This is a genomic window from Nocardia sp. NPDC004573 (genome assembly GCF_053602135.1).
Genome location: NZ_JBSGDA010000001.1, coordinates 452,207 through 508,803, shown reverse-complemented (window position 1 = coordinate 508,803; position 56,597 = coordinate 452,207). Strand labels below are relative to the sequence as shown.

General features: G+C 69.4%; 57 protein-coding genes (2 of these 57 running past the window's edge). 12 read left to right on the top strand and 45 right to left on the bottom strand.

The window, feature by feature from the left end; all coding sequences use genetic code 11:
* Positions 1-207 carry the 5' portion of a sensor domain-containing protein gene (locus tag ACWEKR_RS02515; protein ID WP_452352928.1) on the bottom strand. The gene continues 498 nt to the left of window position 1, outside the view, so 207 of the gene's 705 nt are visible here — the first part of the coding sequence; it begins with the start codon at positions 205-207; the stop codon falls past the left edge of the window.
* Positions 208-484: 277 nt separating this feature from the next.
* On the opposite strand from ACWEKR_RS02515, the gene ACWEKR_RS02510 reads away from it, so the two are divergent.
* The 4 genes from ACWEKR_RS02510 (at position 485) to speD (ending at position 6,475) form a co-directional block, all read left to right on the top strand.
* Positions 485-1,423: a PAC2 family protein gene (locus tag ACWEKR_RS02510; RefSeq protein ID WP_452352927.1), complete on the top strand. Its 939-nt coding sequence runs from the start codon at positions 485-487 to the stop codon at positions 1,421-1,423.
* A 63-nt stretch (positions 1,424-1,486) separates the two neighbouring features.
* A complete protein-coding gene (locus tag ACWEKR_RS02505; protein WP_452352926.1) occupies positions 1,487-3,985 on the top strand; it encodes a DEAD/DEAH box helicase in 2,499 nt (832 codons plus the stop codon).
* Positions 3,986-4,148: 163 nt separating this feature from the next.
* Complete coding sequence (locus ACWEKR_RS02500) at positions 4,149-5,264, top strand: type III PLP-dependent enzyme (protein ID WP_452352925.1); 1,116 nt, start codon at positions 4,149-4,151, stop codon at positions 5,262-5,264.
* 8 nt (positions 5,265-5,272) lie between these two features.
* Positions 5,273-6,475 (top strand): adenosylmethionine decarboxylase, encoded by a 1,203-nt coding sequence (speD, locus tag ACWEKR_RS02495; protein ID WP_452352924.1) that lies wholly within the window; start codon positions 5,273-5,275, stop codon positions 6,473-6,475.
* 151 nt (positions 6,476-6,626) lie between these two features.
* On the opposite strand, the gene ACWEKR_RS02490 is transcribed toward speD, so the two are convergent.
* The 5 genes from ACWEKR_RS02490 to ACWEKR_RS02470 form a co-directional block, all read right to left on the bottom strand.
* A complete protein-coding gene (locus ACWEKR_RS02490) occupies positions 6,627-6,833 on the bottom strand; it encodes a tautomerase family protein (protein WP_195083718.1) in 207 nt (68 codons plus the stop codon).
* Position 6,834: 1 nt separating this feature from the next.
* Positions 6,835-7,575 carry an SDR family NAD(P)-dependent oxidoreductase gene (locus ACWEKR_RS02485; RefSeq protein WP_452352923.1) on the bottom strand — a complete coding sequence of 247 codons (741 nt, stop codon included), beginning with the start codon at positions 7,573-7,575 and terminating at the stop codon, positions 6,835-6,837.
* Between the two features lie 69 nt (positions 7,576-7,644).
* A complete protein-coding gene (locus ACWEKR_RS02480; RefSeq protein WP_452352922.1) occupies positions 7,645-8,235 on the bottom strand; it encodes a TetR family transcriptional regulator C-terminal domain-containing protein in 591 nt (196 codons plus the stop codon).
* Between the two features lie 45 nt (positions 8,236-8,280).
* Complete coding sequence (locus ACWEKR_RS02475; RefSeq protein WP_452352921.1) at positions 8,281-8,775, bottom strand: gamma-glutamylcyclotransferase family protein; 495 nt, start codon at positions 8,773-8,775, stop codon at positions 8,281-8,283.
* A gap of 42 nt (positions 8,776-8,817) precedes the next feature.
* Positions 8,818-9,726 carry a hydrogen peroxide-inducible genes activator gene (locus ACWEKR_RS02470; protein WP_452352920.1) on the bottom strand — a complete coding sequence of 303 codons (909 nt, stop codon included), beginning with the start codon at positions 9,724-9,726 and terminating at the stop codon, positions 8,818-8,820.
* A 173-nt stretch (positions 9,727-9,899) separates the two neighbouring features.
* Between ACWEKR_RS02470 and ACWEKR_RS02465 the strand changes: the two genes are divergently transcribed.
* The 3 genes from ACWEKR_RS02465 to ACWEKR_RS02455 all read left to right on the top strand — a co-directional run bounded on the left by ACWEKR_RS02465 (position 9,900) and on the right by ACWEKR_RS02455 (position 11,886).
* On the top strand, positions 9,900-10,487 hold the full coding sequence (locus ACWEKR_RS02465) for a peroxiredoxin (protein WP_159838104.1): 588 nt from the start codon (positions 9,900-9,902) through the stop codon (positions 10,485-10,487).
* Between the two features lie 79 nt (positions 10,488-10,566).
* Positions 10,567-11,106, top strand: a complete 540-nt coding sequence (locus tag ACWEKR_RS02460; RefSeq protein WP_195083721.1) for an alkyl hydroperoxide reductase — start codon at positions 10,567-10,569, stop codon at positions 11,104-11,106.
* Positions 11,107-11,211: 105 nt separating this feature from the next.
* Positions 11,212-11,886, top strand: a complete 675-nt coding sequence (locus tag ACWEKR_RS02455; protein WP_452352919.1) for a PhzF family phenazine biosynthesis protein — start codon at positions 11,212-11,214, stop codon at positions 11,884-11,886.
* A 7-nt stretch (positions 11,887-11,893) separates the two neighbouring features.
* Here the strand turns inward: ACWEKR_RS02455 and ACWEKR_RS02450 are convergent, their stop codons facing one another.
* From ACWEKR_RS02450 to ACWEKR_RS02435, 4 genes are all read right to left on the bottom strand, one after another.
* Positions 11,894-12,625 (bottom strand): anti-sigma factor, encoded by a 732-nt coding sequence (locus tag ACWEKR_RS02450; protein ID WP_452352918.1) that lies wholly within the window; start codon positions 12,623-12,625, stop codon positions 11,894-11,896.
* The gene (gene sigK, locus ACWEKR_RS02445; RefSeq protein WP_452352917.1) at positions 12,618-13,304 is read right to left on the bottom strand and encodes an ECF RNA polymerase sigma factor SigK; all 687 of its coding nucleotides are present in this window, start codon (positions 13,302-13,304) and stop codon (positions 12,618-12,620) included. The genes ACWEKR_RS02450 and sigK overlap by 8 nt, the downstream gene beginning before the upstream one ends.
* A gap of 63 nt (positions 13,305-13,367) precedes the next feature.
* Positions 13,368-14,051: a DUF5134 domain-containing protein gene (locus ACWEKR_RS02440; RefSeq protein ID WP_452352916.1), complete on the bottom strand. Its 684-nt coding sequence runs from the start codon at positions 14,049-14,051 to the stop codon at positions 13,368-13,370.
* Between the two features lie 457 nt (positions 14,052-14,508).
* Complete coding sequence (locus tag ACWEKR_RS02435) at positions 14,509-15,738, bottom strand: aminotransferase family protein (RefSeq protein ID WP_452352915.1); 1,230 nt, start codon at positions 15,736-15,738, stop codon at positions 14,509-14,511.
* Positions 15,739-16,015: 277 nt separating this feature from the next.
* Between ACWEKR_RS02435 and hrpA the strand changes: the two genes are divergently transcribed.
* A complete protein-coding gene (gene hrpA, locus ACWEKR_RS02430) occupies positions 16,016-20,119 on the top strand; it encodes an ATP-dependent RNA helicase HrpA (protein WP_452352914.1) in 4,104 nt (1,367 codons plus the stop codon).
* Position 20,120: 1 nt separating this feature from the next.
* On the opposite strand, the gene nrdR is transcribed toward hrpA, so the two are convergent.
* The 3 genes from nrdR to ACWEKR_RS02415 form a co-directional block, all read right to left on the bottom strand.
* Positions 20,121-20,591 carry a transcriptional regulator NrdR gene (nrdR, locus tag ACWEKR_RS02425; RefSeq protein WP_063021079.1) on the bottom strand — a complete coding sequence of 157 codons (471 nt, stop codon included), beginning with the start codon at positions 20,589-20,591 and terminating at the stop codon, positions 20,121-20,123.
* Between the two features lie 204 nt (positions 20,592-20,795).
* Positions 20,796-22,049: a hypothetical protein gene (locus tag ACWEKR_RS02420; protein ID WP_452352913.1), complete on the bottom strand. Its 1,254-nt coding sequence runs from the start codon at positions 22,047-22,049 to the stop codon at positions 20,796-20,798.
* 125 nt (positions 22,050-22,174) lie between these two features.
* Positions 22,175-22,642 carry a hypothetical protein gene (locus tag ACWEKR_RS02415; protein ID WP_452352912.1) on the bottom strand — a complete coding sequence of 156 codons (468 nt, stop codon included), beginning with the start codon at positions 22,640-22,642 and terminating at the stop codon, positions 22,175-22,177.
* A gap of 268 nt (positions 22,643-22,910) precedes the next feature.
* On the opposite strand from ACWEKR_RS02415, the gene lexA reads away from it, so the two are divergent.
* Positions 22,911-23,639 carry a transcriptional repressor LexA gene (lexA, locus tag ACWEKR_RS02410; protein ID WP_452352911.1) on the top strand — a complete coding sequence of 243 codons (729 nt, stop codon included), beginning with the start codon at positions 22,911-22,913 and terminating at the stop codon, positions 23,637-23,639.
* Between the two features lie 61 nt (positions 23,640-23,700).
* Here the strand turns inward: lexA and ACWEKR_RS02405 are convergent, their stop codons facing one another.
* The 21 genes from ACWEKR_RS02405 to ACWEKR_RS02305 form a co-directional block, all read right to left on the bottom strand.
* The gene (locus ACWEKR_RS02405; protein WP_452352910.1) at positions 23,701-24,111 is read right to left on the bottom strand and encodes a hypothetical protein; all 411 of its coding nucleotides are present in this window, start codon (positions 24,109-24,111) and stop codon (positions 23,701-23,703) included.
* Between the two features lie 28 nt (positions 24,112-24,139).
* Positions 24,140-24,649 (bottom strand): DUF2231 domain-containing protein, encoded by a 510-nt coding sequence (locus tag ACWEKR_RS02400; protein ID WP_452352909.1) that lies wholly within the window; start codon positions 24,647-24,649, stop codon positions 24,140-24,142.
* A gap of 683 nt (positions 24,650-25,332) precedes the next feature.
* Entirely contained in the window at positions 25,333-26,079 is a 747-nt protein-coding gene (locus ACWEKR_RS02395) for a DUF6390 family protein (RefSeq protein ID WP_452352908.1), read from the bottom strand.
* On the bottom strand, positions 26,076-27,146 hold the full coding sequence (locus ACWEKR_RS02390) for a HoxN/HupN/NixA family nickel/cobalt transporter (RefSeq protein ID WP_452353093.1): 1,071 nt from the start codon (positions 27,144-27,146) through the stop codon (positions 26,076-26,078). Before ACWEKR_RS02390 ends, ACWEKR_RS02395 begins: the two co-directional genes overlap by 4 nt.
* 87 nt (positions 27,147-27,233) lie before the next feature.
* Positions 27,234-28,310 (bottom strand): hydrogenase expression/formation protein HypE, encoded by a 1,077-nt coding sequence (gene hypE, locus ACWEKR_RS02385; RefSeq protein ID WP_452352907.1) that lies wholly within the window; start codon positions 28,308-28,310, stop codon positions 27,234-27,236.
* Positions 28,303-29,415 (bottom strand): hydrogenase formation protein HypD, encoded by a 1,113-nt coding sequence (gene hypD, locus ACWEKR_RS02380; RefSeq protein ID WP_452352906.1) that lies wholly within the window; start codon positions 29,413-29,415, stop codon positions 28,303-28,305. The genes hypE and hypD overlap by 8 nt, the downstream gene beginning before the upstream one ends.
* A complete protein-coding gene (locus ACWEKR_RS02375) occupies positions 29,412-29,738 on the bottom strand; it encodes a HypC/HybG/HupF family hydrogenase formation chaperone (protein WP_195083735.1) in 327 nt (108 codons plus the stop codon). The genes hypD and ACWEKR_RS02375 overlap by 4 nt, the downstream gene beginning before the upstream one ends.
* 16 nt (positions 29,739-29,754) lie before the next feature.
* Positions 29,755-32,115: a carbamoyltransferase HypF gene (locus ACWEKR_RS02370; protein ID WP_452352905.1), complete on the bottom strand. Its 2,361-nt coding sequence runs from the start codon at positions 32,113-32,115 to the stop codon at positions 29,755-29,757.
* Positions 32,112-32,354, bottom strand: a complete 243-nt coding sequence (locus tag ACWEKR_RS02365) for a HypC/HybG/HupF family hydrogenase formation chaperone (protein ID WP_159838140.1) — start codon at positions 32,352-32,354, stop codon at positions 32,112-32,114. The genes ACWEKR_RS02370 and ACWEKR_RS02365 overlap by 4 nt, the downstream gene beginning before the upstream one ends.
* Before the next feature lie 3 nt (positions 32,355-32,357).
* The gene (locus ACWEKR_RS02360; RefSeq protein ID WP_452352904.1) at positions 32,358-32,831 is read right to left on the bottom strand and encodes a hydrogenase maturation protease; all 474 of its coding nucleotides are present in this window, start codon (positions 32,829-32,831) and stop codon (positions 32,358-32,360) included.
* Positions 32,832-32,844: 13 nt separating this feature from the next.
* A complete protein-coding gene (locus ACWEKR_RS02355) occupies positions 32,845-33,162 on the bottom strand; it encodes a hypothetical protein (protein WP_452352903.1) in 318 nt (105 codons plus the stop codon).
* A gap of 21 nt (positions 33,163-33,183) precedes the next feature.
* A complete protein-coding gene (locus ACWEKR_RS02350) occupies positions 33,184-33,303 on the bottom strand; it encodes a DUF6893 family small protein (protein ID WP_085994907.1) in 120 nt (39 codons plus the stop codon).
* A gap of 13 nt (positions 33,304-33,316) precedes the next feature.
* Positions 33,317-34,630 (bottom strand): hypothetical protein, encoded by a 1,314-nt coding sequence (locus ACWEKR_RS02345; RefSeq protein WP_452352902.1) that lies wholly within the window; start codon positions 34,628-34,630, stop codon positions 33,317-33,319.
* Positions 34,627-35,274 carry a DUF6084 family protein gene (locus tag ACWEKR_RS02340; protein ID WP_159838148.1) on the bottom strand — a complete coding sequence of 216 codons (648 nt, stop codon included), beginning with the start codon at positions 35,272-35,274 and terminating at the stop codon, positions 34,627-34,629. Before ACWEKR_RS02340 ends, ACWEKR_RS02345 begins: the two co-directional genes overlap by 4 nt.
* Positions 35,271-35,906, bottom strand: a complete 636-nt coding sequence (locus tag ACWEKR_RS02335) for a DUF5947 family protein (RefSeq protein WP_452352901.1) — start codon at positions 35,904-35,906, stop codon at positions 35,271-35,273. Before ACWEKR_RS02335 ends, ACWEKR_RS02340 begins: the two co-directional genes overlap by 4 nt.
* Positions 35,903-36,817 (bottom strand): NifU family protein, encoded by a 915-nt coding sequence (locus tag ACWEKR_RS02330; protein ID WP_452352900.1) that lies wholly within the window; start codon positions 36,815-36,817, stop codon positions 35,903-35,905. Before ACWEKR_RS02330 ends, ACWEKR_RS02335 begins: the two co-directional genes overlap by 4 nt.
* Before the next feature lie 32 nt (positions 36,818-36,849).
* The gene (locus tag ACWEKR_RS02325; RefSeq protein ID WP_452352899.1) at positions 36,850-38,646 is read right to left on the bottom strand and encodes a nickel-dependent hydrogenase large subunit; all 1,797 of its coding nucleotides are present in this window, start codon (positions 38,644-38,646) and stop codon (positions 36,850-36,852) included.
* An 11-nt stretch (positions 38,647-38,657) separates the two neighbouring features.
* Complete coding sequence (locus ACWEKR_RS02320) at positions 38,658-39,713, bottom strand: NADH-quinone oxidoreductase subunit B family protein (RefSeq protein ID WP_452352898.1); 1,056 nt, start codon at positions 39,711-39,713, stop codon at positions 38,658-38,660.
* Between the two features lie 93 nt (positions 39,714-39,806).
* A complete protein-coding gene (gene hypB, locus ACWEKR_RS02315) occupies positions 39,807-40,691 on the bottom strand; it encodes a hydrogenase nickel incorporation protein HypB (RefSeq protein ID WP_452352897.1) in 885 nt (294 codons plus the stop codon).
* Positions 40,649-41,023, bottom strand: coding sequence for a hydrogenase maturation nickel metallochaperone HypA/HybF (locus tag ACWEKR_RS02310; RefSeq protein ID WP_452353092.1), 375 nt, complete (start codon positions 41,021-41,023; stop codon positions 40,649-40,651). Before ACWEKR_RS02310 ends, hypB begins: the two co-directional genes overlap by 43 nt.
* A gap of 219 nt (positions 41,024-41,242) precedes the next feature.
* Complete coding sequence (locus ACWEKR_RS02305; protein WP_452352896.1) at positions 41,243-41,617, bottom strand: PepSY domain-containing protein; 375 nt, start codon at positions 41,615-41,617, stop codon at positions 41,243-41,245.
* A gap of 115 nt (positions 41,618-41,732) precedes the next feature.
* On the opposite strand from ACWEKR_RS02305, the gene ACWEKR_RS02300 reads away from it, so the two are divergent.
* Both ACWEKR_RS02300 and ACWEKR_RS02295 read left to right on the top strand, forming a co-directional pair.
* Positions 41,733-42,410 carry a response regulator gene (locus ACWEKR_RS02300; protein WP_159838160.1) on the top strand — a complete coding sequence of 226 codons (678 nt, stop codon included), beginning with the start codon at positions 41,733-41,735 and terminating at the stop codon, positions 42,408-42,410.
* Complete coding sequence (locus ACWEKR_RS02295) at positions 42,403-43,881, top strand: sensor histidine kinase (protein WP_452352895.1); 1,479 nt, start codon at positions 42,403-42,405, stop codon at positions 43,879-43,881. The genes ACWEKR_RS02300 and ACWEKR_RS02295 overlap by 8 nt, the downstream gene beginning before the upstream one ends.
* A 53-nt stretch (positions 43,882-43,934) precedes the next feature.
* Here ACWEKR_RS02295 and ACWEKR_RS02290 read toward each other — a convergent pair whose 3' ends face one another.
* From ACWEKR_RS02290 to ACWEKR_RS02250, 9 genes are all read right to left on the bottom strand, one after another.
* Complete coding sequence (locus tag ACWEKR_RS02290; RefSeq protein WP_452352894.1) at positions 43,935-44,837, bottom strand: alpha/beta hydrolase fold domain-containing protein; 903 nt, start codon at positions 44,835-44,837, stop codon at positions 43,935-43,937.
* A 124-nt stretch (positions 44,838-44,961) separates the two neighbouring features.
* The gene (locus tag ACWEKR_RS02285; RefSeq protein WP_452352893.1) at positions 44,962-46,107 is read right to left on the bottom strand and encodes an acyl-CoA dehydrogenase family protein; all 1,146 of its coding nucleotides are present in this window, start codon (positions 46,105-46,107) and stop codon (positions 44,962-44,964) included.
* Positions 46,108-46,396: 289 nt separating this feature from the next.
* Positions 46,397-46,723 carry a hypothetical protein gene (locus ACWEKR_RS02280; RefSeq protein WP_452352892.1) on the bottom strand — a complete coding sequence of 109 codons (327 nt, stop codon included), beginning with the start codon at positions 46,721-46,723 and terminating at the stop codon, positions 46,397-46,399.
* A gap of 239 nt (positions 46,724-46,962) precedes the next feature.
* Positions 46,963-47,859 (bottom strand): lysophospholipid acyltransferase family protein, encoded by an 897-nt coding sequence (locus ACWEKR_RS02275; protein ID WP_452352891.1) that lies wholly within the window; start codon positions 47,857-47,859, stop codon positions 46,963-46,965.
* Between the two features lie 537 nt (positions 47,860-48,396).
* Positions 48,397-49,824, bottom strand: a complete 1,428-nt coding sequence (gene hflX, locus ACWEKR_RS02270) for a GTPase HflX (protein WP_452353091.1) — start codon at positions 49,822-49,824, stop codon at positions 48,397-48,399.
* A 207-nt stretch (positions 49,825-50,031) separates the two neighbouring features.
* A complete protein-coding gene (dapF, locus tag ACWEKR_RS02265) occupies positions 50,032-50,913 on the bottom strand; it encodes a diaminopimelate epimerase (protein ID WP_452353090.1) in 882 nt (293 codons plus the stop codon).
* 33 nt (positions 50,914-50,946) lie between these two features.
* Positions 50,947-51,783: a TrmH family RNA methyltransferase gene (locus ACWEKR_RS02260; RefSeq protein WP_159838170.1), complete on the bottom strand. Its 837-nt coding sequence runs from the start codon at positions 51,781-51,783 to the stop codon at positions 50,947-50,949.
* Positions 51,780-52,709, bottom strand: a complete 930-nt coding sequence (gene miaA / locus ACWEKR_RS02255) for a tRNA (adenosine(37)-N6)-dimethylallyltransferase MiaA (protein WP_452352890.1) — start codon at positions 52,707-52,709, stop codon at positions 51,780-51,782. The genes ACWEKR_RS02260 and miaA overlap by 4 nt, the downstream gene beginning before the upstream one ends.
* Entirely contained in the window at positions 52,706-53,470 is a 765-nt protein-coding gene (locus ACWEKR_RS02250) for a hypothetical protein (RefSeq protein ID WP_452352889.1), read from the bottom strand. Before ACWEKR_RS02250 ends, miaA begins: the two co-directional genes overlap by 4 nt.
* Before the next feature lie 241 nt (positions 53,471-53,711).
* Here ACWEKR_RS02250 and ACWEKR_RS02245 point away from each other — a divergent pair, with 241 nt between their 5' ends.
* Positions 53,712-55,088, top strand: coding sequence for a DUF349 domain-containing protein (locus tag ACWEKR_RS02245; RefSeq protein WP_452352888.1), 1,377 nt, complete (start codon positions 53,712-53,714; stop codon positions 55,086-55,088).
* A 48-nt stretch (positions 55,089-55,136) separates the two neighbouring features.
* Here the strand turns inward: ACWEKR_RS02245 and ACWEKR_RS02240 are convergent, their stop codons facing one another.
* Both ACWEKR_RS02240 and miaB read right to left on the bottom strand, forming a co-directional pair.
* Positions 55,137-55,862, bottom strand: a complete 726-nt coding sequence (locus ACWEKR_RS02240) for an Rv2732c family membrane protein (RefSeq protein ID WP_452352887.1) — start codon at positions 55,860-55,862, stop codon at positions 55,137-55,139.
* On the bottom strand, positions 55,859-56,597 hold the end of the coding sequence (gene miaB, locus ACWEKR_RS02235; RefSeq protein WP_452352886.1) for a tRNA (N6-isopentenyl adenosine(37)-C2)-methylthiotransferase MiaB. It continues 815 nt past the right edge of the window; only the last 739 of its 1,554 coding nucleotides appear in the window; the start codon falls outside the window, past its right edge; it ends in the stop codon at positions 55,859-55,861. Before miaB ends, ACWEKR_RS02240 begins: the two co-directional genes overlap by 4 nt.

Genomic DNA, 56,597 nt, shown 5'->3' with positions numbered 1-56,597 from the left:
CAGCACCACCGCCGTGTACGGCGCGGGAAACTGCGCCGGATCCGGCAGCAGAGTCGGCAGTTCTGCGCTCACGTGCCTGGTCACCGTGGTCGGCGCCGACGAAACCGGGCGCCCCGATACCGTCGACCCGCAGCCTGCCAGCAGCACCGCGCAGACCAGCGGCGCCACCCGGGCCAGCCGCATGCGCTTCGAATCCGCCACGGTCACACCCCCACTGTGCCAAACTCCTGGTGTCCAGTCGGCGATGCCACGCCGCCGGGCCGGGAATGCGCGAGCCACCGATGCTGTTGCCTCGGAGTATGGGTCGGTGTCCGGCCGTGCGCGGTGACCGCCACGGCATGGGGGACAATGGACAGTGGTCCCCGGTTCGGACGACCCGCTCGCTCGCACCACCACCAGCGGTGGTGAACGACCGGGCAGGCAACCACACTGGCGCGTGCGGTACGCGTCCGGGCCGCAGGAGCCGCGCAGGAAGGAGTACGCGATGGACTACGAGTCGCGAATGTACGAATTGGAGTTCCCCGCTCCGCAGCTGTCGTCGGCCGACGGCGCGGGCCCGGTCCTGGTGCACGGGCTGGAAGGTTTCACCGACGCCGGGCATGCGGTGCGTTTGGCGACCACGCATCTGCGCGAGAGCCTCGAGAGTGAACTCGTCGCCTCCTTCGATGTGGACGAGCTGCTGGACTACCGGTCGCGGCGTCCGCTCATGACCTTCAAGACCGATCACTTCTCCGAGTACGCCGAGCCGGAACTCAACCTCTGGGCCTTGCGCGACACCTCGGGGACTCCGTTCTTGTTGCTCGCGGGTCTGGAACCGGACCTACGCTGGGAGAAGTTCACCACGGCGGTGCGGTTGCTCGCCGAACAGCTGGGCGTGCGCCGCAGCATCGGCCTGAGCGCCATTCCGATGGCGATCCCGCACACTCGCCCGCTCGGCGTCACCGCGCATTCCTCCAACCGCGACCTGATCTCCGACCATCAGCGGTGGCCGGGCGAACTCCAGGTACCGGGCAGCGCGTCGTCGCTGCTGGAATTCCGCATGGCGCAGCACGGGCACGAGTCGGTCGGGTTCTCGGTGCATGTGCCGCACTACCTGGCGCAGACCGCCTACCCGGAGGCCGCGCAGACGCTGCTGGAGAACGTCGCGGACAACGCGGGCCTGGAGTTCCCGCTGGCCGCGCTGGGCGAGGCCGCCGCGCGGGTGCGCGAACAGGTCAACGAGCACATCGCGGGCAACGTCGAGGTGGAGACGGTCGTGCACGCCTTGGAGCGGCAGTACGACAGTTTCGTCACCGCGCAGGAACGGCAGTCGAGCCTGCTGGTGGGGGACGGCGAGTTGCCGAGCGGTGACGAGCTGGGCGCGGAGTTCGAGCGATTTCTCGCCGAGCAGAGCCGCAACAAGGACGACGACGAGCAGGACTGATCCGCGCCGGGTCCCGATCGCCCCTGCACGCGTGCCCACCGGCGAGGCCGTAGGGTGGTCGGAGTGGATTTGACCGAACTGCTCGACATCCCGGGGACCGACGCCGACGCGCTCTACGAGTCGTTCGGGATGTGGGCCGCCGAGCAGGGCACGCCGCTCTATCCCGCGCAGGACGAGGCACTGCTCGAGTTGGCCTCCGGATCCAACGTCATCCTCGCCACCCCAACCGGTTCCGGTAAATCACTCGTCGCGGTCGGCGCGCATCTGTTCGCGCTGACCCAAGGGGTGCGCAGCTACTACACCGCTCCGATCAAGGCTCTGGTGAGCGAGAAATTCTTCGCCCTCTGCGAGGTGTTCGGGGCCGAACGCGTCGGCATGGTCACCGGCGACGCCGCGGTGAATCCGGAGGCGCCGATCATCTGCGCGACCGCGGAGATCCTGGCCAACCTGGCGCTGCGGGAAGGCGCGGACGCCGCCGTCGGCCAAGTCGTGATGGACGAATTCCATTTCTACGCCGACCCCGACCGGGGGTGGGCCTGGCAGGTTCCGCTGCTCGAACTGCCCCGCGCCCAGTTCCTGCTCATGTCGGCCACGCTCGGCGAGGTCGACTTCTTCGCCCGTGACCTCGAGCGCCGGACGGGGCGCTCCACCGCGGTCGTCGCGGGCACCGAGCGCCCCGTGCCGCTGACCTTCTCCTATGCCCGCACGCCGATCACCGAGACCCTGGAAGATCTGGTCACCACCCATCAGGCCCCGGTGTACGTGGTGCACTTCACCCAGGCAGCCGCGCTCGAGCGGGCCCAGGCGCTGACCAGTGTGAATTTCGCTACGCGCGCCGAGAAGGACGCGATTGCCGACGCCCTGGGCGACTTCCGGTTCGCCGCCGGGTTCGGCAAGACCCTGTCGCGGCTGATCCGGCACGGCATCGGCGTACATCACGCGGGCATGCTGCCGAAGTACCGGCGCCTGGTGGAGCGACTCGCCCAGGACGGCTTGCTGAAGGTGGTGTGCGGCACCGACACCCTCGGCGTCGGCATCAACGTGCCCATCCGTACGGTGCTGCTCACCGGGCTGACCAAGTTCGACGGCGTGCGTACCCGCAGGCTCAAGGCGCGGGAGTTCCACCAGATCGCCGGCCGCGCCGGGCGGGCGGGTTACGACACCATGGGAACCGTCGTGGTGCAGGCTCCCGAACACGAGGTGGAGAACACCCGGCTGCTGGCCAAGGCGGGCGACGATCCGAAGAAGCAGCGCAAGGTGCAACGGCGCAAACCGCCGGAAGGCTTCGTCTCCTGGAGCGAGGAGACCTTCGACCGCTTGGTCGCCGCGCAGCCGGAGCCGATGGTGTCGCGTTTCGCGGTGACCAACGCCATGCTGCTGAACGTGATCGCCCGGCCGGGCAACTGCTTCACCGCGATGCGTCACCTGCTGGAGGACAACCATGAGCCGCGTCCCGCCCAGCGCAGGCACATCCTGCGTGCCATCCGGCTGTACCGCGCGCTGCGCGACGCCGGGGTGGTGCAGCAACTGCCGGAACCCGATGCCCACGGCCGTCGCGCCCGCCTGACCGTCGACCTGCAGCGTGATTTCGCTCTCGATCAGCCGTTGTCGCCGTTCGCGCTGGCCGCGCTGGACCTGCTGGACAAACAATCCCCGAGTTATACCCTCGACGTGGTGTCGCTCATCGAATCCACCCTGGAGGATCCGCGCCAGTTGCTGATGGCCCAGCAGCACAAGGCGCGCGGCGAGGCGATCGCGGAGATGAAGGCCGACGGCATCGATTACGACGAGCGCATGGAGCTGCTCGAAGAGGTCACCTGGCCCAAGCCGCTGGCCGAGCTCATCGAACCGGCCTACGAGACCTATCGCGCGGGGCACCCCTGGGTGTCGGAGTTCGCGCCCGCGCCGAAGTCGGTGGTCCGCGACATGGTCGAACGGGCCATGACCTTCGCGGAGCTGATCTCCTTCTACGAGCTGGCCCGCTCCGAGGGCGTGGTGCTGCGCTATCTCGCCGACGCCTACCGCGCGCTGCGGCGCACGGTGCCCGATGCGGCGCGCACCGAAGAACTCGACGACATCACCGAATGGCTGGGAGAGCTTGTCCGCCAAGTCGATTCGAGCCTGCTCGACGAGTGGGAGCAACTGACCAACCCGGGTGCGGAGACCGACGCCGACCAGGTCGCGTTCGGCGCGGAGACGGTGCGCCCGATCTCGGCGAACGAGCGCGCGTTCCGGGTCATGGTCCGCAACGCGATGTTCCGCCGCGTCGAACTGGCCGCGTTGCGGCGCTGGGACGAACTGGCCGAGCTCGGCCCCGGCCCGGATTGGGCGGAGGCTTTCGCCGACTACTACGCGGAATACGAGCGGATCGGCACGGGCCCCGACGCCAGGGGCCCGCAACTGTTCCAGGTGGAACGAAGACCCGGATTCTGGCATGTGCGACAGGTGCTCGACGACCCGGCGGGCGACCACGGCTGGTCGATCGACGCGGTGGTCGACCTGGCCGAGTCCGACGCCGCGGGCGAGGTCGTCTTCGACGACGTCACGGTGTCAGCCGGCTGAGCCAGCATCCGCCAGCGATCCCGTATCCACGCAGGTCAGCGGCTCCTTCGTGCCAGCAAAACGAGGGTGCGCGACCATGTGGCGAACCCAGGTTTCGACGGATTCGTTTCTGGGTACGGGCCGCTGATACTCTCTCCCCCGCTGCCCAAGCGAAAGATCGACTATGCCCGAATCGCCGTACCTTGTCATCCATCCCGAGCGTGTCCGCCGGAATTACCGCGCGCTCGATGCCGCCCTGTCCACGGGCGACGGCGCCGCGACGAGGATTCGTTTCGCCGTGAAGGCGAGCCCGGTGCCGGAAATCGTGCGCCTGCTCGACGAGGAAGGCGCGGAATTCGACGTCGCCAGCATCGGTGAGATCGACCTGTGCCTCGGGCTGGGTGTGGCTCCGCAGCGGCTGTGCTACGGCAACCCGATCAAGAAAGCCGCGCACATCGCCCGGGCCTACGCGCTGGGGGTGCGGCGCTACGCCTTCGACACCGAGGACGACCTGCTGCGGATCGCGCAGCACGCACCCGGCTCCGAGGTGGAATGCCGCTTCCTCGCCTCGGCGCCGGAGTCGCGCACGCCGTTCGGCACGAAGTTCGGCTGCAGCCCGGGTGAGTCGTTCCGGCTGCTGGTCCGGGCCAGGGATCTGGGGCTGGTCGTCGCCGGGCCGTACTTCCACGTCGGCTCCCAGCAACTGGACCCCACCGCGTGGCGGATCGGCATCGAGCAGGCGGGCCGGATCGCCGAGGCACTGGCCGACAAGGACATCGCGGTGAGCTCGGTGAACATCGGCGGCGGGCTGCCGATCTCCTACGCCGACCCGGCGCCCGCGCTGGGCGAGATCGCCGCGGTGGTCAAGCACGCCGCGGCCGAATTCCTTTCCGGGACAACCGGATTGGTCGTCGAACCGGGCCGGGCACTGGTCGGTTCGGCGGGCACGATTCACGCCGAGGTCGTCGGCGTCCGCACCGCGCCGGACGGTCGGCGCTGGGTGTATCTCGACATCGGCCGCTACAACGGCATGGCCGAGACCGAGAACGAGTACATCGCCTACCGGTTCCGCACCGACCGCGACGGCGACCCCGTCGACGAGGCGGTGGTGGCCGGTCCGACCTGCGACGGCGACGATGTACTGTATCAACGCACGCGAGTCCTCCTACCGACCACGTTGCGAGCCGGTGATCGCGTTCGAATCCTCGACACCGGTGCCTATACCGCGAGCTATTCGTCGGTGTCCTTCAATGGTTTTCCGCCCTTGACCGTTCATGTCTCGGGCGCTGAGCGAGAGTGAGTTTGCCCATGACGGCGGAATTCACCGGTTGGCATGTGCTGGCCGAGTTCGGTGGTGTCGACGCAGATCTCTGCGACGATCTCGAACGACTCGAATCGGCGTTGCGTGAGTCTCTGATCGCGGCGGGCGTCACTATCTGCGATGTCGTACACAAGAAGTTCGAACCGCAGGGGGTGACCGTCCTCGCGCTGTTGTCGGAGTCCCACGCCTCGATTCACACTTATCCGGAGTCCGGCGACATCTTCGTCGACGTGTTCACCTGCGGCAGCATCGGCGCGGGCGCGTCGAAGGCGGTCGAGCTGCTTCGGGACGCGTTGGCTCCCAGGGATGTTCGCATGCAGGTCATCCGCAGGGGGCACGGTAGCCAGCGGATCGAGGAGCCGGTGGGCGCGGGTCTGACCCGCATCTGGGACCTGCACGAGGTAATCGTCGACACCCACACCCCCTACCAGCACATGGTCATCGCGCGGACCGAGCAGGGCATCAGCCTGTTCTCCGACGACGACCGCCAGTCCACCGAGTTCTCCCAGCTCACCTACCACGAGGCGATGATGGTGCCCGCCTTCGTGCTGGCCGAGAAGCTGGACAAGGTGCTCATCATCGGTTCCGGCGAGGGCGTGGCCAGTCAGATGTCGGTGGCCGCGGGCGCCACCCGCGTCGACCACGTCGACATCGACCAGCTCGAGGTGGAGTTGTGCGCCGAGCACCTGCCCTACGGGTACTCCACCGACGAACTGGCCGCCGCCGTCAAGGGCGAAGGGCCGATCAAGGTGCACTACGCCGACGGCTGGGACTTCCTGGCCACGGCAGAGCAGGCGGGCACCCGCTACGACGTGGTCGTGATCGACCTGCCGGACGAGCGTGTGGAGGACGCGCAGCACAATCGCCTCTACGAGGCGGAGTTCCTGTCCCGATGTCGTGCGCTGCTCGCGGCCGGCGGCGTGCTGTGCGCCCAGGCCGGGTGTGCGACCATGTGGCGAAACGAGACCTTGAAGCGGTCCTGGCAGCGTTTCCACGAGCAGTTCGGCACCGTCGTGCACTACGGCAGCGACGAGCACGAGTGGTCGTTCCTCTTCGGCTTGGTGGACGCGGTGGAGGACCCGGTCGGCGCGATGACCGATCGCCTGGCGCTGCTGCCCTACCAGCCCGAGACCATCGACGCGCGGGCGCTGGTGCGCGGCGCGATCGAACCGCACGCCCTGCGGGTCTAGGCGACGACGCCGAGTGCGCCGGTTCCGGTCGAACCGGCGCATTCGGCGTTCTCCGGTCGCAGCCGTGCCGAGTCCGGCGGCGGCTGTGGTGCTGCGGCTTGCTTCGGTTCCTCGTCGCTGGGCCCGAACACCGTGCCGTTTCGTTCGCGGTTCAGGAACGCTGCCGCTCGCGCCACTGTTCGACGTCGACCCCGCCCACACCCCAGTTCGACAGGGGCACCTCGTCGATCACGACATACGTGCTCGCCGGCGCTTTGCCGAGCACCTCTTGCAGTAGATCCGTGACGCCCTTGATCAGCCGTGCCTTCTGCTCGCGAGTGACGCCGTCATCGGTGACTTTGATGTTGACGTAAGGCATTTCAAGCCGCCCTTCCCGAGATGAACCCGCCGTCGACGGGGAGAATGTGTCCGGTGGTGAACTCCGCGTCGGCCAGATACAGCACCGCGGCGGTTGTTTCGGCGACTTCGCCGATGCGGTTCAACAGCGCGAGTCCGGCCGAGGCCGATTCGTCTCCGTCGCCGAACAGCGGGGTGCGGATGATGCCCGGAGCGACCGCGTTGACCCGGATCCTGGCGGCCGCGAGTTCGGCGGCGAGGCTGGTGGTCAGCGCGTGGACGCCGCCCTTGCTGACCAAGGCCGCCGTAGCGGGCAGCCCGGCGAGGGCATGGTCGATCAGGACCGTGCCGATGTTCACGATGCTGCCGCCGCGCGCCTGGGTCAGGAACCTCCGCACTACGGCCTGCGTGGTGAAATAGGTGCCTTTGAGATTGCCGTTCAGATAGCCGTCCAGGTCCGGCTCGGTGACGTCCACGAATGGTTTCGCCCCGAAGACGCCCGCGTTGTTGACCAGCACGTCCACCCCGCCGAATCGCTCGACGGCGATACCGACCAAGGCCGCGCCGGTCGTGGCTGCGCCGATGTCACCCGCCACCGTGGCCACTCGCTGCGGCGCGCCCAACTCGGCGGCCACCCGCGCCAATTTCTGCTCGTCCCGCCCGTTCAGCACGACGTTGTCGCCACGTTCCGCGAACGCCCGCGCGATGTCGCGACCGATCCCGCTGGAGGATCCGGTCACGATGACCGTTTTCGCCATGTCCATCCCTTCTCTATACGACCGGTCGTCTTCGAACTGTCAGCCGAGACGCCGGATGGGTGTGCCGCCTCGAAATCAGGGCAGGAAGTAGTCGCCGAGCAAGCGGTCCAGGCACTTGTGCAGCGGCGCGAGGGTGCGCTCCATCTTCATCCGGATCACCGCGCCCTCCCAGGCTTCGAGCAGCAGATCGGCCAGCTCACCCGCGTCGATGTCGGCGCGGATCATGCCGAGGCGCTGGCCCTGCGCGAGTTGCTCGGCGACGCGATCGCGCCACGCGTTCCACGCCGCCGACAGCGAGTGCCGCAAGAGATCGCTGCCTTCGAGTTCGGCCCCGAGATTCGCGATGAGGCAGCCGCCGGTGAACTCTGCCGCTACGAAATCGTCCATCAACCGCGCGAAGAACGCCCGCAGGGCGCTCACCGGATCCGGGGCGGCACCGAAAGCCTCGGTCAGATTGCGCTGCACGCACTGGGAATGATGCTCGATGATCGCGCGCCCGAAACTCTCCTTACTGTCGAAGTAGTTGTAGAACGAACCCTTCGGTACGCCGACCTTGTCGAGGATCTGCTTGATTCCGGTGCCGTGGTAACCGTTGGTCAGGAACCCGGCGGCACCCTCTTCGACGAGAAGCCGCCGGGTGTCCGTACTGCGCCTGGGTCGTGCCATGCGCTCAATATACGACCGGTCGTCTTGAAATCACAAGGACGGTCCTCATCCGAGGGACCCCGCCCATCCCGGCCCGGCCGAACCGCCGAAGCTTTCCGGGTCCTGCCGCCATCGGGCGGACCGAGCGGCGAAATCCCCGAGGTGCACGGCGGCGAACCGATCCCGGTCCCAATCCGCAGGATCCGCCGACACGGTCCAGACATAGGTCCACACCGGAGTATCCCGGCCACCGATGCGCACTCGGCGCAAGTCGTACTCGTCGTCCTCGAACGCGTCGAGGATCGCCCATTCCGCAGCGGTGAGACCGCTCAGCACAGCGCCGCGGGTGCGTCCCCGCGGCGCGGCGACCAGCCCCGGATAGAGCCGTCGCGGCAGCGCGGCAGCGCGCCATCCGGTCAACTCGGCTGGTTCGAGCACGGGAACGCGCCCGAGCAGCGTCTCCAGCACCTCGGAAAACTGCAGCGTGCCATAGGCGAACAGCGCGTGGTCCATCCCGATCAGGCCGCTCAGCCGCCCTTCTCCCAGCGCCGCCGGTTCCACTTCGCCGCTCCTCTCACCTGTCACCATCTCGCCCCCACAGCTTCACATCGGCCGCTGAGCCCGAACGATGGCGGCCAGATACTCGTAATCCTCGGCGCGGGCGCTGGACGTACGGAACACCAGGCCGATGGTGCGGCCGGGCGCGGGCGTCGCGAAGTGGGCGACATCCAATGTGCCACTCGCGGTTTCCGTCGCGACGGCCATCTGCGGAATCAGGGTCACCCCGAGTCCCCCCGCAACGCACTGCACCACGGTGGCCAGGGACGCGGCTCTGGTGTCGCCGACGGCTGCCGGGTGCACGTCGGCCGAGCGGCACGCCTCCAAGGCCTGATCACGCAGGCAGTGGCCCTCGTCCAGCAACAGCAGCGGCTGGGCGTCCAGCACCGCCGCCGCGAGGTCGGTGCGCCCGGCCAGCTCGTGACCGCGCGGTGTGACCAGCACGAATTCCTCGGCGTAGAGCGGGATTTCGACCAGACCGGGCATCTCGGTGGGCACCGCCAGCAACGCGACGTCCAGCACGCCGGTGCGCAACCCGTCCAGCAGCCGAGCGGTCTGGTCCTCGACGATCTGCGGGCGCAACTCGGGCAGCCGCTTGCGCAGCTCCGGCAGCAACCCGGGCAGCACATAGGGAGCGACCGTCGGGATGATGCCCATGCGCAGCGTGCCGCCGAGTCCGTCCCCGGTCGCCGACGCGACGAAGCGGTCGGCGGCCTCCAGCGTCGCCATCGCCTTGGGCAGCAAGCGCATTCCCGCGGCGGTCACCAGCACCCGTCGGGTGCTGCGCTCGATCAGCTGGAGCCCGAGCCCCTGTTCGAGGGCCGCGAGCGCCTGCGATAACGTGGGCTGACTCACACCGAGACGGGCGGCCGCGGTGCCGAAATGGCGATATTCCGCGATCGCCACGAACGCACGCAGCTGTGACAGGGTGGGCTGATAAGTCTGATCAGTCACTCCTATCAGTGTAGTGCGACTGATCACCTTTACCTTTCAGCACCCCTTGGGCAAGATCGCCCGTGAGCTTTTCACCCGCGGTGTGAGTCGGGTCCGAGGCGGTGGCTCACATAACCGCAAAGACCTCGCAATACCGCAGAACACAGTTGGCAACCCACTGACGAGGAGAGAGCATGGCCCTGCTGACCATCGGCGACCAATTCCCGGCATACAACCTCACCGCGGTCATCGGCGGTGACCTGTCGAAGGTCGACGCTCAGCAGCCCGACGACTACTTCACCCGGATCACCAGCGACGACCACGCCGGCAAGTGGCGGATCGTCTTCTTCTGGCCGAAGGACTTCACTTTCGTGTGCCCGACGGAGATCGCCGCGTTCGGCAAACTCAACGAGGAGTTCGAAGACCGCGACGCGCAGGTGCTCGGCGCGTCGGTGGACAACGAGTTCGTGCACTTCCAGTGGCGCGCGCAGCACGAGGACCTCAAGACCCTCCCCTTCCCGATCCTGTCGGACCTCAAGCGCGAATTGGCCACGGCCACCGGCGTGCTCAACGCCGACGGCGTCGCCGACCGCGCCACCTTCATCGTCGACCCGAACAACGAGATCCAGTTCGTCTCGGTCACCGCCGGTTCGGTGGGCCGCAACGTCGACGAGGTGCTGCGGGTGCTGGACGCGCTGCAGTCCGACGAACTGTGCGCCTGCAACTGGAAGAAGGGCGATCCCACCATCAACGCCGCGGAACTTCTGGCCGCCAGCGTCTGAACATCGCCCGTCACCGCCACCACACCATCGAAAACCGCCCTGGTCCCGCAGGGGACCGATCGAGTAGAGGAATCGCCGCATGAGCATTGAGAACCTGAAGAACTCCCTTCCCGAGTACGCCAAGGACCTCAAGCTCAACCTTTCATCCCTCGCGCGCACCACCGTGCTGAACGAGCAGCAGCTGTGGGGCACCCTGCTGGCGTCGGCGGCCGCGACCCGGTCGACGACCACGCTGCGCGAGATCGCCGAGGAAGCCGCCGACGTCCTGTCGGCGGAGGCGTACAACGCCGCGCTCGGCGCCGCCTCGATCATGGGCATGAACAACGTGTTCTACCGAGGCAAGGCGTTCCTCGGCGGCCGCTACGACGACCTGCGGGCCGGGCTGCGCATGCAGATCATCGGCACGCCGGGCGTCGACAAGGCCGACTTCGAACTCTGGTCGTTCGCGGTCTCCTCGATCAACGGTTGCGCGCACTGCCTCGAGGCGCACGAGCACACGCTGCGCGAAGCGGGCGTGTCGCGCGAAGTGATCTTCGAATCGCTGCGTGCCGCCGCCATCGTGGCCGGTGTCGGCCAGGCGGTGCAGGCGACCGAGGCCCTCAGCCCGGCCGCGATCTGATTTCGGTGGAAAAGGGGCCCCTGTCCGGCGGCAGGGGCCTCTTTCGCGTTCCGATGTGATCCGGCCGACAGCTCGGCACACGGCATCCGGGTAGGCTCGGCGAGCATGGGCACACAGGTCGATGTGGTGCGAGTGTTCACCGACGCCGCCGGACGGTACGGCAACGAACTGGGCATCGCGCGGGCGGCCGACGTGGCCGCGGTCGATCGGCAGGGGTTGGCGGCCAAAGCGGGATACAGCGAGACCGTGGTGGTCGAGGAACCGGTGCACGACACCGTAGCGGTGCGGATCTACACCCCCACGATAGAGCTTCCCTTCGCGGGGCACCCGTCGGTCGGAACGGCATGGTGGCTCGCGTCGCAGGGCATCCCGGTGCGGGTACTGGACGTTCCGGCCGGTCCGGTGGCGGTGGAGCTCACAGAGGGCCTGACCTGGATCACTGCTCGCGGCGAATGGGCGCCCCCGTTCACCTTCCATCAGCTGGAGGACGCCGAGGAACTGGCGACCCTGCAACCGGAGGAGTTCCCCGGCGGCCCCCACTACTTGTGGGCGTGGACCGACGAACACCGCGCCGCCCTGCGCTCACGCATGTTCGCTCCCACCATGGGGATCACCGAGGACGAGGCGACCGGAGCCGCGGCCGTGGCATTGACGGCGTTGCTGCGCAAAGGATTGGTCATCACCCAGGGCAAAGGCTCGCAGTTGTTCACCCGGTGGGATTCCGACGGGTGGGTCCACCTGGGTGGCCGAGTCGTCGCCGACCAGCCGGTGGAGATCTAGGCGCCCGTCAGGGCAGCGTCACACCCACGACCGGATCACCGCTCGGCGCGTCCGAGCCGCCGTCCGGTTCCACGCTCACCGCGAGCACCTCACCGGACCGGAAACCCGTGACGAACGGCCGGACGGTCGACGGCAGGTCGCTCAGCACCCCGACGGAGCGGGGTCGTCCATCGGAGCCGACCAGCCACACCTGATACACCTGCCCCGAGGGCGGCGGCGCGACCTGGTCGAATACGACGACCGCGCGCCCGAGTTCCGGCGAGACGTCCACCACGAGCAGACCGCCGCCGGCGAACGATCCGCTGACCGTCCGAGCCTCCGGGTGCATCTGCTGTTGGTCGGCGGCGGCCGGTTCGGACGGGTTGCCGATGAACTGCGCGGTCAGCACGCTGCCACCGATCACCAGAGACGCCGCGGCCGCGATCGGCACCGTCCAGCGCAGCGACCGCCGCCACGTCGCACTCCGCCGGATCGACCGGGCCGGGGAAGGGTCGGGCAACGCGGCCAGGATGCGGCGTTCCAGTTCCGGTGGCGGCGCGAGCTCATCGAGCACGGCCAGCCGCCCCATGACGTCGCGCACCTGCCAGACGGTCTCGGAGAACGCTCGCCGCACGTCCGGGTCCGCGGCGGCCAGGCGGGCATCGATATGCCTGCGCTCGATATCGGCCACCGCGTCCAGCGCACACGGGTAGGCGAGGTCGATGAGGTCCGCCTCCGACCGCGGCGATGTGTCAACCATCGGTGGACTCCCCGGACAAACACTTCTCCAATCTTTTCAGCCCGTCGCGGATGCGGGTCTTGATCGTGGGTAGCGGCACCGAGAGATGATCGGCGACCTCTCGGTAGGTCCACCCGCTGTAGTAGGCCAGCGCGATCGCTTCGCGCTGGGTGGGGGTCAGGTTCTTCAGGCACGCGGTCACCTGTTGCTCTTCGATGCGCTGGGTGACCGATTCGGCGACGACGTCGTGGTCGCGCCCCAGATGCTCGTGCGCGTAGACCAGGTCCCGGCTGGTGGCCGAGCTCTCCGCGCGGACCCGGTCCACCGCACGGCGATGGGCCAGCATCATCAGCCAGCCGACCGGGCTGGCCAGTGTGGCGTCGTAGCGGTCGGCCATCGACCACACCTGCAGGTAGACCTCCTGGGTCACCTCTTCCGCGGCGGCGTGACTGCGCAGGATCCGCACCGTCAGACCGAACACTCGCGGGCTGGTCCGCTGATAGAACTCGGTGAACGCGCCACGGTCGCCCGCACCGGCTGCGGCCAGCAGCGCCGCGAGTTCACGGCTCGTTCGGGTGGCCTGCGCGCGGTCGTAGCCGGTGGGCAGCGGGCACGCGAGCGCCGGATCATCGGATTCCTTCCTCGTGCGTGCCGGATCACCGGGCCGTCGGGGTGAAGCAGAACCGTGTTCGTTGCTCATGGCCGAATCCCGTGCCTGCATGCACAGGGGTTCGGTATGCGCTGGGAACCGGATTGGTCGCGGTCACCGAATGAGCACGGGCACCAGCATGTAAGCGGTGCCGGCGTCCATCACCACATGCGGCACCGCCGCCCACGGTTTCGCCGGGCCGGTGAGCGCGGCGACGCAGCCACCGGAACGCACCAGCAGCCCCAGCGGCCCCTGCGCCCGCACCTGCGCCCATTCCGTGCCGGCGGCGAACGCGACCAGCAGCGCGTCGAGGACGAACAGCGCGGCGAGACCGAACGCGGGACCGGCGGCCGGGCCACCCGCGTGCCCGGAGGCGGTGTGGCCGGACATCGCGTAGAGCATCGCCGCGGCGGCCACGATGTGGTAGCCGAGCGGCACCAGCCGGTCGATCGGCAGCGGTCGCCCCTGGGCGGCGTGTTCCGCGGCGCGGATCGTCAGCAGGCCGGCGAAGACCACGGCCATCGCGGTCAGCACGCCGCGCAGCGCGTGCGGGCTCGCGCCGGAGGGAAACAGCAGCATGCCGAGCATGACCAGGCACATCACCAGGTGCGCCGCGTCGGACTCGGAGTGTCCGGCTGTGAGCTCCTGCGGCGGGGGCGATTCCGGCAGCCCTTCGGTGGCATGGGCGGTCGTTGCCGCGGGGGCCGTCACCCGGGACAGCACGATCACCGCGGCGACCACGAACGCCGCTACCATCACCCACCGCACAGCGGCATACTCCTGCACGAACTCCGCCACACCCCACCACCTCTCAGCACGGCGACCACGGTCGTCGCCCTTCCATGCTCGCATCCCCAGACGGTCAGGATGTCCGTTTTCGGTTGGCTCACAGCGTCGACCGACTGTGGCTACCGTCGTCGACGGGCGATTCCGCACCGACAGCACGACTCGACGGGCGGTTCCGCCACGTCACTGTCGAGATCGGCTCGGCGACAACTGATTCGCGACACTCAGGGGCCGCCCGTGCGCCACATGACCCGATGGCAGGTCTGCAGACAGCTCGGCCTGCCATCGGGCCAGGATTTGCGCTGCGACCATGCCGCCGCCCCAGCAGGCGAGCCGGTTCCTCCGCCATGATGGGCTCTCACCGATCGGTTCGGTACCGAGCTGGACAGCGGTCGTCTGCGCAGCGTCGCCGACGACCTGAGCGGCCCCGCTCCGGCACCGGCCGCCCGCCGTCCTCCCCGAGGGCGGATCACACGTCGTTCAGTGCGCGAAGGAAGCCGTCGACGAGCTCGGCGACCTGGTCGTCGGTCATCACGAACGCCGGAGAGACCTGCATGGCTCCCTGGCCCGCGGCGCGACTCGAGATGCCGTGCGCACGCAGGGTCCGCACCAGCGGCAGCCCTTCGGCGGGGTCGGCCAGCTGGATCGCCGCCACGGCGCCGAACCCGCTGCGCACCTCGGCGACCCGAGGATGAGCGGCGAGTACCGCCAACTGCTCGTGCAAGCTGGTCTCCAGCCGCAGGGCCGCGTCGAGCAGACCTTCCCGCTCGACGATGTCCAGATTCGCCAGCGCGGCGGCCGCGGCGCCCGCATGACCGCCGTAGGTGTAGCCGTGCCGCCACCAGACGCCGCCCGCGAAGAACGGCTCCGCCACGTGCGGGGCGGCGAATACCGCGCCCATCGGGAGATAGCCGGAGGTCAACCCCTTCGCGGTGGTCATCAGGTCGGGTTCCAGCGCGAGACGGGACGAGGCGAACCACGCGCCGCCGATGCGGCCGAAACCGGTCACCACCTCGTCGGCGACGAACAGGATGTCATGGTCGCGGCAGATGCGCCGTACCTCGGCGAGGTAGCCCGCCGGGGGCGGATACACACCGCCCGCACCGATGACCGGCTCGCAGAAGAACGCGGCGATCCGTTCGGCGCCGACCTCCTCGATCAGCGCGAGCAAAGCCTTCGCGTCGTCCCATTCGACGGTCCTGGCCGCGGGCATCAGTTCGCCGTAGCCTTCCCGATTCCCCGGGAGGCCCGCCAGCGCCGTGCCCGCCACGTGCATGCCGTGATAGGCCATCCGCCGCCCGACCACGATCGTCTTGCCGGGCTGGCCCACTTCGTGCCAGTAGCGCCTGGCCAGCTTCGTCGCGGTGTCGACGGAGTCGGAGCCGCCCGAGGTGAAGAAGATCTTGCTGCCGGGCACGGGGGCGAGGCGAGCGAGCCGCTCGGCGAGTTCCTGGGTGGCCGGCTCGGTGATGTCGCCGAAATTGGAGTAGTGCGCGATCGTACGCAGCTGGGCGGCCACCGCGTCGGCGATCTCGCCGCGTCCGTGACCCACGTTGGCGAACCACAGGCCCGCGGTCGCGTCGAGGTAGCGGTTGCCCGCTCGGTCGAAGACGTAGACGCCGTCCCCGCGGGCGACCACGAACGCTCCGTCCCGCTCGACGGCGCCCATGTCGGCGAAGCCATGCCATAGCGCGTTCATGTGTCCACCTCTACCGGTTCCCGGGGTCGGTTCGTACCCGCCCGACTCCGGCGAATCATTGCGCACCGAGACCGGCGCTTCCCCGGGCAATGCCGTAGCGCACCGTGGTGGGACGCCGACCGTCCGGCGGCGCCGTCGGCATCTTCGTTCTTCCCCCGATCCTCGCATATCGGCGTCTGCCTTCGGGCCGCCGCGCGGCTTCGGCAGCCGCCCGGCTACCGGCCGCGACGCCTGGTGGAAAAATCCGCTGGCGGATTTCGCTACGCTGGTCGATGCAATGACCAGGACAGCCGCCACCGATTCCCGCGCACTTCGCACCCGCCTGGCGAATCTCTCCCTTCGTGACGAACACCGGTTGCGGCGCAGGCTGGACAAGGCGCGCGGCGGCGACCTGGCCGACGTGGAGGCCGAGATCACGGCCGCCGAACTCCGCGTCGAGGCGCGACGCGCGGCGGTGCCGCAGATCCGCTATCCGGAGCAGCTGCCGGTCACCGCCCGCCGCGAGGACATCGCCGCGGCCATCGCCGAACACCAGGTGATCATCGTGGCGGGCGAGACCGGCTCCGGCAAGACCACCCAGATTCCGAAGATCTGCCTGGAACTGGGCCGCGGCGTCCGCGGCACCATCGGGCACACCCAGCCCCGCAGGCTCGCCGCGCGCACCGTGGCCGAGCGCATCGCCGAAGAACTGGGCACCGAACTCGGCGACGTCGTGGGCTACACGGTGCGGTTCACCGACCATGCCTCCGAGCACACCCTGGTCAAGCTGATGACCGACGGCATCCTGCTCGCGGAGATCCAGCGCGACCGGCTGCTGCGCCGCTACGACACGATCATCATCGACGAGGCGCACGAACGCAGTCTGAACATCGATTTCCTGCTCGGCTATCTGAAGCAACTGTTGCCGCGCAGGCCGGACCTCAAGGTGATCATCACCTCGGCGACCATCGATCCCGAGCTGTTCGCGCGGCATTTCGCGGACGAGCACGGTACGCCCGCGCCGATCGTGGAAGTCTCCGGCCGCTCCTACCCGGTGGAGATCCGCTACCGGCCGCTCGCGCTGGAGCAGCCCAGCGCCGCCACGGATGACGACGAGGACACCCGCATCGTCGACCGGGACCCGGTGGACGCCATCGGTGACGCGGTCACCGAGTTGTTCGCCGCGGGCGACGGCGACGTGCTGGTGTTCCTGTCCGGCGAACGCGAGATCCGCGACACCGCGGACGCGCTGCGAGACCTGAAGCTGCCGCGCACCGAGATCCTCCCGCTGTACGCACGGCTGTCCGCCGCCGAACAGCACCGTGTGTTCGCCCCGCACACCGGGCGCCGGGTGGTGCTGGCGACGAACGTCGCGGAGACCTCGCTCACGGTGCCGGGTATCCGGTACGTCGTCGACCCGGGCACAGCGCGGATCTCGCGCTATTCCATGCGGACCAAAGTGCAGCGGTTGCCGATCGAACCGGTGTCGCAGGCCTCGGCGCGGCAGCGATCCGGACGGTGCGGTCGCGTCGCCGACGGCATCTGCATCCGGCTGTACTCCGAGGACGATTTCGCATCCCGGCCTGCCTTCACCGATCCGGAGATCCTGCGCACCAACCTCGCCGCGGTCATCCTGCAAATGACCGCGCTCGGCCTCGGTGACATCGAGAACTTCCCGTTCGTAGAGGCGCCGGACCGCCGCGCCATCCGCGACGGCATCGCCCTGCTGGAGGAACTCGGCGCGCTCGCGCGACGAGACGGCGGATCCCGGGCCGGTGAGGACGCCACCGCTCTGTCGCTGACGCCGATCGGCCGCGAGATGGCCCAGCTGCCGGTGGATCCACGGATGGCACGGATGCTGGTGGAGGCGCAGCGTACGGGTTGCCTGACCGACGTGCTGGTCATCGTCGCGGCGTTGTCCATCCAGGATGTCCGGGAGCGCCCCGCCGAGCAACAGCAGGCGGCCGACGCCCACCACGCGCGGTTCACGGTCGAGGGCTCCGACTTCCTGGCCTACCTGCGGTTGTGGGACTACCTCGGCGGTCAGCGCAAGTCGTTGTCGTCCAATCAGTTCCGTCGTCTGTGCCGGGAGGAGTTCCTGCACTATCTGCGGATCCGGGAGTGGCAGGATCTGCACGGCCAGCTGCGCACGATCACCAAGGGCCTCGGCTGGTCCACGCGGTCGCGTGATTCGGCGGACGCGGCGGAACCGGATCGAGCCGAAACGGACGGAGCTGATGGCAAATCCGGCAACCGATCCGGCCGAGGCCGGTCGGCACGCGGACGCTCGAGCGCCGATCGAGGCCGGTCCCCCACCGCGGCGGCCGTCGCGGACGGCGAGGGACTCCCCTGGGATTCCACGGCCATCCACCAAGCACTGCTGGCCGGGATGCTCTCGCACATCGGCGTCCGAGAGGCGGAATCCCGGGAGTTCCTCGGCGCGCGCAACGCCAAGTTCATGATCTTCCCCGGTTCTTCGCTGGCGAAGAAGCCACCTCGCTGGGTGATGGCCGCCGAACTGGTCGAGACCTCACGACTGTGGGGCCGGATGGCCGCGAAGATCGAGCCCGAATGGGCCGAGCGGCTGGCCGGCGACCTCGTCAAGCGGACCTACTCCGAACCACATTGGTCGGCCAAGCGGGGGGCGGCGCGTGCCTACGAGCGGGTGACGTTGTACGGGATCCCGCTGGTCACCGGTAGGCCCGTGGACTACGGCCGCATCGATCCCGAGCTGTCGCGCGAGTTGTTCATCCGGCATGCCCTGGTGCAGGGCGAGTGGCAGACCAGGCACGAGTTCTTCCACCGCAACCGCGCGCTGCTCGACGACGTCGCCGATCTGGAACACCGCGCCCGCCGCCGGGACATCCTGGTCGACGACGAGGTGCTGTTCGAGTTCTACGACAAACGTCTGCCCGCCGACATCGTCTCGGTGCGTCACTTCGACAGCTGGTGGCGTTCCGCGCGCCGGGAAGACCCCGGGTTGCTCGACTTCACCACCTCCACCGTGGTAAACGAAGGCGCGACCGCACTCGACCCGGCGGCCTTCCCCGATTCCTGGCGCCAGGGCGAGCTCAGCTTCCCACTCTCCTATCAATTCGAACCGGGCACCGACGACGACGGCGTCACCGTGCGGATCCCGGTGGAACAACTCGCGCACGTTCGTGCCGTCGGCTTCGACTGGCTGGTGCCCGGCATGCGCGACGAACTGGCCGCCGCGCTGATCAAGACATTGCCGAAAACCCTGCGGCGCAGCGTCGTTCCCGCCCCCGATTTCGCGGCGGCCGCCCTGGCGGCGCTCACTCCGCGTGCGGAGCCGCTGCGCGCCGGGCTGGCGCGCGAGCTGTCCCGGCTCGGTTCGGTTTCGATCGCCCCCACCGACTTCGACGTCGCGGCACTGCCCGACCACCTGCGCATGACTTTCGCGGCCGTCGGCGCCGACGGCGCGACGCTCGCCCGGGGCAAGAGCCTCGCCGCGCTGAAAACACAGCTGGCCGAGCAGGTTTCCGCATCGGTCGCCCGGGCTACCGCGGGGGCGGAGCGACCGCCGGCCACGGTGTGGACCTCCGAATCGCTGGGCACCCTCGCGCCTACGGTGCGGCGCGAGGTGGCGGGACAGACCGTCACCGGGTATCCGGCGCTCGTCGCGGAGGGCGACGGCGTGGCGGTCCGGGTGCTCAGCTCCCCCGCGCAGCAGGCCGCCGCCATGCGACTCGGCACCAGAGCACTGCTGCTGCACGCGCTGCCCGCTTCGGCGCGTAGCGCCACCGCGGGCCTGTCGCCTTCCGATCGCCTTGCGCTGAGCCAGAATCCGTACGGCTCCCTGGAGGCGCTGCTCGAGGACTGCCGCGCGGCCGCCGCCGACGAACTGCTCGCGGCCGCGGGCGGGCCGGTGCTCGATCCGGCGGAGTTCGACGCGCTCATCTCCCGGATCCGTCCCGATTTCGCCGCAACGGTCGCTCGTTACGTGCGCCTCGTCGTGCCGATCCTGGCCGGCGCTCATCAGGTTTCGGCGGCGCTGGAGCGTACGAACGAGCGCGACATCGCCGATGACGTCCGTCATCAGCTCGACAACCTGGTCTTTCGCGGCTTCGTATCCGAGACGGGCGCGACCAGGCTGCGCGAACTGCCACGTTATCTGCAAGCCGCGGCGGCACGACTGGAAGCGTTGCCCGGCTCGGCGGTTCGCGATCGCCAAGGCATGGCCGAACTCGACCGGGTTCTGGCCGCTTACGATCGCCTGGTCGAGTCGCTGCCGGAGAACCGCAGACAGGCGCCCGCGGTGACCGAGATCTGGTGGATGATCGAGGAATTCCGCGTCAGCCTGTTCGCGCAGAAGCTCGGTACTCCTTTTCCGGTGTCGGTCAAGCGAATCGAGAAGGCGATCGCCGCGGTCCGGCGCTGAGTCAGTCGGCGGCCGACAGCGCTTCGGCGCGGGCCCGGCGCATCTCCTGGATCTCGCGTTCGAAGTCCTCGGCCGAGGTGAACGATCGGTAGACCGACGCGAACCGCAGGTAGGCCACCTCGTCCAAGTCACGCAGCGGACCCAGGATGGCCAGGCCGACCTCGTGGCTGGGCACCTCGGGCGATCCCTTGGCCCGTACCGCGTCCTCCACCTGCTGTGCGAGCAGGTTCAGCGCGTCGTCGTCGACTTCGCGACCTTGGCAGGCCCGGCGCACACCCCGGATGACCTTCTCGCGGCTGAACGGCTCGGTGACGCCGCTGCGCTTGACCACCGACAGAATGGCGGTCTCCACCGTGGTGAACCGCCGCCCACACTGCGGGCAGGCGCGACGGCGGCGGATGGCCGCGCCTTCGTCGGCCTCGCGCGAGTCCACCACCCGGGAGTCGGGGTGTCGGCAGTACGGGCAATGCATCCGAGAAATCCTTCGTCGATGCGCGTGCTCGCGTCCGGACCGGGCACCGATCTCGGCGATCGGTCCGGCGAGCCCGTGTACAGAGGTCTATACCCCGGCACCAGGTATTCCTCGCACGACACGCGGAATACCTGCATAACACCTCGAGGATACCCGTCCGAGTTTCCGGATTGTCGCACTCACCCGGCTATCGGACGCGGGCGATCATCCGGAGATCTGCCAGTGCGTCGTCAGATCGGCGAGCAGATCCGGCAACCGCGCGGCAAGGCGGCCGCGGGCGAGTTTGCCCCAGAACGCCTCGCCGAGCACGGCGCCGGCCAGTGCCGGGTCGGTCTCCAGATCGATGTGACGGGGCACCAGGTCACCGGTGATGTAGCTCCACCGTGCATCGCGGTCGGCCCAGTTGAAGCGGGGCAGCGGGACGCGCAGCGCGAGGCTGCGACCCCCTACGTCGGCGCTGACCACCGTCGGCGCGAACACGCCGGGCGCACGGACGCCCGGGACTGCGGGCTTGCCCGCCACGGTGCTGAGGTAGGTGAGCACGCGGCCGATCGGAGCCCGGCCCGCCGAGGTCTCGTCCCATTGGTCGGCGACGATGTGGTTCTGCTCCCGGTCGGTCATCCGGACCAGCGCGTCGACGTAACCGTCCCTGGTGCCCGAGGCGATCGACCGCCAGGCGGTTCGCAGATCGTCGTCGAGCAGGCCCGCCGCATACATCTCCTCGATTCCGCGCATGCCCAGTGCGACGTACGCCTCGTGCATCGGCACCAGATCCGTGAAGATGTGCTTCTGCATGATCATCAGGCGCGTCTGGTACCAGGCGACGTCCGCGGCGCTCAGCCGCGAGCCCTCGGTAGCGAGCAGCCGGATGTCCTCCGGCAGCGCACGCGCCAATTCCGGTGGGGTGGCGCGCAGTAGATCCGCGACGGCGTCGCCGAATTGACGGATGCCCGGCACGTCCAGCACGACGCCCACATCGCCCATGTCGAAGAATCCGGAAGCGAACGATCCGCCCGCGATACCGGCCAGCCCCGCCCAGTAGAACTCCGGATGTTGCGTGGCCAGCCGCAGATAATTGACGTACACCTGGTTGAAGATGCGCTCGTTCGCATGCGGGCCGCGACCGGGATCCCAAGCAGCCAGGTCGATCTCGGCGTTGCGGGTGGCGACCACCAGCCAGTACTGATGCAGCAACGTCGCGTACCGGCGCGGCGCCACGCCGTCGGCCCGCGCCTGCCCCAGCGCCTCGATGAGGCCGGATTCGTCCAGTGGCAGAGCGGGATCGAGTCCCCCCGCTCCGGAACCGTCACCGTTGACGGAAGGGAGGTCGAGATATGCCGTGTACGCGGGTTCGGCGCGGGCTGTGGACGCTGCGCCCGCAGCGAAGACGAGACAGAGGAACAAGGCCGTTACGCGGAAGTAGCCGCGAACCGTGCGGTCCGAGGTGCGGAAAGTCATGTGCTGAAAGGTCCCGGCGTCGTTCGGGCGGTGTTGCCCGGATCAGGTTTTCAGCACGTTAGCAACACGTTCTAGTTTTCGGATCCACAATTACGGCCGCTCGGGATGGCCGGATTTGCTTGCGATCACTGTGAATTGCCGCCACCGGGCGCCCCCGAGCCCTCCACCACCGCAGGCGCGGGCCGGACGGACTCGCCACCCCACTCGCCCGCGCGCACATGCGCCATGGCGATCAGCCCCACGACGATCACGGCGGTGATCAGCGCGGTGACGGCGAGGACCGCGAAGCCGACCTGCGCCTGCTCGACACGCTGCATCGGATGTTCGCCGCGGGCGCGCCGATGCGCGAACGCGCGGGACCCGCGGCCGTAAGCGACCATGCCCGCACCGGGACGCGCGCCGGGCGGGCGTCGATCGACCGCGGACCGGCGCGCGGGCGTCAGCGCGCGAGAGCGCGCACCATCGCACACCAATCGCCGCGCGGTCTCGTACCCGAGCTCGTCTCGCGCCGGGCCGGAATCGGCGGCGCGGCGCGCGGATTCCGCGACCGACGCGCCGCGGGACAGGGTGACATCGCTGATCACAGTGCTCATCGGACAAACCTCCGTGGTGGGTGCTCCGTCGCCGTTCGAGCTGTTCGAACATGTGTTCCGAGCCGATTCGCTCATGTGTTCGAAGAACTGGTGTTCGATTTCTACCACGGCTCGGCGACAAAGTCAGCACCGACACCCGACATGCGTCGAACAGATGTTTGATCCAGCGGCGCGACCGGACTAGATTCGAAGAACCGAAGATTCGACGGGCCATCGAGACAGATGCCGGGCACGGACCGGCCTGGCACAGCAGGAAAGGGCGGTTGCGGTGAGGCAGACGGGCGACACGGGTGACGAGGCCGAAAGCAGCGCCGACGCGGCGGGTAGCGGGGCGGATCTCACCGTGCGTCAGCGCAAAGTGCTCGAGGTGATCCGCACCTCGGTGAGCGAGCGCGGGTACCCGCCGAGCATCCGGGAGATCGGTGACGCCGTCGGCCTCACGTCCACCTCGTCGGTCGCTCATCAGCTGCGCGCCCTGGAGCGCAAGGGCTACCTGCGCCGCGATCCGAATCGACCCCGCGCCGTGGACGTCCGGGGCCTGGACGAGGTGGTGCGGTCGGTGACCAGCCTGCCGGTCGCCGCGGTCGACGACGGCGAGATCACCGTCGAGGTCGACCGTCCCGTCCCCACGTTCGTCCCGGTGCTCGGCCGCATCGCCGCCGGTGGCCCGATTCTGGCCGAACAGGCCGTGGAGGACGTCTTCCCGCTGCCACGCGAACTGGTCGGTGACGGTTCGCTGTTCCTGCTGAAGGTCGTCGGTCAGTCCATGATCGACGCGGCGATCTGCGACGGCGACTGGGTGGTCGTGCGGCAGCAGAACGTCGCCGACAACGGCGATATCGTCGCGGCGATGATCGACGGCGAGGCCACGGTGAAGACTTTCAAGCGCACGGGCAAGGACGTCTGGCTGATGCCGCACAACCCGGTATTCGAGCCGATTCCCGGCAACGACGCCCAGATCCTGGGCAAAGTCGTCACGGTCATCCGCAAGATCTGACGATCGGACACGCCGAGACGCCGCCGGCCATGCTGACGCGGCCGGCGGCGTCCGGACGGGGTCAGCTCCCGACGCCGAGTGCGGTCAGGAACACCAGCACGACGGTCGTCACGGCGAATACGCCGTGACCCGCGACCACGGCAACGGGAAAGTGTCCTTCGGGAGGTTCGACCGTGCCGGCCGAACGGTCCCGGTAGACGGGGATCCAGCGCAGCAGCATCGCGAAACCGAGGAGCGCGACCGGGATCAGCAAGACGAACGCGGTCCACGCCAGTGCCGTGCTGTCGACGACGAGGTACACGATCCAGACGATCAGACCGGCCACGGCGAGCGCGAAGTGACCGAACAGGACCGGCGGCGGCAGCTGGGTCGAATTCGGCTGATGCGTGCCGCCCCGGGCGATCCACGTACCGAGCAGGAAGAAACCGCCGCCCGCGGTGAGGAGCCAGAAGATCAATGCGGCGATGCCCATGGTGTGCCTCCTGACAGGTGAGCAGGGTTCAGTGGGTGAAGCCGCCGGCCTGGGTGGTTTCGTCGGCGACCCGTACACCGTAGTGATAGGCCAGCTTGCCGCCGAGATACCCGGATATCGCCAACATCATCAGACCTGCCGCCGACAGCACCAACGGCCCCGCCTGGACCGCGACCGTCTTGTCGGCGCCCTGCCGCCAGACGAAGCCGGCCGCGTAGACAGCGGTCACCAGCAGGTTGAGGGTCATGTGCAGCAAGCCGGTGCGGAAGGCGGGCGTACCGGTGGGGATCGCGAGCAGATCGAGGAACCCGATCGTCGCGGCGGCCAAGGCGCCGAGCACGCCGATCGCGATCAACCACGACGATCCCTCGACCAGGAAGTCCGGATCATCGACGAATCGGGACGCGAGGTCGAACACGAAACTGGCGACCCAGGCACCGATCGGGACGGTGACCAGGATGGGATGGAACGGATGCCCGTACGGACCGGCCAGCACGGCACTGACCGGCCGCTTCGCCTGTCGCGGATCTCCGGTCATGGCGCACCTCGCTGGATCGCGTCGCCATTCGCCGACCACCACGGAACACCGAACCCGTCCATCACGGGCAGCATTTCCTGCGCGGATACCGGGTGACGGATATCGCGCCGGGTGTGACGAATGGCGAATCGATTGCGTCGATAACAAAATCATCCGTATTGCCGTGCATAAATCGCACATCGCATATTCGCGATCAGCAGGAACTCGCCGCGTTTTCCGGTCGGTGACGCTGCTACGGCATCATCGGCAGCATCGGCATCGGCATGCCGGGGAACATGCGGTTCCACCAGTCCCGTGCCATCCCCATCATCTGATCCATCACGGTAGTTCACCTCCCTTCGCGCAAGACATGGGGGCGCAGCTGGGCTGGTCGGCCACCATGATGAGGAACACGCGGGTACGCCGTGGAATCACCCGGAAAATTTCCGGGTGAAAGGTGATTTTTTTCGCCCCGACAACCACCGGCGAATACACGTGTTACTCCTCGCGGTCGGGCTCGACAGCCATATCGATTATACGCCGCGAGGTTCAGGCGAAACATGGAGAAGCGCCGCGGCATTCGCCGATACGGTGGCCGGGAGCCATTTCCACCTGGCCTCGTCGCCTTCGAGATAAAGGGCGTCGCGCTCCGCTTCGCGGCTTCGACGATCACGGCGGCGCATGCCGTGCCGCCGCTCGATCCGTCAACTGGTCGCCGGGCTCCGCCGCTCGGCCAATCGCCGGTTGGTGACCTCCAGTTGACGCAGCGTCGCCGCCTCCAGGGCACGCACCTGAGCACCGTCCAGCCGCCCGCACAGCCGCCCCCAATGCACCGCGACCAGCTCCCCCACCGCGACGTCGGGCAACGCCGCGTACCCGTCCACTCGGATCGCCAGGGTGCGCGCCGTTTCGGTGTGCAGCGCGAGACGCTCTCCGTCCCAATCGAGCGCGCGACAGCGCAGCGCGACCTCCGCACCGCTGCGGTCGAAGACCGTTCCCCAGGTGATCCGGCAGCTGTCGAGCACATGCAGCGGATGTCCGTTGCCGTGCCGGAGCAAGCGAGACCACGGGTACACGCCGAAGACGTGGAAGCAATGGTTCGCGGCGGCCTCCTCCGCCAATTGCGGCGTCAGGTGCGTCCAGTACCCGCCGGCCACCGGGCCGAGCAGCGCCAGCAGTTCCGCGGTGAACTCGCCCGGATCCAGTCCCGCGCCGACGCCACCGCCCAGCCAATAGGACTCGACGAGACGGCGGTCCAGCGGATCGGCGATGCCGGTCATCCGCGCCATCACACGCAGGTAGGGCCAGGCGCCGGTGAAGCGGCGCGCCACCGCGCGCACCTGGTCCTCCGACCCGTCCCGCAACGCGGCCGCGTCGGGCGGACCGCAGTAGCCGAGCCGATTGGGGGCGTAGGCGTACCGGGCGAACATCTCCGCGCCGCTGCCGGTCATCTGCTCGGCCTTTCGCCCGCGTGCTCGACGGACCACCGCTGCTCGAGCCGCCCGAAGCGCCACACCGCGACCGCCACCGCCCAGGTGAGCACGAACAGGCCGGCGATGACGAACCCCATGGCGCCCAGATCCCATCCGCCGACCCACGCCAGTGGCCCGTCGGCGATGCCCAACTCGTCGGTCAGCACGGAGATCATCTCCTGGGCCCCGATCACCAGGGCCACGACGACCGACAGGCCCGTGACGACGATGTTGTAGTAGACGCTGCGCAGCGGCCCCGCGAAGGCCCAACCGTACGCGTAGTTCATGAACGCGCCGTCCAGCGCGTCGAACAGCGTCATCCCCGCCGAGAACAACACCGGCAGGACGAGGATCGCGTACCACGGCAGGTCGGTCGCCGCCGCGCCGCCTGCGATCACCAGGAGGCTCACCTCGGTGACGGTGTCGAAGCCGAGCCCGAACAACAGCCCGACCGGGTACATCTGCCACGGCGCCCGCACGGCCCGGGTGAGCGGCCCGATCACCCGCGCCAGGGCGCCTCGGTCGTCCAACCTCCGCCGCAACGCGGCCTCGTCATAAATTCCGCGGCGCATCCCGCGGAACACCCGCCAGATGCCGATCAGCGAGACCAGATTCAACAGGCCGATCGCGAGCAGAAACGTTCCCGAGATACCGGTACCGAACACACCGGTCCAGCGGTGCAGCCCGGAGTCGTCGTCGCGCAGGTCTCCCGCGAGCGCCTTGACGCCGAACGCCAGCAGCGCCACGAGGACGAAAACGATGGTGGAGTGCCCGAGGGAGAACCAGAACCCGACCGACAGCGGCTTGCGCCCGTCGGCGACCAGCTTGCGGGTGGTGTTATCGATGGCGGCGATGTGGTCGACGTCGAACGCGTGCCGCATCCCGAGCGTGTAGGCGGTGACCCCGAGGCCGACGCCGAACACCGCGCCGTCCACCAGGTACCCGCCGGGGACCACGAGCAGCAGCAGCGCGGACCACCCGACCGCGTGCAGGACGACGACGACCGCCGCCATCCCCGCGACGCCGCGCCGCTGCCGTCCGTCCAGCGGGCCGCGGGCCGCCGCGGGGGTGTCCGCGATCCGAACGATGATCCCCACCTCGCCTTCCGGCTCAGCACCGATCCTGTTCCGCCGTCAGCAGATCCGCGGCAGTTGCTCGCCCGCGGGGAGATCCACAACCCGCGTCCCGCCGAGCGCCGTGCGGGCGACCACCATGCCGGGATGTTCGGCGACGCACCGGCCGATCACCGCGGCCTGCGCGCCCAGCGGGTGCTCCCGCATCGCCGCGAGCACGCAATCGGCGTTCTCGGGCGGTACGAACGCCAGCAATTTGCCCTCGTTGGCCACGTACATCGGGTCCAGACCGAGCAGTCCGCAGGCGTCGCGCACGCCGTCGGGCACGGGGAGTTGCCGCTCGTCCAGCGAGATGCCGACCTGTGCGGCGCGGGCGATCTCGTTGAGCGATGCCGCGACGCCGCCGCGGGTGGGATCGCGCAACACGTGCACGTCGGTGCCGGTGGCCAGCATCGCCGCCACCAAGCCGTACAGCGGCGCGGTGTCGCTGAGCACGGTGGTGCCGAACTCCAGACCTTCGCGGCAGCTGAGCACCGCGACGCCGTGCACACCGATGTCGCCGCTGACCAGCACCACATCGCCCGGTGTCGCGCGCTGCGGCCGGATGTCCACGCCGGGGGCCACCACACCGATTCCGGCGGTGTTGATGTAGATCCCGTCACCGTGTCCGGCGTCCACGACCTTGGTGTCTCCGGTGACCAGCTGGACTTCCGCCGCCAGGGCGGCGGTGCCGACCGCCTGCGCGATGCGCGCGATGTCGGCCAGCGCGGTGCCTTCCTCCAGGATGAACGCGGTGGACAGCACCATCGGGCGCGCGCCTGCCATGGCCAGATCGTTCACCGTGCCGTTGACCGCGAGTTCGCCGATGGTGCCGCCCGGGAACACGATCGGCTTCACCACGAACGAATCGGTGGAGAAGGCCAGCCGCGCGCCGTCCAGCGTGACCACCGCGGAGTCGCCGAGGTCCGCGTGCGCGGCCGGGCCGAAGGCGGGCAGGAACAGATGCTCGATCAGCTCGCCGGACATCGCTCCGCCGCCGCCGTGACCCATCACGATGTTCGGCGAGTCCCGCAGCGGCATCGGGCAGACCCAGCCCTCCATGTCGATCGTCGCGGGGGCGGCGCCTTCCTCAGGCATGGGCCACCTCCGCGGGCAGATCCAGGCGCCGGTACAGGTAGTAGGCGGCGCACGCGCCTTCGGAGGACACCATGGTGGCGCCCAGCGGGTTACGCGGCGTGCACTCCTTGCCGAAGGCGGCGCATTCGTGCGGTTTGATCAAGCCCTGCAACACCTCGCCGGAGCGGCAGATGGTCGACTCGGCGGTGTGCAGATCGCCGACGGCGAAGCGGCGTTCGGCGTCGAACTCGCGATAGCGGTCCGACAGCCGCCAGCCGCTGCGCGGGATGACGCCGATGCCACGCCAACCCCGGTCGGTGACCTCGAAGACGTCCTGCAGCATGGCCTTCGCCGCGGGATTGCCCGCCGCGGACACCGCGCGCGGGTAGGCGTTCTCCAATTCGTGCCTGCCCGATTCCAGCTGCAGCACAGTGCGGCGGATGCCCTCCAGAATGTCCAGCGGCTCGAACCCGGTGACCACCATCGGCACCTTGTACTGCTCGGCCAGCGGCGGATACTCCTCGGTGCCCATCACGGTGCAGACGTGCCCGGCGGCGAGAAACCCCTGCACCCGGCAGGTCGGCGATTCCATGATCGCGGCTATGGCCGGCGGGACCAGCACGTGCGACACCAGCAGCGAGAAGTTCCGGATCCCCAGGCGCTTCGCCTGGTACACCGTCATCGCGTTGGCCGGCGCGGTGGTCTCGAAACCGATGCCGAAGAACACCACTTCCCGGTCCGGGTTCTGCTTGGCCAGGTTCAACGCGTCCAGCGGCGAGTACACCACCCGGACGTCACCGCCCTCGCTCTTCACCCGGAACAGGTCCTTGGCGCTGCCGGGCACGCGCAGCATGTCGCCGAACGAGCAGAAGATCACGCCCGGTCGCGCGGCGATCTCCAGCGCCTTGTCGATCACTTCGAGCGGGGTGACGCAGACCGGGCAACCGGGGCCGTGGATCATCTCGATCTGATCGGGCAGCAGCTGATCGATGCCGTGGCGGATGATCGAATGGGTTTGTCCGCCGCAGACTTCCATGATCGCCCAGCGGCGGCTGGTCGTGGCGCGGATGCGGTCGAGCAGGCGCCGGGCCAGCTCGGGATTGCTGAATTCGTCCAGATACTTCATGACCGGGCCTCCGGTTCCTCGCGTGATGACTCGGCGGCGGGATTGTCCAGACCCGCCTGCTTCGCGGCGATGGCGAAACCGTCGCCGAATTCCTCGTTCAGTACGCCGAGGTGCTCGAACTCGGCCAGGGTCCGCAACGCGGATTCCTCGTCCAGTCGCTGGATCGCGAAGCCGACGTGGACGACGACGTAGTCACCCACCGCGGCGTCCGGGATGTATTGCAGGCACACGTCTTTGTGCACGCCGCCGAAGTCGACGACCGACATCAACGTGCCGTCCCGCTCGTGCAGGCTGAGCACTTTGCCTGGTACCGCAAGACACATCGTTGCTCTCCTTCGCTCATCCCTCGCTGCACGCGAGGAGTTGCCCGAACGCGAGGCCGCCGTCGTTGGGCGGCAGCCGGTGATGGGTGATCACGGTGAAGTCGTTGTCGCGCAGCAGCGCGCACGATCGCGCGAGCAGCAGCGCGTTCTGGAAAACGCCGCCGGACAGGGCGACGACCTGCGCCGGGGCGGCGTAGCGCGCCGCGAGTTCGAGCACCAGCCGGGCGACGGCGGCGTGGAACCGCGCGCCCACCACTCGTGCGGGCTCGCCCGCGCGAACGTCGGCGACCACGCCCGCGAGCACCGGGGCGGTATCGATCACGGCGGGATCGCCGTCGCCGAGCGGGAACCGGTAGCCGGTGGCGCCTTCCGCACCGGAGCGGGACAGTCCCTCCAGCTCGATCGCCGCTTGGGCTTCGTAGTCGACGACGTGCCGCACGCCGCACAGCGAGGACACCGCGTCGAACAACCGGCCCATGCTCGACGTGGGCGCACAACCCAGACCGGTCCGGAACTGGTGGGACAGCACCGAACGCTCGGCCGGCGGGCATGCCGCGACCGCGGGGATGTCCTCGGACCAGTCGATCCCGGCGGCCCGCAGATGAGCAAGCGCCATGCGGTAGGGCCTGCGCACCGCCAGATCGCCGCCAGCCAGCGGCACGTATTTCAGATGGGCCAGGCGTCGATAGCCCTTGTAGCCCGCGAGCAGGACCTCGCCGCCCCACACCGCGCCGTCCGGCCCGTATCCGGTGCCGTCGAAAGCGATGCCGACCACCTCTTCGGTGGCCCCGAGCCCGTGCTCGCCCATGACGGCGGCGATGTGCGCGTGATGGTGCTGGACGGTGTACAGGGGTCGCTCGCCCGCGTTCCGGCGCGCCCACGCGGCCGAGCGGTACCCGGGATGCGCGTCGGCGACCAGCTGGACCGGATGTACCGCGGTGAGTTCGCCGAGATGGCGCTGCGCGGCGTCGAAGGAGCGCAGCGTCGCCAGATCGTCCATGTCGCCGATGTGCTGGCTCAGCCAGGCGTAACGGCCGTCGGCCATCGCGCAGGTGTTCTTGAGATCGGCGCCGACGGCGAGCGTCGGCGGCAGCGGCACCGGAAGCAGCAGCGGCAGCGGCGCGTACCCGCGCGAGCGCCGGACCGGCAGTTCGCGGCCGCCGAGCGCACGCACCACCGAGTCGTCGCAGGGCACCAGGATGCGCCGGTTGTGCGACAGCCAGCCGTCGGCGAGCCCGGCGAGGCGGGTGCGGGCGTCGTCGTCCTGATAGCAGATCGGCTCGCCACCGAGATTGCCCGAGGTCATCACCAGCACCTGCGGTCCGGGCGGATCGCCGGGCAGACCGAACAGCAACAGGTGCAGCGGCGTATAGGCGAGCATGACGCCCAGGTCCGGATTGCCGGGCGCCACCGAGGGAGCGGGGACCGGAGAGTGCGACTGCGCCGCGCCGACGCCCGGCACAGCTTCTCCACCGGGCTCGGCGGTGTATCCGGAATCGGCGGCCCGCTCGGGCGTGAGCCGGCGAGCGAGCAGCACGATCGGGCGGGCCGGGCTGGTCAACAGTGCGGCGGCGGCGGCGTCGTCGACGGCGGCTACCGCCCGTGCGGTGGCGAGATCCGGCACCATGACCGCGAACGGCTTGTCCCCGCGGCGCTTACGTCTGCGCAGCTCGGCCACGGCCGCTTCGTCGGTGGCGTCGCAGGCGAGGTGGTAGCCGCCGATGCCTTTGACCGCCAGGATGCCGCCCGCCCGCAGCAGTTGCCGCGCCGCCGCCAGCGGTTCACCGCCTCCCGGACCCGTATACGCGAGCGTGGGACCGCACTCGGGGCAGGCGATCGGCTGCGCGTGGAAACGGCGGTCGGCCGGATCGGTGTACTCCCGCGCGCACCGGTCGCACATGGCGAAGTCGGCCATCGACGTCCGCTCGCGGTCGTAGGGCAGGCTCGCGATGATGGTGAAACGCGGACCGCAGTTGGTGCAGTTGACGAACGGATGGCGATAGCGGCGGTTTCCCGGATCGCGCAACTCGCGTTCGCAGTCGGCGCACAGGGCGACATCGGGCGAGGCCAGTGTGCGACCGCCGCCGTCCCGCGTGGTGCCCGCGATGTGGAATCCGGTACCGCCGCGCGCCGGGATGTCGGCCTGCTCGACCGATTCGACCACCGCCAGCGGCGGCGGCCGCAGGCGCAGCCGCGCGGCGAACTCGTCCAGATCCGCGGGGGCTCCCTCGATCTCGATGACGACGCCGCTGCTGTCGTTGCCGACGCTGCCGGACAGCGCCAGTTCGGCGGCGGTGGTGTAGACGAACGGCCGGAAGCCGACCCCTTGAACCACACCGCGCACCACCAGACGCCGCCGTAGCCGCTCCGGGGTCATAGCTGGTCCCCGCGTTGCAACAGGCGCAGTCCGTCCAGCGCCGCCGCGGCGCCTGCCTCGTCGGTCTTCTCCACCGCGAAGCCCATGTGGATGATCACCCAGTCACCCGGCCGCGCCGGATCGTCGTCGAGCAGGCCGATGTTCACCTTCCGCTGCTCGCCGGACACGTCGACCAGCGCGATCTGGTCGTGGTAGCCGTCAGGGATCGCCGTCACCCGTCCCGGGATGCCCAGACACATCGGTCAGTCCTCCTGTCCTGCCGCTGGCCGCGGGAGCAGCGCGGCGACCACGTCGCCCACCGCCGCGACCGCCTCGTCCACCGCCGCCGCGACCGGCTCCGATAGACCGATGCCCTCTTCGGCGCACGCGACCTGGCAGCCGATCACCACGGTGGGCGGCAGCACGCCGCCCAACGCGCGTACTCCGGCGAAGACGGCGTCGGGGCTCATCGCGTGGGCGTCCAGCGGAGTGGGGCCGGTGTTCTCCGGCGCGGCGCCGAACACCTCGACCCGGCCGGGCGCCCCACGGTCGGGCAGCGCGTCGACCAGTACCAGCGCGTCCCAGCGATCGAGCAGGTCGTAGGCGAGATGCATGCCGCGGATGCCGTAGTCCACCGCGCGCACGCCCGGGTCCGGGTGGCGCGGCAGCCGCCGCACCACCTCCGGTCCGAATCCGTCGTCGCCGAGGAAGATGTTGCCGATCCCGGCGACCAGCACCGCGGCCGTCGGGTCACCCCTCTTTCTCGGTGGGCGTCGTCGCCCCGCCCACACGCGCGTCGTCGACCTTGCCGGTCGCCGTCTCCGCAGGGGCGTTGGCGGTCTCCTTGCGCTCGTCGTAGGGAGGCACCGCCGATTCCGTCGCGGGCGGGGCCTCCGAGGAGAACTCGGTCTCCTTCTTGGCGTCTTCCGAGTGCGTGGAGGTCATCTCCTCGTGATCGATGTGCCCCGGCTTCCGTTCGGCCGGGCCTCCCGCCGCGACGCTTGCGCCCGCGTCGCGCGAACCCGGCGCGCCACGTGCCGACTGCGGCTCTTCGCGATGCTCACCCATGATGCTCCTTTCCGGTCCCCGCTACATGTGCCGGATCTTCAGGTATCGCCGCAGATCCGGGATCGACCGCACGCCGAGATACACTCCCGCCGCCACCAGCACGGCGACGACGGTCGTCGAGACCACTCCCACGGTTTCCATAGCGGATTTCCTTTCATTCCTCGGTGCCGTCGAGCGGCTCCAGTTCGTCGGGCGCGAAATACAGGTAGCGGCCGTACCACTCGTGCAACTCGGCCGCTGGATCGTCGTCCAGCACGACCCCGACGTGGGCCTGCCCGTCCACGTCCTCGTGGACCGACACGACTCGCGCGCATTGCCCGTCGAAGAACAGGTCCTGGGCGTCGGCTCGGCGCGACGGATGCAACCGGACCCGGCTGCCTTTGCGCACGAGCACGCCCGCGACGGGCACCGCGTCGACATCCGGGCGGACGGCGCCGTCGGCCAGCGGGTCCCACCAGTCGACGCCCTCCGGGATCTCCGGGATCAGCCCCGGACCCTCGGCATGTGGATCGCGCAGGACCCCGTGCAGCTGCCGCATGGCGTCGGGCGACATGGCTTCGCAGCGGTCGATGATCTCCGCCGCGCGCGGATCGGTGGCGCGCGCCCGCGCCTTCTCCGCGTCGGTCATCGTGAGGATCCGCAGCGTGAGGATCTCGTCGATCTCGGTGGAGTCGAACAGCGCGCCTTCGCTCTGCTGCGCGATCTCCGGGTGGTCGTAGAGGATGATCGGCGAGATCAGCAGCATGCTGTAGTCGCCGGGCGGGCCCGCGAGCACCGGGAAGCAGCGGTGCCGATCGCAGCGGGCGGCGGCGGCCACCGCGTCCGGCGGCGGCTCCAGCAGCGAGACGAACTCGCCACCGGTGATTTCCGCGATGACGTGCGCGCCGATCAGCGAGCGGGCGATGGCGTCGCGCTGGTCGGCCGCGGGCGCGCCGACATTGCGCAGGACGACGGTCAGCCGCAGGAAGCCGTCGTCCCGGTCGGCGGCGAGTTCCAGTTCGCCCGCCAAGGGCAGCCTGCTGCGCACGAAGGTGCCCTGCGCGGTAGTGGCGATCTCCTCCATGTCGGAGCCGCCCGGTATGTCCAGCGGGCGGACGAGGCGACCGGGCGCGAGCGGACCGACGGCGACCTCCCGTTCGACCGCCTCGTCCCAGGACAGCCACGACCGCTCGCCATCGGTCAGCTCCACGACGGGCGTGCCGTCCCCGTTCACCACTTGGCGGCGCTGCAGTTGAAGGAAACGAACGGTGAGGGTGAGCTCCGGATGCTCGTCCGGCTCGATCAGGCACTGCGCCGACAGTGTCGACTCCTCGCCGAGGCCCGCGGCGGCGGCCCCGGGCGGCCCGAGCACACCGAACTGCCAGCGCGACTGGTTCTTGCGCGCGTCGGCCCGGTAGGGATAGAGCAGGTAGCCCTCGTACAGCACCGCGTCGGCCACGGCGCGGGCGCGGTCTCGCGCGGTGGTCACGACGTCTCCTCGGCGCTGGTCAGCAGCCGGGTCACCGCGTCGTCGAAGCCGGGCAGGCCGTGGCCGGACTTGTAGGCCGCCAGCGCCCGGAGGGTGTCGTTGTGCAGCCGCACCCACCCGGAGTTCGGGAAGTAGGCGGCCATCAGGTTCTGCCACACCGACACCGGCATCTCGAACTTGTCCTCGCGATCCCATGGGATCTGCTGGATGGCGAATCCGGTGCTGCCCCGGATGAAGACGGTCCCGCTGAACAGGAACAGCAGCGGAACGACACCGTCGCGCAACGCGTGCAGGTACTTCGACCCGGAAACCTCGAAGTCGTAGGTGCACGGCATCGGCAGATCCACTTCGGCGCCGCCGGTGAAGCTCGGAACCATGGTGGCGCAGTGCATCCAGAGAAACGAACGCTGGGTCTCGTGCCATCGCTCGCGCGGGCCGAACAGATCGACCAGCCCCACGGCTTCCTCGTCGGAATAGCCGCGGCGGAACGGTTCGATGCGCACCTGCGCGCGCAAGGCGATGGCGTGCACGGGTTCCTCCGCCAGCGCGGCTATGCCGACGCGCGCCGACAGGATCGGCGCGACGGCGTACGGCTCGGGTTTCATCTCGAGCACGGCGAACGTCGTCGAGTACACCGGGCTCATGCCGCACCACCGGATTTCGCGCGCGCCGACGCGTCGGCGAAGAATTGCTCCAGATACCGGTGCACGTCCTGGCCGCCGTCGAAACCATGCCACAGCAGCCGCATCCGGCCGACGAACTCGTAGCAGGCGTCGATCGGCAGCAGCAGACACGCCGCCTGCTCGGTCCTGCGGTCGGGCACCCGGATGAGCAGCGCTTCCACGTCCGGAGCCAGCACGTCCAATTCGGGATGCCGGTGCAGGACCGCATTCCATTGCTCCAGCGGCAATTCCGATTCGGTCGCACCCGCGGGCCCGGGATAGAACGCCACCGTCCGGCCCAGCGCGGAATTGCGGAAGAAGAACGCCAGGTTCACCGGGATCTCCAGCGCGTCCCATTCCGTCGCACTGATCGTGAACTCGGGGAACGCGAGATAGCGGTCCGGCACCGCGCGATAGCGCAGCTCCGCGTTCTGGTCGACGAATAGCAGATAGCAACCGCGGCACACGCACATCAGCTGCCTGCCCTCGACGTTCACGACGTGCTGGTGCTGGTCGGCGATCGGCTCCGCGCACATCTCGCACCGTTCGCCGGGCCGCGGCGCGGGCCTGCGGTCGGCGGCGATCCGCTGCAGCGCGCGGAACGGTGTGCTCACCCGCGCACCCCCACCGGTACCGCCACCGACAGTTCACCGGAACGCACGAGCACGGGAAGCGGCTCGAGATGCCCCTCGCCGTCGACCCGGGCGCCCGCGTGCACCACGTCGTAGTGCGCCCGGCAGGTCGGGCACCGCAGCACCGCGTCACCGGCCGGGAATCCGAGCCGCCGTTCCAGCGCCGCTCCGGCGAGGGAACGGTCGCAGCCGGGACAGTGGTCCCGGTAGACGTACACGTCCTCGCCTACCCGGCAGGCCAGCACGGTCGACCCGGCGACGGCGAAGCCGCCCACCTCACCCGCGCGCAGCTCGGCCAGTTCGGGGACCGCGACCCAGCTACCGGACCGTGCGCCGTCCGTGCGCACGCGCGAGAACAGCGAGTCGGCGGAGATCACCCCCGCCGACTCCGTCTGCGCCGCGACGACTTCGATCGACTCGATCTCCGGCGCAGCCGCCCGGACGGCGTCCTCGACGGCCAGTTCGAGCGTCACCGACGAGGACGGGCAGCTCTTGCAACTGCCCGCCAGTTCCAAGCGGACCACCCCGTCGACGATCTCGACCAGGTGGACGTCGCCGCCGTGCGAACCGAGGTAGGGACGCACGCTGTCCAGCGCGGTCCGCACCCGGGTGGTCACATCGTGCGGGTGCAGCCCGTGCACCAGCAGCAGGCTCGCCACCAGATCGTCGCCGGCCAACCGCTCGACCGCCTCCGGGCCGAGCAGACCGACCACGCGGGTCAGGCCCGCGCCGTAGAGTTCGACCAGTTCGCGCACGAGCTGTTCGGCGCGGTCGCGGGCGAGCGCACCGCCCGCCGAACTCGCCTCCAGCAAGGTCTCGATGCGGTCACCGGCTTCCCGCCACCGGGCGTCACCGAGCGTCGCGTCGTCCTGGTCGTCCGGGCGATCCTCCACCGTCACCTCCGGTCGCTTCGTCCGACGCGGCCTCACTCGGGGGTGAGCGTCTGCGTCGGTGAGTGCAGTTGCTCCAGCGTCTTGCCCTTGCCGAGGTACATGTGCACGCCGCACGGCAGGCAGGGATCGAAACTGCGCACGGTGCGCATGACGTCGATGCCCTTGAAGTGCTCGCGATCGTTCTCCTCGAAGATCGGCTGGCCCTGCACCGCGTCCTCGTAGGGTCCCGGTGTGCCGTAGCTGTCGCGCGGGCTGGCGTTCCACGGGGTCGGCGGATACGGGTGGTAGTTGGCGATCTTGCCGTCCCGGATCACCATGTGATGCGACAGCACGCCGCGCACCGCCTCGGTGAAGCCACAGCCGATGCTCTCCTCGGGAACCTCGAATTTCTCCCAGGTCTTGGTGTGGCCGGCCCGGATCTCCGCCATCGCCTTCTCCGCGAAATGCAGTGCGCAGGCAGCCGCGTACGCCTGGAAGTAGGTGCGCGCGCGGTTGCGCTCGAGCGTGTTGCTGCCGTGCACCGGGATCTTCCATTCCAGCGTGACCGGGCCCTTCAACGCGGTCTTGGGCAGGTTGATCTGCACGCTGTTGCCGGTCGCCTTCACGTAACCGATGTCGATCAGATTGGCCAGCGCCGTCGCCCACAGTCGCGCCAGCGGGCCGCCGCCGGTGTCCAGGGGGAGGTGGTCGGTGCCGTCGAACCAGCGCGGCGACATCACCCAGCTGTACTTCTCGTCCAGGTCCCGCTTCTGCGGCCGGGGATTGGTGTGCTGATTCCACGGGTGACGCCGGTCCACCGGATTGCCCAGCGGATCGGTCTTCACGAACATCTCCTGATCGGTCCAGTCCTCGTAATACGAACTGCCCAGCAGGATCCGCAGGCCCAGGTTGATGTCGACCAGGGAGGTGGTCAGCAGTTTGCCGTCGACCACGACGCCGGGGGTGACGAACATCTTGCGGCCCCAGTCCGCCATGTCCTTGTACTCGAAATTGCACACCTCCGGGTCCTGGAACGAACCCCAGCAACCCAGCAGCGTGCGCCGCAGGCCGACCTTCTCGTAGCCGGGCAGCGCCTCGTAGAAGAAGTCGAACAGGTCGTCGTGCATCGGCACGACCTTCTTCATGAACTCCACGTAGCGCATCAGCCGGGACAGGTAGTCGGTCATCAGCTGGATGGTCGCGACCGTGCCCGGTCCACCGGGATACAGCGTGGACGGGTGCACGTGCCTGCCTTCCATCAGGCAGAACATCTCCCGGGTGATCCGGCTGACCTGCAGCGCCTCCCGGTAGAACTCACCGGTGAACGGGTTGAGCGCTCGCATGATGTCGGCGATCGTGCGATACCCGTGGTCGCCCGCGTGCGGAGCCTCGGTGTTCTCCGCCCTGGCCAGCACGCCCGGGTTGGTCTCGGAGACCATCTTCTCGCAGTAGTCCACGCCGACCAGGTTCTCTTGGAAGATGTTGTGGTCGAACATGTACTCGGCGGCCTCGCCCAGGTTGACGACCCACTCGCCGAGGTGCGGCGGGCGCACGCCGTAGGCCATGTTCTGGCAGTAGCACGAACAGGTGGCGTGGTTGTCGCCGCAGATGCCGCAGATGCGGCTGGTGATGAAGTGCGCGTCGCGCGGGTCCTTGCCCTTCATGAAGATCGAGTAGCCGCGGAAGATGGACGAGGTGCTGTGGCACTCGACCACTTCCCGATTCTCGAAGTCGATCTTGGTGTAGATGCCGAGGCTGCCGACGATGCGAGTGATCGGATCCCACGCCATCTCGACGAGACGATCCGGCTCGATCGTTTTGTGCGACGGCTCCGGGATGATCTGAGTCATCAGAGATCCTCCTACCAGGTGCGGGTCGCGCCGGTCTCCAGCTTCCGGCCCCGGTGCCGCCAATGCGGCTCCTTGTCGACCGTGCGTCCGGTGATGTGACGGAGGCTGCGGATCACCGATCCGTAGAGCCCCGATGCGGTGGACGAGAACTTGCCGCCGGGCGGTTCGTCCATGAACGGCATGAACTTGTCGGGGAAGCCCGGCATGGTGCAGCCGATGCAGATGCCGCCGACGTTCGGACAGCCGCCCAAGCCGTTGATCCAGCCGCGCTTGGGCACGTTGCACTTGACCACCGGGCCCCAGCAGCCCAGCTTCACAATGCATTTCGGCGAGCCGTACTCGGTGGCGAACTCACCCTGCTCGTAGTAGCCCGCGCGGTCGCAGCCCTCGTGCACGGTCGCCCCGAACAGCCACTTGGGCCGCAACGCGTCGTCCAGTGGGATCATCGGCGCCTGCCCGGTCGCCATGTAGAGCAGATAGGTGAGCGTCTCGGACATGTTGTCCGGCTGGATCGGGCAACCCGGCACGCAGACGATCGGAATGCCCGCTTTGCTCTTCCAGTCCCAGCCGAGATAGTCCGGCACGCCCATCGCACCGGTCGGGTTGCCCGCCATCGCGTGGATGCCGCCGTAGGTCGCGCAGGTGCCCGCCGCGATGATGGCCGTGGCCTTCGGCGCGAGACGGTCCAGCCATTCGCTGGTCGTCATGGGCTGGCCGGTGGCGGGATTGTTGCCGAACCCGCACCAGTAGCCCTCTTCCTTGAGTTGCTCGTTCGGGATCGAGCCCTCGACCACCAGAACGAACGGTTCGAGTTCCCCGCGGTCGGCCTTGAAGAACCACTCCAGGAAATCGTCGGCGCCGCCGTTGGGACCGCACTCGAAGTCGATGAGCGGCCAATGTACGGCGATCTTGGGCAGACCGGGGAGGGCGCCGAGAGCGATCTCTTCCACGCTCGGCTGCGTAGCCGCCGTCAAGGCGACCGAGTCACCGTCACAGCTGAGTCCCGCGTTGATCCAGAGCACGTGGATCAGCGTTTCTTCGGCTCGTACTGCTTCCTGAGTGGGCATTCTCGCCACCTTTCCGCAGCGGACCACCGGGGGCCGAATCTCACCTTTCTCGAAGAAGGGGTCACCCGCAGATGTGATCCTGATCACTTCACCTTAAGCGTGCCCGGCGGCATCCTCAAGAGCCGCCGGACCGGCCGCGCCGCGCCGCGCGACCAGCCAGTCGTACCAGGTGGACAGGCCCGCACCGCTGCTCACCGACAGCGGGAGGACCTCGACGCCGGGGTGTATCGAATGGATGTATTCCCGGCATCGGTCCAGGTCGAAATCGACATACGGCAGCAGGTCGATCTTGTTCACCAGCACCAGTCCCGCCGCCTGGAACATGTGCGGATACTTCAGCGGCTTGTCGGTCCCCTCGGTCACCGAGACGACCACCACCTTCTCCCGCTCCCCCAGGTCGAACAGCGCCGGGCAGACCAGGTTGCCGACGTTCTCCACGAACAGCAGCGTGCCCGGCGCGGGGTCGAGCGCCTCCAGCGCGCGGTACATCATCTCGGCGTCCAGGTGGCATCCCGCCCCGGTGTTGACCTGCACGACGCGACACCCCGTGGCCTTGATCCGCTCGGCGTCCAGCAGCGTGGCCTGGTCACCCTCGATCACCGCGACCGGAGACTGACCGGATTCACGGATGGTGCGTTCCAGCAGCGTGGTCTTGCCCGCGCCCGGCGAACTGGTCATGTTGAGCGCGACGATGCCGCGCTCGGCCAGCCAGGCCCGGTTGCGCTGCGCCAGTTCGTCGTTCTTGGCCAGGACCTTCAGCTCCAGGGTGACCGTCTCGGTGACGGGCAGGTGCACGTGATCGGCGTCCGGGCCGTGCTCGTGCTCGTGCTCGTGCTCGTGCTCGTGCTCGTGCTCGTGCGGATGGTGGTGGTGTCGTTCCGCCGCGTGCGCGTGCTCATGCTCGTCGGCGTGCCGATGGTCGTGCGGGACGCGAATCAGCGCGGCGGCGTCGTCGCCGCACCCGCAGGTTGCGCACATGCCTCACTCACCTCCATGGATCGGATACGCAGCTCGCGCCCGGAGCGGATCTCGACGTCGGCGCTGCCGCAGGGACACAGCAGGATCGGGTCTCGCAGGCGGAAATCGGCGCCGCAGGTCCGGCAGGCCGCGACCCCGGGAATCTCCACCAGGACCAGCTCGGCGCCCTCGGCGACGGTCGCCTCGGCCGCCACCTCGAAACAGAACCGCATGGCATCCGGCACGACGGCGCACAGCGCGCCGACCTCGACGGTCACGGAGTGGACCCGTCGGCCCGCCGCGTGCTCACAGACCGCGTCGATGACGCTGTGCGTGATGGCCATCTCGTGCATCCCGACCTCGATTCCTCGAGTGGACAATCTTGAGGCTACTCCTGGGCAAATATTCGGGAGGCGAAACGTCGATGCTTCATCGGCACGTCAGGGCGCCGGCGAAGCCGCGGCCGGGACCTCCCTCCGGATCCCCGACGCGCGGCAGCGAACATCTCATGCGCTTACCCGTGAACCGATACCGATCCGGCACACCCGCGTCGTCGGCAACGGGTGGGAGGTTCAGTCGTGGTCGACCGCGGTGCGGACCGCGCCGCTGTTCGCATCGATCGTCACGTCGTGCGCCACGCCCGCGGGCGTGACGACCTCGACTTCCCATACCGGGACGCCGCGCTCGGTGTCGAATTCGGCGGACCGGACGCGCCCGCCCGGCACGGCCTCGAGCGCCTTGTCGATGGCCTGCTGCCTGCTGACGCCGGTGTCGGCGACCAGCGACCAGTCCCCCGCGGACGAGCGGAAGGCGACGGTGTGGTCGTCCGGACCACCGGTGGCGACCGTGGCCAGAACGACGCTCAGGCCGACGACGGCAGCCGCGACGGCCGTGCCGACGAGGAGCCAGCGGAACCCGGCGTAGGCACGGCGGAATACGGTTGTCATGGGAAACCTCCTGCGGGAGTGCTGCTTCGGAATGCGTTCACCTTGTCGCACGGAGCTGAAGGTCCGCTGAAGCGACCTGAAGACGGTTTCAGGATCGGTCTGCCACTCTTGGTGGATGCGTCTGCTGATCGTCGAGGATGAGAAACGTTTGGCTCTCACACTGGCAAAAGGCTTGTCCGCCGAGGGTTTCGCCGTGGATGTGGTGCACGACGGCGCCGAAGGCCTGCATCTGGCGACCACCACCGACTACGACTTGATCATCCTCGACATCATGCTGCCCGGCATGAACGGCTACCGGGTCTGCGCCGCGCTGCGCGCCGGGGGGCACGAGACGCCGGTGCTCATGCTGACGGCGAAAGACGGCGAGTACGACGAAGCCGAGGGCCTCGACACCGGGGCGGACGACTACCTCAGCAAGCCGTTCTCCTATCTGGTGCTCCTGGCCCGCATCCGGGCCCTGTTGCGCCGCCGAACCCGCGGTGGCGCACGGGTGCTGCGCGTCGGCGACCTCATCGTGGACCCCGGCACCCGGACCTGCCGCCGCGGCGCGGACGAGGTGACGCTGACCGCCAAGGAGTTCGCCGTGCTCGAGCACCTGGCCGTGCGCGCCGGAGAAGTGGTGTCGAAGGCCGACATCCTGCACCACGTCTGGGACTTCGCCTACGACGGCGATCCGAACATCGTCGAGGTCTACATCAGCACCCTGCGCCGCAAGATCGACGCGCCGTTCGGGCGCCGTTCGATCACCACCGTCCGCGGCGCGGGCTACCGACTGGCAGCAGACCGTGCCTGAGCGAAACAGGCGCACCTGGTGGCGTTCGGTTCGCACGCACACCACGGTGGCGGCGACGGCTGTGGTGGCGGTGGCGCTGACGGCGGCGGGGTTGACGGTGCTGGCGGTGCTGCGGCACAACTTGATCCACAGCGCGGAAGTGCAGGCGGAAACCACCGCGCACGACGTGGCGGCCCAGCTCGTGGCGGGCGCGGATCCCGCTCGCTTGCGACTTCCCGACGCCGAAAATGAACCGGTGCAGATCGTTTCGCTCGACCGCCGGGTTCTCGCCGCCGACGACGACCTCGCGGGGAAACCGCCGATGGCCGACTTCGGACCGTATTCGAAGGGCGCTGCGGACGAGGAAGAAGAAGAGGAAGAGGAAGACGAAGAAGACGACGAGGACGAAGAGGACGACGACGAAAGCTCCTCGCCGCCCATGGATCCCTCCTCGGCCGAACCCGAATTCGGCGACGTATGGCTGACGGTCGACGCCGAGGACGGACCACACCCGTTCCGCGTCGCCGCCCTCGCGGTGCGAACCCCTGGCGGGCAGCCTGCCACCGTCTACGCGGGTTCCTCACTGGAGACCGCCCACAGCGCGGTGGCGGACGCGCGGCAGGCGATGCTGATCGGCCTGCCGCCGCTGCTCACGGTGGTGGCCCTGGTGACCTGGCTGGTCACCCGGCGCGCCCTGCGCCCGGTGGAGGCGATCCGCAGGCAGCTCGCCGAGATCGTGGACGGCGATCTCTCCCGGCGCGTGCCGGAACCGGGCTCTCGCGACGAGATCGGCAGGTTGGCGAGCACCACCAACGCCACGCTCGCCGCGCTGGAGGAATCCACCGAACGCCAGCGCCGGTTCATCGCCGACGCCGCCCACGAGTTGCGCAGCCCCATCGCGAGCCTGCGCACCCAGCTCGAGGTGGCCCAAGCACATCCCGAATTGCTGGAACTGGACGGGCTGATCGGTGACACCATCCGGCTGGAACATCTCGCGGCCGACCTGCTGCTGCTGGCCCGGCTCGACGCGGGCGAACAACCGCGCGCCGATCGGGTGGACTTGACCGTTCTGGTCCGCGAGGAGTTGGAGCACCGCGTCCGCGACCGGGTCGCGGTGCAGATCGCGACGCCGGAGCAGGCCGTAGCGGTGATCGGAAGCCGTACCCAGCTGGCTCGCGTCCTGGGCAACCTCGTCGACAACGCCCAACGGCATGCCGCGAGCACCGTCCGCGTCGCCGTGGACCGCGACGCCGACGGGCGGGTGGTGCTGTCGGTCGCCGACGACGGCCCGGGTGTGCCGCCCGCCGAGCGCGACCGCGTCTTCCAGCGCTTCGTCCGCCTGGACGACGCGCGCAGCCGCGACGAGGGTGGCGCGGGTCTCGGCCTGGCCATCGTCCGCGACGTCGTCGAACGCCACGGGGGAACCATTCACGTCACCGATGCGGCACCCGGCGCCCGCTTCGTGGTCACGCTGCCCGCGGCCGGTGAGTGAACCCGGGCACGCTACGAGTTTCGGCGCCATGCCACGACTCGTGCGGCCGCCGCTCAACCGGCAAGTGCGCTGCGCAGACTGTTCAGGACGACCCGACGCGCGGCGCGACCTTCCGGCGTGGGGGTCAGCGGATAGACATGCGGCAGGCCGGGGCCCTCGTGATAATCCACCGCGACCCCGGCGCCGCGAGCCGCCTCCACCAGCAGGCGGGTGTCCGGGTACAGGATGTCGTCGGTGCCGCAGAACACCGTCAACGGCCCCAGCCCGCGCGGGTCGGCGGCGAGCGGGCTGACCCGCGGGTCGGCGATGCCGAGATCGCCGCGCCAGTGCTCGATGAACACCCGGGATCCCGCGACGCCCAGCCACGGGTCCCGCGGCTGCACCACAGCGATCTCGGGGTTGGTCAGCGAGAGGTCGAGAGCGGGCGCGATCAGCACGGTGCCCGGCAGTCGCACCGAGGACTCGTCGCGCAGCACCAGCGCGGTCGACAGAGCGATCTGCCCACCGGCGGAATCTCCCGCCAGGCAGACGTTTCGGTACGTTTCCCGGTTGGCGAGCACCAGATCCGCGAAGCCGCGCACGACCGGCCCGGCCGTCCCGAACGGGACCAGCGGATAGATCGGCACCGTCACGGCCGCACCGGTGTCGGCGGCGACGGCCGCGCACAGCGCCCAGTGCTGCGGAGCGATCTCGTGCACCCAGCCGCCACCGTGCGCGTAGACGACGTTGCCCCGCGGCGGCCGCCCGCGCGGAGCGAGCGTGTAGACCGGCCAGCCGCCGCGCCGGTCCACCGCGATCGCCACATCGGCGCGCAGCCGGCGCGGCGGGCCATAGCGCCGTGGCCGCACGCTCAGGTCGCGGACTCGCTCGCGCGCCGCGTCGGCATCGACGAACACACGATTGGCGCGCGTCGCCTTCAGATATCCGCGCACGACCTGGTTGGCCAGACTCGGCATCACATCTCCTCCGCTCCGGGCCGTGGACGGACGACGAATCCGCCGGCACCTCGGGAGGCGATTGTGCCGCAGACGACGCCCGGGCCGGCGGCAGATGTCGGCCCGAGCCGGAATCGCCGTCGGCTCAGGACAGTTTCAGGCTGCGCCCGATGATTTCCTTCATGATCTCGGTGGTGCCGCCGTAGATGGTCTGGATGCGAGCGTCCATGTAGGCCTTGGCGATCGGGTATTCCTTCATGTAGCCGTATCCGCCGTGCAGCTGCAGGCAGCGGTTGATCAGGTCGAGCTGTTCCTCGGTACTCCACCACTTGGCCATCGCCGCGTCCTCGGCGGTCAGCTTGCCCTCGTTGAGCAGTTCGATGAACTTGTCCACCATCAGGCGCACCGCGGTGGTCTTGGTGGCCAGTTCGGCGAGCACGAAGCGGGTGTTCTGCAGCGCGCCGATCGGCTTACCGAACGCCTTGCGGTCACGGACGTACTGCACGGTCATGTCCAGGCAGGACTCCATCGCCGCCGCCGCCATGACGGCGATCGACAGGCGTTCCTGCGGCAGGTTCTGCATGAGGTGGATGAAGCCCATGCCCTCGGTGCCGAGCAGGTTCTTGCCGGGCACGCGGACGTCGGTGAAGCTCAGTTCAGCGGTGTCCTGGGCCTTGAGGCCGAGCTTGTCCAGGTTGCGGCCGCGCTCGAAACCGGACATGCCGCGCTCGACCACGAACAGGCTGAAGCCCATCGCGCCCTTCTCCGGGTCGGTCTGCGCCACCACGATCACGATGTCGGAGTTGATGCCGTTGGTGATGAAGGTCTTGGCGCCGTTGAGGATCCAGTCGTCCCCGTCGCGCACCGCGCGGGTCTTGATGCCCTGCAGGTCCGAACCGGTGCCCGGCTCGGTCATCGCGATCGCGGTGATGATCTCGCCGGCGCAGAAGCCGGGCAACCAGCGCTGCTTCTGCTCGTCGTTGGCCAACTCGAGCAAGTAAGGCGCGATCACATCGTTGTGCAGCGAGAAGCCGAGGCCGGAGTACTGACCGCGCACGCACTCCTCGGAAACGATGGCGTTGTAGCGGAAATCCTTCACCCCGCCGCCGCCGTACTGCTCCGGCATGGCCATGCCGAGGAAGCCCTGCTTGCCCGCCTCGAGCCAGACCTCCCGGTCGACGATGCCCTGCTCCTCCCACTTCGCGTGATTCGGCGCGACGTACTGATCGAGAAACTTGCGGAACGACTCCCGGAACAGTTCGTGCTCGGGTTCGAACAGTGTGCGTTCCACGCCAACCTCCTAGTGACCACACCGGCCGGTCCACACCGACCAGTCGTTGCCCCATACCGTACCCGGAAGGAGAATCTCTGTTCACTTCTGGGGCCAGAATCATGGTCTCACCAGGAGCGGCGAACCGGGTCGAGATCAGCGGACGAGATTCCCGGCAAACGGGTAAGGCTCCGGACGGCTGGGAGCGAGCACCCGCAGACGTGATGCCGAAGGCCGCCGATTCGCGGGCGACCATCGACAACCGCCGAAGCCGAGCCGGGCGAAGCGCCGACAGCCGCGTCGGCACGGCTCACCGCTCACAACCGTTGCGCGGGATCACCCGTCGGCACGTCGGTACCAGCGCCAACGCGACCGCGTCGTCGCCGTCATCGGCGGGCGCGAACGGGCGGTAGGTGGTGGCGACCGCGCGGGCCGCGCTGTCGGCGTCGGTGTAAGTGATGCCGGTCAGCGGCCCCTGGTGATCCGCATTGCGGCGGTGGCAGCGTGGGCCGGTGGTGATCGAAGTAGGTGCGAGCAGTCCGGCCCAGCGGGGCCCAACGATCCCGGTCGTGCGCGAGTCCGCGGCCTCGGTGTACGTAACAGCCGGCCGAACCTCCGCCGGTACGACCGAACTCATGCCGCGAAAAGATGCGGCCGTCGAACCCGTTCCGACGACTCGGCCTGCCGACACCGCGCAAATCCCGGCTCACGGCGGTGACGTGTCGCCGGGAAGTTCTTCGCGGAGGACGCTGATCGAGCGAGGAAACGGTCGAGCCATGAACTGGCCGACGGCTGATCGCCACTACGTGACGAGCCGTGCTCGCAGCACCGCGCCGACGTTCACCGATCGAGCCCTCGCGACGACCGCCGGAGCTGTCAGCGCGTCAGCCAGCCGCGCAAGCGGCCCACCAAAGTGCGGCCTTCGTCGCGCGCGCGTTCGGCGAAAAGGAAGTTCATCTCCTCCTCGAGGGCCTTGCGTACAACGTCGCGGAACTCCGTGGCGGCGGCGTGCATATCGCCGGCGTTGCGCCAGGGCGCCGGGTCGATGGGCGCGCCCGCGGAGAAGTAGAAGCGCTCCGGGCGGGGAATCACGGTGGGGCCGACGCCGCGGATGAGCGGCGGCGTGAGGTCACGGCTGAGCCCGAGCGCTTCCACGGTCCAGCGCAACGGGCGCAGCAGCGGATGGTCACCGTCCACCACGATGTCGAAGGCGTCGTCGACGCCGATCATCGCCACCGGGACGATGGGCGCACCCGCTTCGATGGCCATGCGCGCGAAACCGCTGCGGCCCTCCCATTTCAGCAGGTACTTCTCGTTCTTGCGGCGGACCGCCTCCCGGCCGCCGCCGGGGAACACCATCACGGCCTCGCCGCGCCGCAGCAGGGCCAGGCAGTTGGACCGGGTACCGCGCACCGCGCCGTAGTGGTGCAGCAAGTGCCGGACACCGGGCACATTGATCAGCACGTTTTCGGCGAGCCCGCGGATCAGGCGGCCCCGGCGGCGCAGCACCTCGGGCAGCAGCATCGGCGCGTCGATGCCGCCCAGCAGGTTGTGGTTACCGACCAGCAGCACCGGGCCGTCGGCCGGGATGTTCTCCAGGCCGTAGAAACGCGGACTGGTCCACGCCCGCAGCGGGGCGAGCACGGTGTCGATCACCCGCAGATCGGTGTCGGTCAGCGAAACCGACAGCGGCGCTCCGTCGGTGAGCGCCGGGTCGGCGCTGTTCGCGGCGCCGGAGCGCCGGGTGCGGGAATCGGAGCGGGCGTCCGACATGAACCCTCCTGGTGTCGATTCGATGACGATAGCGCAACGAAATCGACTGCGTCGCATCGGATGTGCGCGTCACGTCACGACACGCCTGACCCGGTCGAACGACCAGCTCATTCACCGTCCAGGGCAAGCCCGTCGCGAACGCACAGTCCCCAGGCGCTGAGCGGGGCCGTCGGCGCGTCGCTCCGATGCCCGCCCACACCCCGCGGAACCCCGAGCGACGCAGAGTTCGGCGATCCCACGACATAGCAGGACCGTCCTCACTCTTGCCGACGCCTCCGGCGCCCCATCGCACGTGCCGGGCGCGGGCTCCGTCGACTCGGCGACCGAGGCGGCCACACCACAACCAGCGCGCAGTCTCGCCGCGGAGCCGACGCCGCCAGGCATCCGGGTCATCTTTCGTCAGCCCTGGCTGCGAAGCGCCGCCCTCGTTCCGCGCGAACGTCTGTCGGGGGGTCGATGGCGGCGCGCACGATGCGCTCGCAAACCAGCGCGCGCGAATACGCGGCAGAAGTCACGGCTCATGAAACGCCGGCTCGCCTACTCCTGCGTCCCGGTGGTGCCCGCATGCGCGTACTCCGACAGAGCGGCAGCGAGGGCATGCGGGACGCGTGCGTGAACGCGGGTTCCGCCCTCCTCGTGGTCCGAACCGAGGATGCGCCCGTCGGCGTGGATGCGGGCGAGCAGGTCGCCGCGCGTGTACGGCAGCAGCACGCTGATCTCCACATCCAAGCCGCCCAGCATTTCGGCGAGCCGCTCGCGCAGCGCGTCGATGCCCTGGCCGCTGTGCGCGGAGACGAACGACGCGTCCGGCAGCAGCGCACGCAGGTTCGTCAGCTCGGTCGGACCCATCGCGTCGGTCTTGTTCACCACCAGCAGTTCCGGCGGGGCGGTCGTGCCGGACTCCTTGATCACGTCCGTGATGACCTCGCGGACCGCCTTGATCTGCTCGGCGGGCAGCGCGTCGGAGCCGTCCACCACGTGCAGCAGCAGATCGGCGCCGGTCACCTCCTCCAAGGTGGAGCGGAACGCCTCGACCAGCTGGGTCGGCAGATGCCGCACGAAGCCGACGGTGTCGGTGAAGACGACCTCGCGCCCGTCGTCCAGCTCGGCCCGGCGGGTGGTCGGATCCAGGGTGGCGAACAGCGCGTCCTGCACCAGTACGCCGGAGCCCGTGAGCTCGTTCATCAGGCTCGACTTGCCCGCGTTGGTGTAACCGACGATCGCTACGGACGGGATGCCGCTGGACGTACGGCGCGCCCGCATGGTGTCGCGCGCCGTCTTCATCTCCCGGATCTCCCGGCGCAGCTTGGCCATGCGCTCGCGGATGCGGCGACGATCGGTTTCGATCTTCGTCTCGCCGGGACCACGCAGACCCACACCGCCGTTGCTGCCCGCGCGACCACCGGCCTGGCGGGACATCGACTCACCCCAGCCGCGCAGCCGGGGCAGCATGTACTCCATCTGTGCCAGCGAAACCTGCGCCTTGCCCTCCCGGGAGGTGGCGTGCTGGGCGAAGATGTCCAGGATCAGCGCGGTCCGGTCGACCACCTTGACCTTGACCACCTTCTCCAGAGCGGTCAGCTGTGCCGGGGTCAGCTCGCCGTCGCAGATGACGGTGTCGGCGCCGGTTTCCAGCACCACCGAGCGCAGCTCGTCGGCCTTGCCCGAGCCGATATAGGTGGCCGGATCCGGCCGGTCGCGGCGCTGGATCAGCGCTTCCAGCACCTCGGATCCCGCGGTCTCGGCGAGCGCCGCCAGTTCGGCCATGCTCGCCTCGGCCTGCGCGGCGGTTCCCGTGGTCCAGACACCGACCAGCACGACGCGCTCCAGGCGCAGCTGCCGGTACTCGACCTCGGTGATGTCGGCGAGTTCGGTGGACAGACCCGCGACCCGTCGTAACGAGCTGCGGTCCTCCAACTGGAGCTCGCCCACCGTCGGATCGGCCGACCAGCCCGATCGGTCCATCCTGGCTTTGTGCTCCGCGACGACGTCCCCGGTCACGGCGTCCGCGCCGGTCGCGTTGTCGTCGCCGGTCACGGCGTCGTCCGCCGCGGCGGCGGCGTCAGGCGCGTCCGCCGGAGTGAATTCATACGTCTCTGATTTCCTCATACACCATCCATGCTGCCACGACATCACCGCAGCACGCACCCGGTTATCGGCGCGCGGTGCCGCTCACAGTCCGTTCCACCACGATCCGGCGAGGCGGCCCGTGGCGACCAGCACCGACGGCCCGCGCAGCCAGGCCGTGCCACGCTCGAGGCCGACGGTCAGGTCGCCCCCTGGCACGCGGACCGTCACCCGGCCGGTGTCCTCGGCGATCCGGAAGCCGTCGGCGGCCAGCGCCGCGGCGGCCGCGGCGACGGTTCCCGTTCCGCAGGAACGGGTCTCGCCCACGCCGCGCTCGTAGACCCGCATATCGACCGACCTCTCGGCGTCCAGCGCGGTGACGATCTCGACGTTCACGCCGTGCGGGAACAGATCCGGGTCGAAGCCGGGCGGCACCGTCAGATCGAGCTTGCCGAGCGCGTCCGCGGACATCCCCGGATCGACGCAGGCCAGATGGGGATTGCCGACATCGATGCCGATTCCAGGCAGCGCCCAGCCCGCGATGGTCGCGGTGGAGGCGCCGAGTTCGCGCACCCGCCCCATGCCCACGGTGACGTCCCCGGTGACCGAGTTCCCGGCGTGCACCGTCACCGGGCGCGCCCCGGCGCGGCTGCCGACGACGAAGCTGTCGCGGGTCTCCAGTCCCGTCGCGGTCAAGTAGTGGGCGAACACGCGCACGCCGTTGCCGCACATCTCGGCGATCGAACCGTCGGCGTTGCGGTAGTCCATGAACCAGTCGTCGGCGCCGACCTCCTCCGGAATCTCCGCGAGCACACCGGCGGCCAGCAGCGCGCCGGCGCGCGCGACTCGCAGCACACCGTCCGCGCCGAGTCCGCGGCGGCGATCGCACAGCGCACCGACCTGCGCGGCCGTCAGCGCCAGGTCGGCCTGTGCGTCCGGCAGCACGACGAAGTCGTTCTGGGTGCCGTGGCCCTTGGTGAACTCGATGTCCGGCACGGGTGATGTCTCCCTATCTCGTCGTCATCTGGCAAACGTCCGGCGCTGCCGGGAAATTTCGTAGAGCGCCACCGCCGCGGCCGAGGGCGCCCCCAGCGAACTGGCCGTGCCGCCCATCGGAATGTGCACCAGGTCGTCGCAGGCCGCCTGCCAGGCGGAACTCATCCCGCTGGTCTCGTTGCCGACGACGAGAACGGTCGCTTCGGTGAAGTCGTAGTCGTAGGCGGCGTGCCTGCCGTGCTCGTCGGTCCCGACGATGCGGGTCGGGATACCGCGGCGCACCTGCCGGTTGCGGAACTCCAGCACCTGCGCGGGCCCGGCGGCGCGGAACACCGGCACGGCGAACAGCGAACCGGTCGAGGCGCGCACGGCCAGCGGGTCGTACTGGTCGGCGCCGTGCCCGGTGACGACGACCCCGCTGGCGCCGAACGCGTCCGCCGAGCGGATCAGCGTGCCCAGGTTACCCGGCGAATTCGGCCGGTCGAACACCACGACCACCGGCGCGTCCTCACCCGGCTCACCCGGCTCGAAAGTTTCCAGCTCCGGCTGCCGCGACTCCGCGACCGCCACCAGTTCCGGGATTCCCCCCGACTTCTCGCCGAGTTCGGCCATCAGCTCGGGGACCAAGCCGACCTGCGGCACGCCGCTGGTGTCCAGCACTTCGCGCGCCCAGCTCGACAGCTCCGGGCCGCCGAGCCGGTACAGCAGCGTCTCCAGCGGCCAGTCGTTGGCCATGGCCTGCGTGATCGGACGGACCCCTTGCACCAGGAAGCGGCCGTCGCGATGACGCTTGGTGCGGTTGTTGAGGTAGGCCTGCCACACCTGGACGGAGGCGTTGCGCGTGCTCACACGTCGGGTCACTGCGGGGTCCGTTCTTTCTCGTCGAGCAGGGCCAGCGCCGTCGCGGCCGGATGGGCGGCGGCCCCGTCCACCCACCGCACCCGAGGATCGCGGCGGAACCAGGAGCGTTGCCTGCGCACGTAGCGCCGGGTGCCGATCAGGGTGCGTTCCTGAGCGTGGTTCAGGTCGTATTCGTTGTCCAGATAGGCCAGGACTTGTGCGTAGCCGATGGCGCGGCGGGCCGTCACGCCATCGCGCAGGCCGCGCTCGATGAGGCCGCGCACCTCCTCCACCAGCCCGCCCTCGAACATCGCGGCGGTGCGCCGTTCGATGCGCGCGTCCAGGGCCGCGGTCTCCCGGTCGACGCCGATGACGACGGTGCCCCAGCGCGGCTGCCCGATCGTCGGCGCGGAGGCGGCGAACGGCCGTCCGGTGAGCTCCACGACCTCGAGCGCGCGCACCATCCGGCGGCCGTCGGTGGGCAGGATGGTGGCCGCGGCCACCGGATCGGCCGCGCGCAGTGCCGCGTGCACGGCGGCGACGCCCTCCTCGGCCAGCATCGCCTCCCAGCGCGCCCGGACCGCCGGGTCGGTGGCCGGGAACTCCCACTGGTCCAGCAACGCTTGGACGTACATCATCGACCCGCCCACGATGACAGGCACCCGGCCGCGCCGCATGATCGCGACGACGTCCGCGGCGGCCGCCGCTTGATAGGCGGCGACGGACGCGGTGTCGGTCACCTCCAGCACGTCGAGTTGATGGTGTGGAATACCCCGGCGCTGCTCGATGGGCAGCTTGGCGGTGCCGATGTCCATGCCCCGATACAGCTGCATCGCGTCGATGTTCACGATCTCGCCGCCGAGTCGTTCGGCCAGGTCGAGCGCGAGATCCGATTTGCCGGTGGCAGTCGGGCCGACCACCGCGATCGGCGTGATGGAGTCCGTCACGACGCATCGTCTCCCGCGGGCCGCCAGAGGCTCACGTGGTAGCCGACCCCGAACGGGGCGTCGCGGTAGCGCGTCTCGACCAGCGGGTCGGCGCGGAACAGCCCGGCCAGCACCTGGTAGGCGGCGCGTCCCGCGATGCCCAGCTCGCCGCACAGGCCGGGATCGAGCGCCCACAGCGCGGCGCGATCGCCCGTGGCCAAGGCGTGGTCCAGGCGGTCCTGCACCGGACGGGCCCGTTCGTCCAGGTAGCCGGGCGCTGCGGTGGACAGTGTCGCCGCGCCGTCGGCGACGACGAGCACACCGCGCGGCGCGACGTCGCCGTCCAGCGCCACACGCGTCTTCGCCCCGGACTCGCGGCAGTGCTCCGGCGTCGCGTCCACGGGCATCACTCGCGCCTCGGCGATCGCGCCGGGGGCGACCTGTCCGCGCAGCCAGCCGCCGATCAGCACGGCCAACGGCAGGTCGACGTCGGCCCGCCCTGGTCCCGCGACCGCCGCACCGGAAAGGCCGACCCGCACGTCCGCGCCGAATCCGCGGAACGTGCCGACGGTCTCCGGACCGAATGTCCGCTCATCCGCGCCGACGCCGATCACCGTCCAGCGGTCCGCCGCGGCCGCGACGACGCCCACGGCGTCGAGCACGGCGGACCGCAGCACCGCGCGCGGGTCCGGATCGCCTGTTCCCGCCTCGTCCGCCACGCCGCCGCACAGCTCGGGGACCAGCACGGGCGGCGACGGAACGAGGGCGGCGACGGAGAACACGTCGTAACCGTAGTCGTTGCCGGGACCACCGGTACCGCCCGGCTTCGAGTGTCTCTCCCGGAAACACCGCCGGGATTGATAGTGTTCGAGGAGCTACAACCCAGGTCATCAGGGGTTGAAAACCCCCGGGATTCCTCCTCGGGAAGGCGTGGGTCGATGGTCACAAGGGCTCGGACCGGGTTGAATGGGATGAGCTAGGGCGTAATCAGGCAGCCGTGACGCGCGGCAGGGACGAGGAAAAATGACCGACAGCAACGGAACCGCGAAAGCCGGCCCCGGCAAGATGCCCCGTTCTTCCGGTGCCCCGAAACCGGGCCGCTCGATTCCACCGCCCAAGCCGCACGCGGTCAAACCCGCCCCTGGCCCGGCCCAGCAGCATCCCCATCCCGTCGTCGTGCCCACCGTCTCCGATCCGAGCCTGTGGGGCCGGGTCGACGAGGACGGTACCGCCTGGGTGAAGACCGTTGAGGGCGAACGGCAGGTCGGCTCGTGGCAGGCCGGTGACGCCACGGAAGGCCTGGCGCACTTCGGCCGCCGGTTCGACGATCTGGCCACCGAGGTCGCCCTACTGGAGGCGAGGCTGGCCGCGGGGGCGGACGCCCGCAAGACCAAGGCCGCCGCCATGGCGCTGGCCGAGTCGTTGCCGACCGCCGCCGTCATCGGTGACATCGAGGGCCTGGCCCGGCGCTTGCAGGCCATCGCCGAGCATTCCGAAGAGGCCGCCGCACACGCGAAGGAAGAGAAGGAACGCGCCCGGCACGAGCACACCGAACGCAAGGAGGCGCTGGCCGCCGAGGCGGAGAAGATCGCCGCCGAGTCCACCCAGTGGAAGGCCGCGGGCGATCGGTTGCGCGAGATCCTCGACGAGTGGAAATCCATCCGCGGCGTGGACCGCAAGGTCGACGACGCGCTGTGGAAGCGCTACTCCAAGGCGCGCGAGGCGTTCAACCGCCGCCGCGGCGCGCACTTCGCCGAGCTGGACCGGGAACGGGCCGCCGCGAAAGCGCGCAAGGAAGAGCTGTGCGTGCAGGCCGAGGAGCTGTCCGGATCCACCGAGTGGGTGGCCACCGCGAGCGTCTTCCGCGACCTGCTCGCCGAGTGGAAGGCCGCGGGCCGCGCGCCGCGCGAGGCCGACGAGGCGCTGTGGCGGCGCTTCAAGAGCGCGCAGGACGTCTTCTTCGCCGCCCGCAACGCCGCCGTCTCCGAGCGCGACGCCGAGTTCGAGCAGAACGCGGCCGCCAAAGAGGAACTGCTGAGCGCCTACGCCTTCATCAATCCGTCCGCCGATCTGGAAACGGCCCGCAGCGCACTGCGCGAGCTCCAGGACAAGTGGGACGCCATCGGCAAGGTGCCGCGCGAGCGCATGCAGGAACTGGAAGGGAAACTGCGCGCGATCGAGAAGCGCGTGCGCGACGCCGCGGACGCGCAATGGCGGCGCACCGATCCGGAGGCGATGGCGCGTGCCGCGCAGTTCCGGGAGCGCGTGGCGCAGTTCGAGGAGCAGGCCGCGAAAGCGCAGGCCGCCGGCAATGCCCGGGATGCGGAGAAGGCGCTGGAGCAGGCCAAGCAGTGGCGGGAGTGGGCCGAGGCCGCCGAAGGCGCCGTCAGCAACCGGTGACGACGGAACCCCGCCCGGCCCAAGCCGGGCGGGGTTCGATCGTCCTGGTCAGGAATCGCCCATGAGGCGGCGGCGGTCGCGTTCCTCGGCGGCCGCCGCGGCGTTGCGGCGCTGCTCCTCAGCGGCCAAATGCAGCGCGGTGCGGCTCCACACCACGCGGATCCAATGGAAAGTGAGCACGACGGTGACGATCGCGCCCAGGATCAGCCCGATGCCGGGGCCCGCGCCGATGTAGTTGCCGACCCCGGGCGTCTGGCGGTGCCAGATGGAGAGCACGCCGAACACGCTCGCCACGGCGCTGCCCGCGACCGCGATCCAGGCCAGCACCCAGCGGCGGGTCATCAGCGCCAGCATCGAGAACCCGATGCCGAAGACCACGAGGAACCAGACGAAGACCCGCGAGGGCAGCCCGATGTGCTCGGCCCGCGCGACGTCGGTGTTCAACAGCACGTCGAAGCCGCGCGCCGCGCCCGCGTGCGACAGGACCAGCGACGCCAGCAGCAGGAATACCGCGCCGGCCACAACCATGGCGCGGACGCCCGGATCGATCTCGCCGGCGATTCTGCGCTCGACGGCGTCCAGATCGTCGCGGAACTGTTCGAAATCGCCGGTGCTCTCGACCGAGCTCACTGAGTCCTCGTTTCGTTCGTCGCCAGCGGGGCTCGCGGGCTCGTGCCCCGGGGTCGCCGCGGACGCGCGGCGCTTGTCGTCGCCGGACGCGGCACCTTCGGCGCCGCGGGCGGCGTCGTCGTTGTCGTCCGGGCGGGTGGTCATGCGCCGCAGCCGGTGGAGCAACTCGCGGCGGCCGGTTCCGGGGCGGGCGCGCCGATACGGGGCAGCCCCAGACCGACGCCGATCGGCGCGGTCTTCGGCGTCACACCGCGTTCGTGCGCGTCACCGGCACGGGTGCGGCGATGGGTCTTGATCGCGGAATCGGCGACCAGGTGGTGCGGCGCCGCGGCCGTGATGTCGACCGTGACCAGGTCACCGGGGCGGATCGGATCGGCGGTACCGCCCGGGCGGAAGTGCACCAGCCTGCCGTCGCGGGCGCGGCCGCTCATGCGCGCGGTCGCGGCGTTCTTCTTGCCCGCGCCCTCGGCCACCAGCAGCTCCACCTCGGTGCCGATCAGCTCCCGGTTGGCGGCCAAGGAGATCTCCTCCTGCAACGCGATGAGCCGGTCGTAGCGCTCCTGGACGACGGCCTTGGGCAGCTGGTCGGGCATGCCTGCGGCGGGCGTTCCGGGCCGCTTGGAGTACTGGAAGGTGTAGGCGCTGGTGAAGCGCGCCTGCCGGACCACGTCCAGGGTGTCCTGGAAGTCCTCCTCGGTCTCGCCCGGGAAGCCCACGATGATGTCGGTGGTGATCGCGGCGTGCGGCATCGCGGCGCGCACTTTGTCGATGATGCCGAGGTAGCGGGCTTTACGGTACGAGCGGCGCATCGCCTTGAGCACCCGATCCGAACCCGACTGCAGCGGCATGTGCAGCTGCGGGCAGATGTTCGGAGTCTCC

Coding starts and splice junctions, on each gene's coding strand:
- ACWEKR_RS02510 (WP_452352927.1), top strand. CDS start 485: ATGGACTACGAGTCGCGAATGTACGAATTGGAGTTCCCCGCTCCGCAG.
- ACWEKR_RS02500 (WP_452352925.1), top strand. CDS start 4,149: ATGCCCGAATCGCCGTACCTTGTCATCCATCCCGAGCGTGTCCGCCGG.
- speD (WP_452352924.1), top strand. CDS start 5,273: ATGACGGCGGAATTCACCGGTTGGCATGTGCTGGCCGAGTTCGGTGGT.
- ACWEKR_RS02490 (WP_195083718.1), bottom strand. CDS start 6,833: ATGCCTTACGTCAACATCAAAGTCACCGATGACGGCGTCACTCGCGAG.
- ACWEKR_RS02485 (WP_452352923.1), bottom strand. CDS start 7,575: ATGGACATGGCGAAAACGGTCATCGTGACCGGATCCTCCAGCGGGATC.
- ACWEKR_RS02480 (WP_452352922.1), bottom strand. CDS start 8,235: ATGGCACGACCCAGGCGCAGTACGGACACCCGGCGGCTTCTCGTCGAA.
- ACWEKR_RS02465 (WP_159838104.1), top strand. CDS start 9,900: ATGGCCCTGCTGACCATCGGCGACCAATTCCCGGCATACAACCTCACC.
- ACWEKR_RS02460 (WP_195083721.1), top strand. CDS start 10,567: ATGAGCATTGAGAACCTGAAGAACTCCCTTCCCGAGTACGCCAAGGAC.
- ACWEKR_RS02455 (WP_452352919.1), top strand. CDS start 11,212: ATGGGCACACAGGTCGATGTGGTGCGAGTGTTCACCGACGCCGCCGGA.
- ACWEKR_RS02450 (WP_452352918.1), bottom strand. CDS start 12,625: ATGGTTGACACATCGCCGCGGTCGGAGGCGGACCTCATCGACCTCGCC.
- sigK (WP_452352917.1), bottom strand. CDS start 13,304: ATGAGCAACGAACACGGTTCTGCTTCACCCCGACGGCCCGGTGATCCG.
- ACWEKR_RS02435 (WP_452352915.1), bottom strand. CDS start 15,738: ATGAACGCGCTATGGCATGGCTTCGCCGACATGGGCGCCGTCGAGCGG.
- hrpA (WP_452352914.1), top strand. CDS start 16,016: ATGACCAGGACAGCCGCCACCGATTCCCGCGCACTTCGCACCCGCCTG.
- nrdR (WP_063021079.1), bottom strand. CDS start 20,591: ATGCATTGCCCGTACTGCCGACACCCCGACTCCCGGGTGGTGGACTCG.
- ACWEKR_RS02420 (WP_452352913.1), bottom strand. CDS start 22,049: ATGACTTTCCGCACCTCGGACCGCACGGTTCGCGGCTACTTCCGCGTA.
- ACWEKR_RS02415 (WP_452352912.1), bottom strand. CDS start 22,642: ATGAGCACTGTGATCAGCGATGTCACCCTGTCCCGCGGCGCGTCGGTC.
- ACWEKR_RS02405 (WP_452352910.1), bottom strand. CDS start 24,111: ATGGGCATCGCCGCATTGATCTTCTGGCTCCTCACCGCGGGCGGCGGT.
- ACWEKR_RS02400 (WP_452352909.1), bottom strand. CDS start 24,649: ATGACCGGAGATCCGCGACAGGCGAAGCGGCCGGTCAGTGCCGTGCTG.
- ACWEKR_RS02395 (WP_452352908.1), bottom strand. CDS start 26,079: ATGACCGGCAGCGGCGCGGAGATGTTCGCCCGGTACGCCTACGCCCCC.
- hypE (WP_452352907.1), bottom strand. CDS start 28,310: ATGCCTGAGGAAGGCGCCGCCCCCGCGACGATCGACATGGAGGGCTGG.
- hypD (WP_452352906.1), bottom strand. CDS start 29,415: ATGAAGTATCTGGACGAATTCAGCAATCCCGAGCTGGCCCGGCGCCTG.
- ACWEKR_RS02375 (WP_195083735.1), bottom strand. CDS start 29,738: ATGTGTCTTGCGGTACCAGGCAAAGTGCTCAGCCTGCACGAGCGGGAC.
- ACWEKR_RS02370 (WP_452352905.1), bottom strand. CDS start 32,115: ATGACCCCGGAGCGGCTACGGCGGCGTCTGGTGGTGCGCGGTGTGGTT.
- ACWEKR_RS02365 (WP_159838140.1), bottom strand. CDS start 32,354: ATGTGTCTGGGCATCCCGGGACGGGTGACGGCGATCCCTGACGGCTAC.
- ACWEKR_RS02355 (WP_452352903.1), bottom strand. CDS start 33,162: ATGGGTGAGCATCGCGAAGAGCCGCAGTCGGCACGTGGCGCGCCGGGT.
- ACWEKR_RS02350 (WP_085994907.1), bottom strand. CDS start 33,303: ATGGAAACCGTGGGAGTGGTCTCGACGACCGTCGTCGCCGTGCTGGTG.
- ACWEKR_RS02340 (WP_159838148.1), bottom strand. CDS start 35,274: ATGAGCCCGGTGTACTCGACGACGTTCGCCGTGCTCGAGATGAAACCC.
- ACWEKR_RS02325 (WP_452352899.1), bottom strand. CDS start 38,646: ATGACTCAGATCATCCCGGAGCCGTCGCACAAAACGATCGAGCCGGAT.
- ACWEKR_RS02320 (WP_452352898.1), bottom strand. CDS start 39,713: ATGCCCACTCAGGAAGCAGTACGAGCCGAAGAAACGCTGATCCACGTG.
- hypB (WP_452352897.1), bottom strand. CDS start 40,691: ATGTGCGCAACCTGCGGGTGCGGCGACGACGCCGCCGCGCTGATTCGC.
- ACWEKR_RS02310 (WP_452353092.1), bottom strand. CDS start 41,023: ATGCACGAGATGGCCATCACGCACAGCGTCATCGACGCGGTCTGTGAG.
- ACWEKR_RS02305 (WP_452352896.1), bottom strand. CDS start 41,617: ATGACAACCGTATTCCGCCGTGCCTACGCCGGGTTCCGCTGGCTCCTC.
- ACWEKR_RS02300 (WP_159838160.1), top strand. CDS start 41,733: ATGCGTCTGCTGATCGTCGAGGATGAGAAACGTTTGGCTCTCACACTG.
- ACWEKR_RS02290 (WP_452352894.1), bottom strand. CDS start 44,837: ATGCCGAGTCTGGCCAACCAGGTCGTGCGCGGATATCTGAAGGCGACG.
- ACWEKR_RS02280 (WP_452352892.1), bottom strand. CDS start 46,723: ATGAGTTCGGTCGTACCGGCGGAGGTTCGGCCGGCTGTTACGTACACC.
- ACWEKR_RS02275 (WP_452352891.1), bottom strand. CDS start 47,859: ATGTCGGACGCCCGCTCCGATTCCCGCACCCGGCGCTCCGGCGCCGCG.
- hflX (WP_452353091.1), bottom strand. CDS start 49,824: ATGGACCGATCGGGCTGGTCGGCCGATCCGACGGTGGGCGAGCTCCAG.
- ACWEKR_RS02245 (WP_452352888.1), top strand. CDS start 53,712: ATGACCGACAGCAACGGAACCGCGAAAGCCGGCCCCGGCAAGATGCCC.
- ACWEKR_RS02240 (WP_452352887.1), bottom strand. CDS start 55,862: ATGACCACCCGCCCGGACGACAACGACGACGCCGCCCGCGGCGCCGAA.